The following is a 57,671-nucleotide window of genomic DNA, read 5'->3' as shown; positions in this document are numbered from 1 at the left end:
TTTGGATCGTCCGTTTGAATTAGGAGATTTTATTATTGTCGGCGATTATCTTGGCACAGTCGAGTATGTTGGGATTAAAACTACTAGACTGAAAAGCATTGATGGGGAGCAAATCGTCATGGCTAATACTGACTTAGTTGGCTCGCGCATTCGCAACTACAAAAAAATGCGTCAACGTCGGGTTGTTTTTAATTTTGGAGTGGTGTACGAAACCAGCACTGAGCAATTAGCGCAAATTCCCGATTTGATCAAAGAGATTATCACACAGACAGAAAATGCAACCTGCGATCGCGCTCACTTTTCGGGCTATGGTGAATATAGTCTCAATTTTGAAGTGGTTTATTTGATTAACACTAATGACTACAGCATTTATATGAATGCTCAACAGGAAATCAACCTGGCAGTTAAAGACAAATTTGCTGAATATGGTATTGAATTTGCTTATCCTACGCAGGTGGCTTATTTAGACACCCTAGCTTCTGGAATGCCAATCAAACAAGAACAGTCAATGGTAGAAACAAGTGCTTAAACTTATGGCATTACTCTTAACCCGCAAATTATAATGATTGACAGCTGATTTGAATACTGCCTCCTGTCTCTTATTGTCTTAAACCAAGAATGTTTCTTTAGTTAAAACAAAAACATTACCTTCATTGCCTCGACCAATACGCATATCCTGATCTAAATAGGTAGTTTCCAGCCAGCCTTGTTGGTCACCGCGATCGATTTTGAAATCGATGGGCAAAAATTTCTTACCCGACTCAATCTGCTGAATTAGTTTAGCAGGGGTTTTATAGCCTAAAAAACGCTGCAAGCCAATAATCGAGCGTTCAAAGATGACGTTAACTCGGCGATCGCTAATAGGATCAAAACTGGCAGCCACGCTGACCAAACCTTCTAACATCGGCAAGCCGATAATTTCGGCAATATTATATACTTTAGCTTCTGATACCCGAATGCATTGATAAATTTGACCTAGCTTAAACAGCGGAAAGCGATCTAAGCCGAGAATTCCTTTGCTGGTAGTATAAAGCAAACGCCAATCACCATTGAGTAAATCCTTTGCTTCTAAAGGCTTGTTAGTGGGATTAGTATCTTCTAGCTGTTGAATTGCTGAAAGAACTCGGGCATTATCAATTTCGCTTGCCAGCAAACCACGATTTTTTCCAGCGATCGCTTCTAATAATTCTGCTTTTTTACTCATAATCTCTTAACTTAAATCGACAATCCTAATCCAGCTACTTCTATTTTATCGACTTATTTGTCTTCATCTGAAGATCTTTGAATAAAAAAACGATCCCAGTTATATTGGCGATCGTTTTAATTGTTTTAACCTATTCTGATGGATTGACTTTCGACTGCTTTTAATACTAGCTTTATTTTAGAGAGATAGCAGTTCCCCAATCGTCGCTTGGTGTTGCTGTGGGCAAAGAGCTAATACTGTCGCCACCATTCGAATCTTCACCAATGGATTTCTCTACTTCTCTTCCTGATTGCTCTAAGATAACAGTGGGATTTGAAAAACCATTTTGAGTGACTCTTTTTACTAGCACTTGACCATTAGATAAATACTGTCCCACTTCAACATAGCGACTGCTCTGTTCCTCAGGCGCTTTAACAATTAATCTGGTTCTGCCATTGGCTTTATATAATCCTGATACCACCACATTGTTTGCCAGAGTTGGCTCGATTGGTTGCGGTTCTGGAAAATCTAAATCAGAATAATTGCGATCTACTTGATTCTGTGGAGATACGGCGATCGCCTTTGACTGTTTTACTGTCTCTTTAATCTTTTTCTCTTCCTCTTTAATTTGAATACGAGGATTAAGAGCTACAACCGCAAAAGGATCATTTCGACCACGAATACTACTTCTAACTCTAGCATCAGGATTTGTTGCAGGAATTAAGCCAGCAATTTCTGGTATAGATTCGGTTGCTGACTTTTCTAGTTCTAAATCAGCAAAATCTTCTGTTGCATCTAGTTGGGCTTGAGTATTGTCAGTTTTTGTAGAAATCGATTTAGTAGTGTTTTCTTCTAAGTCCTTGCGAGAATCAGCAAAATCAGAGAAAAAAGAACAGCCTCCCGTTGATACCAAAATTCCAATTAATGTCAACAATACAATTTTATTCATAATAATAGTAAGAGTATCGATTAAGATTACTTAATTCAATCTGTAACCAAACAATTTAAACTATAAGATAACAGTTGACTTGAAGATCAGCCAGAGATTGTGCATTAATTTTTTTCTGATGCCATTGATTTTTTCAATAAATTCAATCCTTTTTTGAGCTGCCGAGATACTGTAACTACACTAATATCCAACATTTGGGCAGTTTCTTTTTGAGTTAAATCATGTAGAAAAACAAACTCCAAAACGTCTCTGGTACGCTCTTCTAATTCTCCTAAAGCTTGTTGCAAACGCACTCGATCTTCGTAGACCAAATGGAAGCTACGATGCTTAGGATCGGCAACCAAATCACACAGGCTAGTCTGACTATCTAAATCATTATTGACTGAGACATCTAAGCTCAACGGCTTACGATTTTGATAGGCTAATTTAATATCTTGCCATTCTTTAATTGATACTTCTAAATACTGAGCAATATCAGAATTACTTGGTTGCCGATGATGCTGTTCGCGAAAGCTGTGAATAAACGTAACTGATTTTTGTTTTAGCTCTAACCATCGACGAGGAATTCTTAGAGTAGAGCTTTTATCCCGAAGATAATGTTGAATTTCTCCTCTAATATAGGGGATAGCAAAAGAACTAAAAGCATTGCCTTTTTCAACGTCAAAACGCTCAATTGCTCTGATTAAACCAATAGAACCAACTTGTAATAAGTCTTCAAAGCTTTCATTGCATTGATTTACCCAATGATAAGACTCTTTTTTGACTAAACCAAAGTTTAACTCCATGATTTGGTTTCTTACTTTAGTACTATGCTCTTTTTGATATTCTTGAAATAGATATAAACTATCTAATTTGATATTTTTGCTAATACAAGCTGCCATTAAATCTAGTTCCTAGATAGAGAGTAATATATCATCTAAAAATTAGTAATCTACGATATATAAATTAATTTATTTCAGAAACAATTACAGCTTACTATCCTCAAAGCTGATTAAACAACAGCATTTATACTATTTACGTTAAATAAATGTTTAATGAAATTCTCAAAAATGCCAAATTTATACTTAGTTTTTTAGGTATTTTTGAAAAAAATAAGTGTTTTTACTTCAAGCAATTTAAGTTTACTTGGCTCAATTAAGTAAAATTTCTCACAAGTTTAATTCAAATTAAGATTAAATTATTTGCTTTGAATATTATTAAAATACTTAAGTGCTGAAGAGACAATATCTACTATAATTTTAGTAATAATTGACTGTATTTCAAAAACGTAACCCGTAAAAATACTCAGTCCAAAATGGAGATTTAAGAACTATCCTGAAAGAAAAAAAAGAATAGTTAAATAAAAAATTCGGCTATTGTTTGGCAAGATGCTAATAAGCGATCGCAAAGTCTTCGACGAATTCAAAATTTAGTCAAAAATATGGTGCAATTGCTAGATGATGTTTTGGCTATTAGTCGAGTAGAAACTAATAAATTAGATTTAATTTCCAACCTTTATGTTTAGCAAAACTTTGTTCTCTTTACTCAGTCCCAAAAATTGATTTTTCAAAAATCTTACGCAGGGATTAAGAGACTTGCAGAACAATAAAACATAGGTACGAGTTTTTATTGGTGATTCTGGAGCAAAAAGATGACATTACTAATGCGGAATCAATGGTTATCAAAAAAGCTTTTAGCTTTTGCTCTTCTAAAGCAAGTATAGGCACAAAAAAGGGGCATTTGCCCCTAATAGACCTAATTTGCTTGCGGTTAATTGCCACTCTACTCAAGATTTCTGGGGCAATGGATTTGTTTTTAGGCGTTTGAGACAACTCTGCCGTAGAAAATACCACGAACTTTAACTTCTTCTGGTTCTTCGGCGCCTAAGTCAGTGGCAGAAGGCTGTTCACTTTCAAATACCCCAGCAATTTCTCCTGTGTCACCATCAATTTTAGTGACGTTAAGCGACATTTTGCCTTTGCGGGAAACAAATTCTTTAACGTTGGCATTAGAAAATCTTTGGTCATCTGCTAGTCCAGGCAACGCTACAGCATTGTCGTAACCACTAGCGAGGCTACGTCCTTTGGGATCGAGGAAAACTTGTCCGCGATAGGAAGGAACGTTAAATTCACCTTCAAAGTCAGTTGAGGTATTAATGCTGTCTGCACTTGCTGTAGTAGTTCCTTGGAATTGCTTGATCGTAAACATGAAGGGAACTTCTTTTCCACCAGGTAACAAAACAGTAGCAGGTTGAAAATCAATCCCATCAATTTCAGTAAAGGTTAAAGTTCCATCAGCATTACTGTCAATAGTTCCTTGAATCTGGTCGAGACTAGAAGTATACCTAGTCAATAACTTACCTTGGATGTATTCAGCTTTTTGACGTTTGCTAACGGGTTCTTCTTTAACGAAATATTCTCTAGGTTCTATACACAAATCGCGGATAGCATATTTTTTACCTGATTCAATAGCAATAGTGCCACGACTACTATCGGGTAATTCTAAGCAAGTGTTGGCAATTCCAGTATTGACAATATCGTCATAGGTCAGCTCATTTCTGCTGACATCACTAGAATTACTACAGGCGGTTAGTACTCCTAAACATAATGCTAGGAAACAAGCAATAATTGAACGGTTTCTCATAATCAACTTCATTTTGTCAATTTTAAATTTAACATCGAGAGCGAAAGATGCTGCAAATAGGCTGTTCATATGAAATTAGCCATTTTTATAGATGCTATCTACTCTACCAAAGAAGGACTACATAATAAGCCGATCGCCCAAAAATATTCTATTCAACAAGCTATCTAATTTGTTAACAACTGTTCTGTAATCAGTTTAAGATTAGTGTACATCTTGTATAAAGTAGACAAAGTTCATTTTTAAGCTCATTTGGGGTACATGACTCAAGATCAAGACATCAACGCAATCGATTCAATCAGCTTATTAACGGACACAGCTCAAGATCTTTGTGCCTTGGCAAAAGAAAACCAAAACGACAGTCTTTTCTTACTATCATTGTTACGAGATTTGGAACAGATTCATCGTCAAATTAGAATTAATTATTTTGAATCAGCATTACCACAAACGCGCCATGATTTATATCAGTTTGTTAAAGATATAGAGGAAAAAGGTGGTTGGCCCTATATTGAGCGTATGAGATTAATAGATTTATTAAAAAATTTAGAGTTGAGCGAAGAAAATGTTGAACAACGGCTTGAATCGGAAGAAGTTTAAAGCATACCTTTAGTTAAATCTAGACCATCAACCGTCAAGTATTCAATCCATAGCTTAATCAAGCAGATGAATTTTGGACAAAACTTGCAGTAATAATTATAACTAATTGCGATCGCCAAACGAGTGTAACTTTGTAGTTTTCAAACCCCGTAGAAACAGTTAATCTGGAAGGTGTTATTTCTAAAGTTACTAAATTTTTAGTTTTATGGCTTTTACTGTTAATCCCATCAAGTTTGGTACGGATGGTTGGCGTGGAGTGATTGCGGCTGACTTTACTTTTGAACGTGTTGCTATGCTAGCACCACTGGCAGCTCAAGTTTTGGCAGATAACTACGGAGATATTGCTAATAATCGTACTGTGATTGTAGGTTACGATCGCCGCTTTATGGCAGAAGATTTTGCTAAGTTAACCGCAACAGTAATACAAGAAGCGGGATTTGATGTTTTATTGTCTGAGTGTTTTGCCCCCACTCCTGCCTTTAGTTGGGCAGCGAAAGCTCATCATGCTCTGGGTGCAATTGTGATGACGGCATCTCATAATCCTGCTACATATTTGGGATTAAAAGTTAAAAGTGCTTTTGGTGGATCTGTGCCACCAGAAATTACCGAACAAATCGAGGCTAAACTTGGTCAGTCTTTACCTCCCGCCGAAAAGCCAGGTAAGCTAGAGATGTTTGATCCGTGGGCAAGTTATTGTCAGGGGTTGCAGCAAAAAGTTGATATTGCAGCAATTAAAAGCGCTATTGTTGCCGAGAAACTGAAGGTCTATGTGGATGTAATGCACGGTGCAGCAGCTTCGGGAATGGAACGTCTATTAGGGTGTCCTGTATCAGAAATAAATAGCGATCGCGATCCTTTATTTGGCGGTGGCGCACCTGAACCTCTACCGAAATATCTACCTGATTTTTTCAAAGCAATTAAAGCAGGGGCTAAAGATTACCCTCATAGTCTGCGGGTAGGGTTAGTATTTGATGGCGATAGCGATCGCATTGCAGGGGCTGATGCAGCAGGAAATTTTCTCAGTTCGCAGGTATTAATTCCGATTTTGATTGAGCATTTGGCAGAACGCAAAGGTTTTACTGGAGAGATTGTTAAAACTGTTAGTGGTTCGGATCTGATTCCTCGCTTAGCTAAATGCTATGAGCGATCGGTATATGAAACGCCAATTGGTTATAAATATATTGGCGATAGGATGCTTCAGGCAGAAGTAATGATTGGTGGAGAAGAATCAGGAGGTATCGGTTATGGCACCCATATACCCGAACGTGATGCCCTCTTATCGGCTTTGTACGTCCTAGAAGCAGTAGTTGAGTCGGGAGAAGAGCTGGGCGCAATCTATAGGCGATTACAGCAAAAGACCGATTTTACTGCGCATTACGATCGCATCGATCTCCCCTTAGCAAACATGGAAGTTCGCGCCAAGTTATTAGCACGTTTGCAACAAGAAACTCCTCAAGAAGTTGCTGGAATGTCCGTCGTAGATTGTCTTGACGTTGATGGTTACAAATTCAGAATGGATGATAACACTTGGTTGTTAATTCGCTTTAGTGGCACTGAACCTGTATTACGTCTTTATTGTCAGGCTACTACTATGTCAGAAGTGCAAAAAGTGCTTGAATGGGCAAGAGATTGGGCAAATTCATAACTACTTGAGGAGAAAGCGATCGACAAAGGAGCTTCGCCCTAGCTCTAAGCTATAAACTTGGTGATAAATCTTCGTTAGCAAGGATCTCAGCACGAGTACCCTTGCTTTTTTTACTTAAAAAAACTAGTAATTTACTAGGACTCAATCGCTAATATTAAATATTTTATCTAAATGTCTTGACCAAAAATTTACATCATTTTGGTAACGTCCAGAACTATTGGTAAATATAAACTGGTTAACGATTCACAAAAAACAACTTAAGGTTACTTGGCAGTTTCTTAGGTATTTAGGCATGGATCGTTACACCTCATTATGAGAATTTAAAGACATGCAAGCAGTAGTACCCAACGTCCAACAACCAATCGACGTTAATATCAGTCCAGAGCTAGAATCAGGTCAGACCTATCAGGGTAGAGCAACTTTCTACGATGCAGCTAATCCTGCGGGAGGAAAAGGTAACTCTGGTTATGACGTTCTTTCTGGAGACGCATTAGCCGGTATTACCGCCATTAATAATGTTCAGTGGAATGCATCTGAAGCTAGTGGAGCTTTTTTGGAGGTGTCAGGTCCTAAACAAACAGATGGCGCTGCACCTATTATAGTTCAAGTTTCAGATCTGTTATATGAACGCGCTGATGGCTTAGACCTTAGTGCAGAAGCATTTTTTGAAGTTGCCGATCCTGTAGACGGGGTAGTAGATATAGAATATAAATTAATTAGTCCCGATGACAATTTTGTGACTCCTTATGGTAACAGTATTGGTCAAGGTATTGTAGTTGAGGGCATCCCCGAATCTAATCCCTATTATGGAGCTATTAGACTTAATAATCATCGCAATCCAGTCGAAAGCGTCGATTTACTGGAAGAGGATGGTAGTCTAGTTCCTTTGGAACGAGGGTCGGATAATCGTTTTGTCTTGAATACTGGCTCTGCTATATCAGAAGCACAAGATTTGGTGGTAACAGATATTTTTGGTCAACAAGTGACTTTAAACGATGTTGATATTGCTAGCGGTAGCAGTGCTGATGTGGTTACAGGTGAGCAGTTTGATATTGTCTAAGCAGCGATAAAACCTCAATGCTCACTAAAATGGGCGATCGCTGTAAAATAAAGTTTGTTGCCTGACTAAATTGACAAATTTGCAGGTTAAATATTTACAGGTTAAATATCGGTATCTTAATTTCAAAACTGCCTCATGACATATCGAGGGCTATTTGTAGGTTTAACCACCTTAGATTTTATTTACTTAAGCGATCGCCCTGTGCAAGCAAATCAAAAACTAGTGGCGCAGGAATATCTTACGGTAGCAGGAGGACCCGCAACTAATGCTGCTGTTACTTTTAACTATTTTGGCAATCAAGCTAAATTACTTTCTGTACTAGGAAAACATCCGTTAACTGAATTAATCAAAAGCGATCTAGCACAGCAGGGTGTTGCCACAGTAGATTTAATACCAGACAAGAGCGATACTCCTCCTGTGTCCTCGATTATTGTCACCGCAGCTACGGGAGAGCGTTCAATTATTTCCCTCAATGCAGTAAAGTCTCAGGCTAACCCTGAAATAGTTGCACCAGATTTGCTGACTAATATCGATCTGGTTTTACTTGATGGACATCAGCTAGAGGTTAGTTTGAAAGTTGCGGCGATCGCTAAAACCAGACAAATTCCTGTTATTCTTGATGGTGGTAGCTGGAAACCAGGACTAGAGGAATTGCTTTTCTGGGTAGACTACGCTATTTGTTCAGCCAACTTTTACCCCCCACCATGTCAGCAGAGAGAAGATGTGTTTGATTTTTTACAAGATTGTGGCATAAAATACATTGCCATCACTCAAGGAGAGCAAGCAATTAGATATCGAGAGCAAGACCGCAACTCTACTATCCCTGTCCCTGCAATCAAGCCTGTGGATACTTTAGGCGCAGGGGATATTTTTCATGGTGCATTTTGTCATTATATTTTGCAGGATAATTTTACTACTGCTTTAAAGCGGGCAGCAAAGATTGCTAGTCGCTCTTGTCTATCATTTGGAACGAGAAGCTGGCTACAACACTTACAACATTAATTTAGTCTCGTACCTAGCCTCTCTTGATCTGTGCCATCAAGGAAAAGCTTATAGCTGAAGCGAAGCAACTTTATTTACAGTTAGCTGTAGCTGCTCGATAATTTGATCTGCTGCTCCTGTTTGAGCTTGGGCAAAACGTCTAGCCACAACAGGCGCATAGACCAAGGTATTAGTAAAGCCAGAAAACAGATACAGTCCTGAAATGTCGGCTAAATTTCCGACCAAAGCAATTCCTTGATTATTAAACGCTACCAAACAACTATGACAAGTACCTGGAAGATCTTCTAGTAAAGGTAAGACATTACCTACCTGTTGGCGAATTTGAGCTTCAGCGATCGCTAAATCAAATTTAGCCTGGGGGTTTTCGGTGATGGAGCTAATTTGACCCAGACAAAGACTACCATCCATAAACTGAACTGCTCCAGGGTCTAAGATTACCCTGGTTGATTGATGTCCAGGATCTATAGCAGCTGGTTGAGCTTCTAGCCTAAATCTCTGCTGAACGGCAGGCATCACTACGGTAGCCAACTCCAAATCTACGGGAGGAGTCATAATTAGCTGCGCGTGAGTAAAATAATTATTTACTTTAATCCCTGCTTGCTGCAATAGCGATTGCGATAATCCTCCCGCACAAACAATAGTATTATTCCCAGAATAAATATTTGTCTTGGTAGTAACGCCAGTAATTCTATTGCCTTGGCGCACCAGCCCTACCACCTGCTCATAGATCACCTTTCCTCTATGACGAATCATGGCTTGAATGTAGGCATTAGTGGTCTTTTGTGCCTGGATATGAGCATGAGGTAGCTTAAGAACTCCTGAAATGGCATTAGGATTCAGCAATGGCTCTAGAGTACAAGCATCCTGGACGTTAAGTAATTCTGGAGTAATCGCAAAGCGCTCATAATTCTGCGCTATGGCTTCAGGATCATCTTGGCGATCAATAGTTAAAACTAAATCCAATTCCCTAAATTCCGTATCTGCATCTAGTTCGACACTTAAATCGCGATGTAGTTCAATACCTTCTTGAGCAAGAGTACAAGTAAGTTCGTCCGTGCCTGACCAATAGGCTAAACCGCCGTAACTATATAGAGTGGCATTATCTGGCTGGGGATCTTTTTCTAACAGCAAGACTGTCAGGTTTTGTCGACTCAATTCATAGGCGAGACTAGCACCAGTTATTCCTGCCCCAATTACTATCCAGTCGTATGTGGTCATGTTAAATTCTGTTCTTGTGTGCCATGTTTTAACTGTGTCTTGGCTTGTTGCCACAAAGATTCTAATTTTTCTAAATCATATTCTGTTAAAGGACGAGGGGCGAACTTTTCCATCAGCTCTAGGCGTTGAATAAAACGGCGGTTTGTTCCCTGTAAAGCAGCAAAAGGGTCTAAATCGTACCAACGAGCAAGATTAATAATCGTGAAGAGTAAATCGCCTAATTCTTCCTGTTGATGAGTTTTATCGTTGGTCGTTAGAGCCTCTTGGAACTCTCCCAACTCTTCAGTAAATTTGCTCCAAACTCCGTCAATATCTGACCATTCAAAACCTGCTGCTGCTGCCTTAATTGATATTTTCATACCTGCCGTTAAGGGAGGAAGACTACGAGCATAGCGATCGAGTTTCCGACTAAGTAAGTTTGCTTGTTCAGGACTTTCCCCTTTTTCGGCTGCTTTAATCTCTTCCCAATTTTGATTAACTTCGGCAGCACTGTTAACCTGTACATCGCCAAAGACATGGGGATGACGACGAATCAACTTAGCCGTAATACCTTGAGCAACATCCTCCAAAGTAAAATTTTGATGTTCACTAGCGATTTGAGTCTGCAACACCACCTGTAGCAATAAATCCCCTAACTCTTCGGCGATCGCTTGTTGGTTTCCTGCTTGCAGCGCGTCTACCACCTCGTAAGCCTCTTCAATCACGTAGGGAATTAAAGTCTGAGGTGTTTGTGCCAAGTCCCAAGGACATCCCCCATTTGGGGATCTCAGTTGAGCAACTACTTCAATCAAACGCTTTAAGGCATCTAAAACAGACTGCTGGGTCATTGAGGGAGAATTCATGTTGCTCTATTCAAATTTTAGGGTTCACCAGATCTAAATCTACCTAACATTTCAGTAGATTAAAGTTAATCCCATATTCTACTTTGATAACTTCCAAATCATACCTACTAATTTCTGAGTGATAAGTCATAAAAATTATTTTTCGCTGTTTCACAGGGGCGACTAAGCTTTGACCTTGGATCATTTAATAATATTTTAATACTCCATCTTAGTCATTAAGTTTTATAAGTTTTCATAATCTTGAAGGTCATGATTAGCAGTAACCTAGATACATCGGGTATTAAATCACAATGTAAATTTACAAATGATTAACAAAATTCTATACGCTGATTCTGGAGCAGAAAATGCTCAAGATATGCTCAAAATACTATTAGAGCTTCCCGCCACTAAGAATGCTCAAGTATCAATTTTGAAGGTGATTTCGCCAAAAACCACCCAAGAAGAATCGGCAGCCCAAGAAGAAGCTCAAGCAAAAATTGGTGAATTGGTGGCGAAACTAGGGACAAATTGCGATGAAGCTAGCTGCAAGGTTGAGGAAGGTGAACCCAAAACTACTGTGCTGAAGGTAGCACAAGAAGTTGATGCCGATCTAATTATCATGGGTTCGCGGGGTTTAGGTAAATTACAGTCGATTCTCAGTAATTCTGTGAGTCAATATGTATTTCAATTGACCGATCGCTCAATGTTGTTGGTAAAAGATGATATTTATATCAAAAAACTCAAGCGAGTTATGGTGGCGCTCGATAAATCTCCTGCGGCAAACTATGCTTTAGAAATTACCTTATCTCTACTACAGGGTTATCAAGATGCAGAGATCTTTTTGACTAGGGTTAATCCAGATTTAGATCCCAATGTGAACTTATCTCAAGCAGATATGGAAAGTAATCCGATTTTAGCGCCAGCGATCGCCAAAGTCAAACGTATGGGTTTGCAATATCGCTGTTTGGTAACAGGTGGTAGACCAGCACAGAAGATCTGTAGTCTAGCTGAAGCTAGAAATATTGACCTGTTAGTTTTGGGTTCTCCTGAACGTCGTCCTTCTATTGCTAAAAGCCTTCCAGATATTGAGCGTTTATTAGGTAGTTCTTTATCTGACTATATTCGTATCAAAGCACCTTGTCCTGTTCTTTTAGCTAGGCAAGAGGTAGCAGCTTAGGATTGCGCTTTATTTTTTGATCCTCTGCCTGATTTTAGCAGAGGAATTTTTATGTTGATTTTCTGAATATTCAGAAAAAATCCCTCATCGTAAGGATGAGGGAAAGATTACTTTTTTAACTAGCAAATCTTAGTTATGTTTAACCAAATTTACCAGCAGTCGAAGCAATTAGGAAGGCGGCATAGGTCAGGATGTAACCCACTGTAAAGTGAGCCAGACCAACTACACGACCTTGAACAATGGACATAGCAACTGGCTTGTCTTTCCAGCGAACTAGGTTAGCTAGAGGAGTACGTTCATGCGCCCAAACAATAGTTTCGATCAACTCTTGCCAGTAACCACGCCAAGAGATGAGGAACATGAAACCAGTTGCCCAAACTAGGTGTCCAAAGAGGAACATCCAAGCCCAAACAGAAAGGTTATTAACACCATAAGGGTTATAGCCGTTAATCAATTGAGCAGAATTTGCCCAGAGATAATCACGGAACCAACCCATTAGGTAAGTAGAGTTTTCATTGAACTGAGCCACGTTACCCTGCCAAACACCAAGGTGTTTCCAATGCCAGTAGAAGGTTAACCAGCCCAAGGTATTAAGCATCCAGAACATCGCTAGGTAGAAGGAATCCCACGCTGAGATATCACAAGTACCGCCACGACCAGGACCATCACAAGGGAAAGCAAAACCGAAGTCTTTCTTGTCTGGCATTAGCTTGGATCCACGGGCATCTAAAGCACCTTTGACCAAGATTAAAACTGTGGTGTGTAACCCTAAAGCGATCGCATGGTGAACCAAGAAATCTCCAGGTCCAATGGTGAGGAACAAAGAGTTTGTGCCGCTATTAATCGCATCTAGCCAGCCAGGTAGCCAAGCTGCACCAGTTTGGGTAATACTATCAGGGTTAGAAAGCAAAACATCAAAGCCATAGAGAGCTTTTCCAGAGGCGGCTTGAACAAACTGTGCAAACACAGGCTCGATCAAAATTTGCTTTTCTGGAGTACCAAAGGCTACTACTACGTCATTGTGTACGTACAAACTCAAAGTATGGAAGCCAAGGAAGAGGGATACCCAACTTAAGTGAGATATAATCGCTTCTTTGTGCTGCAAAACTCTCGAAAGTACATTGTTTTTGTTGGCTTCGGGATCGTAATCTCTAACTAAAAAGATCGCACCGTGAGCAAACGCACCAACCATCAAGAATCCAGCAATATATTGATGGTGAGTATATAAAGCTGCTTGAGTTGTATAGTCCCTCGCAATAAATGCATAGGAGGGCAAAGAATACATGTGTTGTGCCACCAAGGAAGTAACCGTACCTAAACTAGCCAGAGCCAACGCTAACTGGAAGTGAAGGGAGTTATTCAAAGTGTCATACATTCCTTTGTGTCCTTCCCCCAAACCGCCTTGAGGAGGCTTATGAGTGTCCAGAATCTCTCTAATGCTATGACCAATACCGAAATTAGTACGGTACATATGTCCAGCAATGATAAAGATAACTGCGATCGCCAAGTGGTGATGAGCAATATCTGTCAACCAAAGAGACTCGGTTTGGGGATGAAAACCACCTAAGAAAGTTAAGATAGCTGTTCCTGCTCCTTCAGAAGTTCCAAACACATGGCCAGCAGTGTCAGGGTTCTGAGCATATACACCCCAGTTCAGACTAAAAAACGGTCCTAAACCAGCGGGATGAGGAGGAGTAGAAAGGAAGTTATCCCAACCCACATGCTGTCCGCGAGATTCGGGAATAGCAACGTGAACTAGGTGTCCAGTCCAAGCCAAAGAACTTACCCCAAACAAACCAGCTAAGTGGTGATTGAGGCGAGACTCAGCATTTTTGAACCATGCCAAGCTAGGACGGAATTTTGGCTGTAAATGTAGCCAACCAGCAAACAAGAAAACAGAAGACAAGAGCAATAAGAAGATCGACCCTTGATATAATTCCTGGTTACTAGTCATACCAATAGTGTAAAACCAGTGGTAAACCCCAGAGTAGGCAATGTTTACTGGGTTAGAAGCTCCACCTTGAGTAAATGCATCGATTGCTCCTGAGCCAAAGTGAGGATCCCAAATCGCATGAGCGATGGGACTTGTGTTTAAAGGATCTTTAATCCACTGTTCAAAGTTACCTTGCCAAGCTACATGGAACAGAGTACCGGAAGTCCACAAGAAGATAATGGCAATATGACCAAAGTGGGAGGCAAAAATCTTTTGGTAAAGATTTTCCTCAGTCATACCATCATGCAGCTCAAAGTCATGAGCAGTGGCAATTCCATACCAGATCCGACGAGTGGTCGGGTCTTGGGCGAGATCCTGGCTAAATTTGGGAAATTTAGTTGCCATAAGTTATGGGTAGAATTCTCCTGTAAAGGTTGAAAATGAGCTAAATATAACTATTTGCTACTCATTTCTGGCTTTTAGTTACTACCGTCAATATTTATTATTGTTAAATATTGCTAGATAGTAGTTTTGTTAAAACACGGTTGCTGAAGCTTTAAATCTAAATATCTAAATTTAAATATTTAAATTTTAGTTTAACTACCGTTGAATTTGTTGATTGCGATTATTTCTCAGCCGAAGCGTAAGATCGCGATTTAGCTTTGCCAATCTCACAAGACAGACTGAACTATCTTGAAAGATTGACTTTGCTTTGGAAACAGCTACAACGATAGCGTTCTAGCTAAGAAGAATGCCCATGTAGTAACAATTCCTCCTAATAAATAGTGAGCTACACCTACTGCACGACCTTGAGTAATACTCAAAGCGCGAGGTTGAATAGCTGGAGCTACTTTCAGTTTGTTGTGCGCCCAAACAATAGACTCAATCAATTCTTGCCAGTAGCCACGTCCACTAAAGAGGAACATTAAGCTGAAGGCAAACACGAAGTGACCTGCCAGGAACATGATGCCATAAGCAGATAGAGCCGAGCCGTAGCTATTAATAACTTGGGAAGCTTGCGCCCACAAGAAGTCACGCAGCCAACCGTTGATACAAATAGCACTTTGAGCAAAATTACCAGCGGTAATGTGAGATACCGTACCGTCAGGAGATACCGTTCCCCAAACATCTGACTGCATTTTCCAACTAAAGTGGAAAATTACCACAGAAATCGAGTTGTACATCCAGAATAAGCCTAAGAACACATGATCCCAAGCTGATACTTGGCAAGTACCACCACGACCAGGACCGTCACAAGGGAAGCGGAAACCTAGATTGGCTTTATCTGGAATCAGGCGAGAGCTACGAGCGTAGAGAACACCTTTCAAAAGAATTAGAGCCGTTACATGGATAGTAAAAGCGTGAATATGGTGAACCATAAAGTCAGCCGTACCTAGAGCAATAGGCATCATTGCCACCTTGCCACCAACCGCTACGATACCACCGCCAAAAGCATAGCTTACTGGCTCGATCGCTGTAGGAGCAGTAGTTCCTGGTGCCAAAGTATGTATGTTTTGCACCCACTGAGCAAAGATTGGCTGGAGTTGAATCGCCGTATCCGAGAACATGTCTTGGGGACGACCCAAAGCTCTCATGGTGTCGTTATGAATGTATAAACCAAAGCTATGGAAGCCGAGGAAGATACATACCCAGTTAAGGTGTGAAATAATTGCGTCGCGAACACGAAGTACGCGGTCAACCACGTTATTTACATTCTTAGCTGGATCATAGTCACGCACCATATAGATCGCGGCGTGCGCTCCTGCACCAACTATTAAGAAGGCACCAATCCACATGTGATGGGTAAAGAGCGATATTTGAGTCGCATAGTCGATCGCCATGTAAGGATATGGAGGCATGGCGTACATATGCTGTGCCACGATAATTGTCAGAGAACCAAGCATGGCTAAGTTAACTGCCAATTGAGCATGCCAAGAAGTTGTCAAGATCTCATATAGACCTCTGTGACCTTCTCCACCAAACAACAGAGGATCGCCTTTGTGACCGTCTAAAATTTCTTTCATACTGTGACCAATACCAAAATTGGTACGGTACATATGACCAGCAATAATAAACAGTACGGCAAGAGCCAAGTGATGATGTGCTGTATCAGATAACCACAAGCCACCAGTTACGGGGTTCAAACCACCTTTAAAAGTTAAAAAGTCAGAATATACGCCCCAGTTTAGGGTGAAGAAAGGTCGAAGCCCTTCTGCAAAACTTGGGTATAATTCCGTCATCAAATCTCTATTCAAGATGAACTCGTGTGGCAGAGGAATATCTGCTGCTGCCACTCCTGCATCCAACATTTTGTTGATTGGCAGAGATACGTGGATCTGATGACCAGCCCAGCCAAGACAGCCTAAGCCTAATAAACCAGCTAAATGGTGGTTCATCATTGATTCCACATTTTGAAACCACTCTAGCTTAGGAGCTCTTTTGTGGTAGTGAAACCAGCCAGCAAAGATCATCAAAGCTGCCATAACTAACCCACCAATAGCTGTGCAGTACAACTGAAAGCTATTAGTAAATCCAGAAGCTCTCCAAAGATAAAAGAAACCTGATGTGATTTGAATTCCGTGGAAACCACCACCAACATCAGCATTAAGGATATCTTGCCCAACAATGGGCCAAACTACCTGGGCGCTAGGTTTGATTACAGTAGGATCGGTTAACCAAGCTTCATAGTTGGAAAAGCGAGCTCCGTGGAAATACATTCCACTTAGCCAAACGAAAACCACTGCTAAATGACCAAAATGAGCGCTGAATATTTTTCGCGAAATATCTTCTAAGTCACTGGTATGACTGTCAAAATCATGAGCATCAGCGTGAAGATTCCAAATCCAAGCGGTTGTTTTAGGACCTCTGGCTAAAGTTCGGTCAAAGTGACCTGGCTTGCCCCATTTCTCGAAAGAAGTTGGGACTGGATCTACATCAACTGTTACCTTGACTTTCGCCTCGTCTTTTTGAGGACTAATTGTCATGAGGATTCTCCTCTCAGGGCAATAGATTTTAGATTTAGATTTTCCTATTCTGAAGAACAGGTTTTTTATTATGTAAAAAGAGAGATCAAAAAAATCACTGCTTTTTATATAACCTTAGCTTGCTCTCCCTTAATAGGTTTTTTATTTCAAGCTACAGGCATTACTGTATATGATCATATGACTCAGAACTCAGCAAACCTAGTAAAGCTTAACAAAATTTTAAATGGGCGTGATTATTGGTTTAAAAGGGTTTCCACCGCCACTGTTTTTCGGTAAAAGTATACAAAACAAAACCTATCTTTACAAAAGACAATATGAATCATCGAGTCTAAATTCTCTAGATCCTGATTTAATTTATTAAGAGGATAAAGATTATTCGGCTCAGTTCAGAAACAACCAGCTTGATTATTGGTAATTTTATCGGTAGATATTTTCATGAAAACTGTTAGGACAATCATCTCGATCTTGGTGCTTAATTGTTTGCTTAGTTGCTCACAGCTTAAGTTGGACAATTCTGCAATTGGCGATTGGGCTTCGCCCACGGTGCGGGATCGCTCTGTTCAAACTATTGACTCAGCCAATACCAATAGCAATTTAGCTGAAGTAGCATCACCACAAATCATCCAAGAGTTACATCAAGAACTTAAACAATACAGTCCACAGGTAAAAATTGCTGCTCCTCAAGCAGACAAAACCTTAAACCAAACGGATGTTGTCATCAAATTAACAGTAGAAGATCTGCCTATATTTCAAGATGATCGACTTCATCTGGGGAATCATTTAAATTTGATCGTTGATAACGAACCATTTCAGTCAATTTATAGTTTGGATGAACCAATAATCATCAAAAATCTTGCTCCAGGAACTCACACCATCAGAGTATTTGCCGTAAGTCCTTGGGGAGAGAGTTTTAAAAATGAGGAAGCCTATGCTCAAACTACGTTTAACGTATTAACTCAGACTAATACTAATCGTCCTAATTCTAACCTGCCACTGTTAACCTACAGTAGTCCGACAGGAACTTATGGTGCAGAACCAGTGCTACTGGATTTTTATCTTCATCAAGATGACTCGGCGATTGGCTTCGCCAGCCCAAAGGCGATCGCTAAAAATAATCCCGACGAGCAAAAATTGCTGGTTAAAGCAACCATTAATGGGACGAGTTTTATCATTGAAGATTGGCAGCCATACTATTTAACTGGATTTGAACCAGGAGAAAATTGGGTTCAACTAGAGCTAATAGATAAGTTTGGCAATACCATCGAAAATACTTTTAATAATACTGTCAGGGTATTTACTTATGATCCACAACAGCAAGATAACCTAGCCAAATTAATCACCAATAAAATAACTTTTGATGATGCTCAATCGATAGTGAAGCAGAGTTATTACCTCCAGCCGTCAGAAACTCCAGAAATTATTGATTTTGAAGATCATGAAAAAAAGACTGAAGAGAATACTAAACCTAAAATTACTCCCCTTAAGGAGTTAGAACCCATTCCTCAACAATTACCCTCGGCTGATTCTGTAACTACTAATCAAGATAATCAGTCAGAAAAATTAGCAATTACTATTCCCCAAAAAGAAAAAACTTCAGCAGGAAAATCTGCTTTGAGGCAACCCAGCAATCCTCAGACTATAGTTTCAAATGAAGTAAATAAAGCAAATAAAGTATCTGAGGTAAAAATAGAACCCACAGACAAAAATGGAGAAAATATTGATCCTGCCGTTAATAATAAAACTGACAGCGATTCATTAGCATTTTCCAATTCCCCAGCTGATCCAAAAACTGCTGCTATTAAGCTTGAATCAAAGCCTACCGCCAGTAAGATCGTAATTACCGAGTCAGCTCCCAAAGAGTCCCCACCAATAGTTGAGATTATCATTCCTCCCTCGGAGTCGGTCGAAGTTGTCGAACCTGACAAGGTCGCGATCGCTGTCCCTACCAACCAGTATAATGGTAATTCATCAGAGCCAAAATCGACTTCAGGCAAATTCTTGTGGTGGAAAAAAATTCTGGTTGGGGTACGTCAGACAATTGAAGCATTAGCGAGACAATTACCCAATGAAGTCTAAATAAAACTAACGAACAAGAGAAATGTCAGAAAAATGTAACTTTTGCTCTAAATTCCGTAAACTAAATTAGCAAGTTTTAACAAACTAAAAATCTTGTTAACGAATCAATAATAAGAGTTCCATTTCCCTTTAAAATAATCTACTGCACTTAATATCAGACATTAAACCTAAAGCAAATAACAACATGGTGAAAACTGGCAAATACGCTGAGTTTACCGTTGAAAGACTGAGCTTATAGGTAACACCACTACAAGATTCTAGGGAATTAGACAACAATTCATGACTATGGCAAAAGTTCTCGTTTCCGATCCTATCGATCAAGTTGGTATTGATATCATCTCTCAAGTAGCAGAGGTAGATGTAAAAACCAAACTGCCTTTAGAAGAGCTAATCAAAATAATTCCCGAGTATGATGCTTTAATGCTGCGATCGGGTACTCAAGTTACAGCAGAAGTAATTGAGGCTGGGAAAAATCTAAAAATTATTGGACGGGCAGGAGTCGGCGTAGATAACATTGATGTTAAGGCTGCTACTCGCAATGGTATTGTCGTGGTCAACTCTCCAGAGGGAAACACGATCGCTGCTGCAGAACATGCTTTAGCAATGATGCTCGCTCTTTCTCGTCAGATTCCTGATGCTAACCAATCCGTCAAAAACGGCAAGTGGGAACGGAAAAAGTTTGTGGGAAATGAAGTATACAAAAAAACTTTGGGTGTTGTTGGTCTGGGCAAAATTGGCGCTCATGTGGCTAAAGTAGCTAGGGCAATGGAAATGAAGTTGCTGGCATACGATCCTTTTGTGTCTACAGAACGAGCAGAAAGATTAGGCTGTAGTCTGGTAGACCTAGACTTATTATTTAGGGAGTCAGATTATATTACGCTACACATCCCTAAGACTCCCGAAACCGCTAATTTAATTAACGCTGAAGCTCTCGCCAAAATGAAGCCCCACGTCAGAATTATTAACTGCGCTCGTGGCGGTATTATTGATGAAGCAGCTTTAGCTGAAGCACTTCAAGCCGAAAAAATTGGTGGTGCAGCACTAGATGTTTATAGTGGCGAACCTCTAGGAGAATCACCTTTAACAGCTGTCGGTTCTAATCTAGTTTTAACTCCCCATTTGGGAGCATCTACGGCTGAAGCACAGGTAAATGTGGCAGTTGACGTGGCAGAGCAAATTAGAGATGTTTTATTAGGGCTACCTGCCCGTTCTGCGGTTAACATTCCTGGTTTAAATCCAGATGTTATGCAAAAACTTAGACCATATCTAAGACTAGCAGAGACATTAGGTACAATGGCTGGTCAACTGGCTGGAGGTAGAATTGATGAGTTAAATATCCGTTTACAGGGAGAGTTAGCTAATAATGATAGTCAGCCCATCATTGTTGCTGCTTTAAAAGGATTACTTTCTCAAGCTTTAAGAGAACGGGTCAATTACGTCAATGCAGCCATTGAAGCCCAAGAACGAGGTATTAGGGTAATTGAAACTAAAGATATTTCAACCCGTGATTATTCTGGAGGGTCACTACACATTGAGGCTCAAGGAGCTAACGGTAAACACTCTGTTACAGGAGCTTTATTGAGTGAAGGCGAAATTAGAATTACTAATTTAGACGAGTTTCCCATTAATGTTCCCCCAAATGACAACATGTTGTTTACCTTGCATCGAGATATGCCAGGAATTATCGGTAAAATTGGCTCTTTGTTAGGTAGCTATAACGTCAATATTGCCAGTATGCAGGTAGGACGTAAAATTGTTCGGGGTGAAGCTGTGATGGTCTTAAGCTTAGATGACCCTCTGCCAGAAGGAATCTTACAAGAGATTATTAAAGTTGACGGTATTAGAGATGCTTATACGGTTAAACTCTCAATTTAAAACTTTCAGTTTGCTAACTAATATATTGCTGGTAGTGCTTTCTTGCAAATAGTAAGTAGAATATCTTTGAACTAAAGCCAAAATGCTTAGTTGATAAATTCAAAGTTGGTGGATTTTTGCACTAACTTTGTTTTTGTACTACAAGTAATTTTTAAGTTCAAACATATTAACGTTTAAATAAATTAGAAAGCTAAGTTTTTTGAGCTTATTGGGAAAACTATTACTAACGAACCAAACAAATAGTAGATAAAGCTAAAATCTTGACATACAGTAGGGAAGATATATACTTTAAACCCAGATTATTTAATAGACAATCAAACCTAGACCAAATAATTAATTTGGTATTGGTCATAATCGTAGTCTCAAGTATTATTCTTAATAAACTCCAAGATAAACTCATTTAGCTTGAAACTATAGAAATTTGTGGCATAAAAGTAATGCAATCTTCTTTAACAGTGGATTAAGATTAAGTTCTTGCGGTTCAACTAAGATAATTTTTAATATAGCTCACAACCTATAAAATTCATGTCTAATCGTTGGTGGGAGATCATTGTCAAATGCGAGCCAGTTTTAGAAGAATCTGTCTTTTGGCGACTCGAAAAATTTGGCTGTTCAGGGACAGCGATCAAAGTCAAAGTTTTAAATGATGAGCAAAGCTTAGAATCAGAGTCTAGTGATCAACAGATTCTAATCAAAAGCTATATTCCTGAAATCGACACTCAGTTGTTAGATTTGGCTGCGCTCTCTCTCTGGTTAGAACAAGATGCCAAATTATTGGAAGTATCTGTTCCTGAAGCTCAATGGCAATTAATTGATGAAGAAGATTGGGCAAGTGGTTGGAAAGACTATTGGCAGCCAATGGAAATTGGCGATCGCTTTTTAATTTATCCTGCTTGGGAAACTCCTCCAGAAAAATGCGACAGATTAATCTTACGCCTCGATCCAGGAGCAGCCTTTGGTACAGGCACTCACCCGACAACACAGCTATGTCTAGAATCATTAGAGATGCGACTCTCTGGAGATACTAAACATCAAACTATAGCCGATATCGGTTGTGGTTCAGGTATTTTGTCTTTGGGCTCTGTTTTGCTTGGCGCGAAAAAAGTTTATGCCGTAGATACTGATGCCTTGGCTACCAAAACTTGTCGTAGTAATTGTCAATTAAATGGAATCAATCGAGATAGTATTATTGTGCGGGATGGTAGCATTGAAAAGCTAATTGCCGAAAATGAAATTTTTGATGGCATCATTTGTAATATTCTGGCTGATACCATCGTGGAATTATTCCCCCAGTTTAATCAAATTACCCACGACAAAAGCTGGGCAGTTCTGAGTGGTATTCTTCTGACACAAGCCGATCAAATTGCCGATGTTGTCGAGCAACAAGGATGGACAGTAGCAGCATTATGGAAGCGGAAGGATTGGTGTTGTTTCAATATTCGCCGCTCAGAATACTAATTTTGCTTCAATTAACTTGGGTTAGAATATCTACCCCATCCTTAGTTACGGCAATAGTATGCTCAAACTGAGCCGAGAGCTTCTTGTCTTTAGTAATAGCAGTCCAACCATCATCAAGCATAACGGCTTCCCATGTTCCTTCATTAATCATTGGCTCAATGGTAAACACCATACCAGGCTTAATCTTTTTCTTTTGCCTAGGATCATAATAATGAGGGATTTGAGGGGCAGTATGAAAAATATGGCTTACTCCATGACCAACAAAGTCTCTGACGACAGAAAAGCCCTGCTGTTCAGCATACTCTTGGATGGCGGCTCCAATATCATTAATTCTAGCGCCTGGTTTGACCGCAGCAATTCCTCTTCTAAGGCATTCCTCGGTAACTTCCACTAATTTTCTCGCTGTTGCTGAAGGAGTTCCGACAAAAAAGGTTTTAGAAGTATCTCCGTGATAACCATCAACAATCGGAGTTACATCAATATTAATGATGTCGCCATTTTTAAGGATTTGCTTAGCATTGGGAATGCCGTGACAAATCACTTCATTAACGCTGGTACAAAGAGAACCAGGGAACGGATTTTCTTTGGGTCCGTATCCTAAAGGCGCGCTAACTGCTCCTTTTTCTTGCGTCCATTGTTCGGCAGCATCATTGATTTCCAGAGTGCTGACTCCAGGTTTAACCATGGGTTCTAAAAAATCTAATAATTCCGCAGCTAAAGCTCCTGCTCGACGCATTTTTTCAATTTCCCGACTGGATAGATAAGTGATTTGTTCTGTTCCCATTGCTATTTTGCTGTACTTGATTCTTGCTATATATACTGCCTAGTCTATCAATTCTTGAACTGGTAATCTTGATCAAACAATATTTGTAAAAAAAACCTAGATCAATAATCAATCTAGGTCTTGGATAAATTTACTTAAACAGATTAAACACAAATGCCGTCAACTGTCGATCTTATTTGTCTCGATTAATTTCCTTCAGCTCTTCCTCTTTCTGAGAAAAATTATCTTGAATTGAACCTAATAAATCATTTAATTCTCCTAAAGAATCGTCAGAAATTTCGGTTAACTCGTCTAGCTTTTTGTCAATAGCATTAATAACATCAAATACATCTGAATCAGCATTATTTAGTTGATCAGTTGAGGATTGACTCTCATCAGAAAATGCTCCCATAAGTTCATCAAAGTCAGACTCTTCAGTAGAAGCTTCTTCAAAGCTTAACTCTTGGAAGGATTCATCTGCATTGTTAAAAGCAGCCATAAATTCATCAGAGTCAGACTCTTCAGAGATCGCTAAATCCTGTTCTGACTCAAAAGTCAATTTATTTAATGCTAATTCATGATCATCAACTAATTCTTGCATAAACTCATTTGGTTCAGAAGTGTTTAAAACTTCTGCATTTAATGCTTCTGAACCATCTGAAAGATTCAAACTAAATTCATCTGATTCTGAATTCATCTCTGAAATATTATCCAGATTTATTTCCTCAGAAGAATCGTCTTCGTCAACAAACTGACCCATAAATTCTTCAGCGTTAGAAGCGATCGCCGATGAATCTTCAAAGCTAAATTCCACGGAAGACTCAGTAGACTCATCATCAACCATTAACATTGCTTCAAAGTCTATATTATTAGACTCTGAACTCATATTTGATTCGTCGTCGAAGCTAAATTCCATAGAAGATTGCTCATCTTCCATTGGTTCTTGTTCATTAGATTCTAATTCAGTAGCGATCGCGGATTGATCGTCCGATTGATCATCAAAATTAAATTCTGAAGAGAATTGATCATCCACTACCAACTCGCCCATCAAATCATCAAAATCAGCATCAGCAACAGGCATCGCCTCAAAGTCCATATCCTCAGACTCTGAACTCATGGGCGATTCATCGTCGAAACTAAATTCTGCTTCTGTAGCGATCGCTGGAGAGTCATCAAAACTAAATTCGGCAGGAGATTCATCTTCTGTGACCAACTCTTCGATGGACTCATCAGACTCAGCGTCAGCCATGGGCATTGCTTCAAAGTCCATGTCCTCAGACTCTGAACTCATGGGCGATTCATCGTCGAAACTAAATTCTGAACTAAATTCTGCTTCTATGGCGATCGCTGGAGAGTCATCAAAACTAAATTCGGCAGGAGATTCATCTTCTGTAGCTAACTCTTCGATAGACTCAGCATCAGCCATGGGCATTGCTTCAAAGTCCATGTCCTCAGACTCTAAACTCATGGGCGATTCATCGTCGAAACTAAATTCTGAACTAAATTCTGCTTCTATGGCGATCGCTGGAGAGTCATCAAAACTAAATTCGGCAGGAGATTCATCTTCTGTAGCTAACTCTTCGATAGACTCAGCATCAGCCATGGGCATTGCTTCAAAGTCCATGTCCTCAGACTCTGAACTCATGGGCGATTCATCGTCGAAACTAAATTCTGAACTAAATTCTGCTTCTATGGCGATCGCTGGAGAGTCATCAAAACTAAATTCGGCAGGAGATTCATCTTCTGTAGCTAACTCTTCGATAGACTCAGCATCAGCCATGGGCATTGCCTCAAAGTCCATGTCCTCAGACTCTGAACTCATGGGCGATTCATCGTCGAAACTAAATTCTGAACTAAATTCTGAACTAAATTCTGCTTCTTCTAAATCAGATTCTTCCATGAATAGCTCATCAGAGTCTTCATTAGTAAAGTCTTCACTCGTATCTATTTCAGTTGGCTCGAATGTTCCAATTAATTTATTTACTATTTCCAGATCAGCAACTTCTTCGCTTTGACTGGATTCAGTTAAATCTGCTGAATTAGCGAAAGGATTAAGATTTGCTGATGTATTTCCTGTAATGTCTTCAATTTCCTCTTCTATAGAATTTTGAGCAGTCACTAATTCATTGTTAAATATATCTGACTCTAATGAAGTTTCCTGAAAAGATTGTTCTTCAATAGGAGAAATAACTTGTTCTAATACTTCGTTTTCAACCGAGAAATTTTCTAATTTTGAGTTTGAATAATTATTTTTTGTTTCTAAATCTTGTCCATGATCTTCTAAAGCAAAACTATTTTGCTGCTCAAGTTCATGTTTTGTCTCAAGTTGCTCATTCATTAGATCGCTAACAGGCTCATCCCATAGCTGATTTTGTTCGACGGGAAATGAACTAACACTAGCCTCTGGGATCTGTGTTTCTTCGATTTCGTTAGCAACAGATTGACCTAGTATGCTTTCTTGACTATTGAGTTCTGTTACTCGATTATCCGATTGTTTTTCTTCTTGATTCTCATTAAATTTCTTTTGGCTGCTAGTTGCTAACATTCCAGCAATACTGGCTACAGAAGCAGTCGCACCTAAGCCGATCAGGGCTTTTTTATTTTCCTTTGCTAACAAGATTCCAGCAACGACGGTTACGCTACCAAAAGCAAGAGAAATTAGCAGAATTTTATTAACAATTTTGGCTGATTTCATTTTATGTAAATTCAATATAAGTTAACTTATGAAAGAAGTTGTGTTTTCAGGCTGGTAGCTGATTTCAACTACTTTACGGTGCGTTTTGGGTAATAATCATCTTACCCAAAAGCGGCCTTACTTTGGTAAGCACCGCAACCAAGGGTTAATTAATTCTGAAATACGAGAACTTCCTTAGCCTTATTTTTAAGAGTTCCCAAATACCCGCTCAAAACTAACAGTTTGCCAATTGACTGTCCAGTGTGTAATTACAGATGCTCTTACTTGTGATTCATAACTTTACAAATTACCTATTTTAGACAGGTTCAATAACAGAGCATGAAGATAGTAATCAACCAAGAAAAACAAAACTTAATTAACACTACTAATCTAGTTCTTCTTTTATCCTTACGCCTTTTAAACTACCAAAACTATAAATTGCCAATACTCCGTCTAATCGCAATCAAAACTGCCTGGGTGCGATCGCTGACTCCTAACTTGCTGAAAATATTATTAATGTGAAATTCTACCGTACTCTCGCTAAGAGAAAGTTTCTCGGCAATACCCTGATTGGTTTGGCCTTCACTCATTAATTTTAAGACTTCCCGTTCGCGATCGCTCAGTTGGGGGAGGTTGATGCGTTCGGCTAGTTTAGCACCCACAGCAGGGGGAATGTATTTCTGATTGGCACTGACTTTACGTACCGTATCAATTAGTTCCGCCATTTTACTATCTTTGAGCAAATATCCTCATCGGTGTCGTAGGTAGTGAGGATAGTAATGCGGGCGTGGGGAAATTCCTGCCGAATTTGGGCGATCGCTTTAGAAGGAGTGAAAATTCATAAAAAATGTCTCAAAAGCTAATAACTAATAGCTGAAAATTGTCCTGGGTTAATTTTATTCTTAGCGATTGCGAAGCTAGCCGAAGGCATCGCTCTTTAAGACAAATTAAACTTGACATCTAAGACAATCGCTTTAGGGGTCTTGGGGAAAACCCCCAAACTAAGCAGGACAAGCACCTAACTGAGCGGTACGACACGAAGTTACACGGCGCGTTTTCTATAGGAAGCTTCCCACAGAAAAGCTGCCTAGTCCTTGAGGACTGCTTCTAGAAAACGGAGTCTATTCATCTGAAAACGACCGTAATTGTCTAGCCTAAACTATCTTTGAGATGATCCGCTACTCGTAAAGCATTGGCCACAATGGTCAAGGTAGGATTTACTGCACCCATAGAAGGAAAGAAACTGCCATCAACCACATACAGGTTATCGAGGTCGTGAGTACGGCAATTGAGGTCAAGAACATTAGTTTTGGGGTCTGAACCAAATTTACATGTACCAACCTGATGCCAAACGGCCGATAGAGGCACTGTATTGACCATGAAGAGAAAAAAATCTATTTTACGCAGATAACTTTGCCACATATCGACAAAATCTTCATGAGCCTTAAGATTATTGCGGGTGAAATCTACTTTGATTTTGCCTTCTTCAGTAACCGTCACGCGGTTATTGGGATCGGGCAAATCTTCACTAGTGAGCCACCAGTCAACGGCGTGATCCGCCATATATTCTAAGGTAGGCTGAGGTATAGAACCAGGGGCAAAAAGCGCCAAGCGATTCCATTTAGACTTACCCGTCATCTGAATTTGTCCGAGGGGATAGTCGTGATCGGGACTACCAAAATAGAAGTCGTTAAAGCCGAGAGTTTTTTGAAATTTAACTGGATTTGGTTTTTCGGCGATCGCCACTACGGAAGAATGGTTATGTAACATCAGGTTGCGACCCAACATTCCTGAAGAATTGCCTAAGCCATCGGGATGATGTTCGTTTTTAGACCTTAATAATAAAGCTGCGGAGTTGATCGAACCACAGGAAACGATGAAAGTATCGGCGGTATATTGTGCTTTATTGCCCTCGACTTCGACCTCAACTGCGGTGACTTTTTGACCACTATCGTCAGTGATTAACTTAGTCACTAGGGTATTAATCTTAATTTCTACATTGTCGTATGCCGTAGCAGGATCGACACAGGCAATTTGAGCATCTAATTTAGCATCAATTTTACAAGGATAGGGGTCACAAGTGCCACAGCGAATACAGGGACTATTATCAGGATCATCAACGTTGCGATCGACTGCTAGGGTTAAATGATGAGGATGTAAACCCAGCTTGCCTAACTCATCGGCTACCTCCTGCATTCGTGGTTCGTGGGGCAAAGCAGGAAATGGATATTCCGCCGACATTGGTGGCTCGGTAATATCTTCCCCTTTTGTTCCGTGAACTTTAAAAATGCTTTCTGCGCGAGTGTAATAAGGTTCCATATCCTGGTAGGTTAGTTCCCAAGCTGGTGAAACTCCTGCAAGATGGTTAACTTCGCCAAAATCTTGCTCGCGCATTCTTTGCAAGGCTGCACCATAGACTTTGGTATTGCCTCCCACGTTATAAAACGCTTGGGGTTTAAAACTGTTGTTTTCATGGTCTAGCCATTGCTCTTCTACCTGATATTTTCGGCGCTGAAAAATGGCTTCAGGGTTCCAATTATCGTCTTCTTTGGGGAGATATCCACCGCGTTCGATAATTAAAATACGTTTACCTGTAGGGGCAAGGGAATAGGCGGCAGTTCCGCCACCTGCACCTGCACCGATGATTATTATGTCGTAGTGATTCATTGCTGATTATTAATTGCTGATTATTAAGTATTATTACTTTTTTTGTTCAAATCATGTCAAGCCAATTAATTTCAGTATCATCTTTGACTGCTGCTGCCTGGGGCATTTGTTGAAGGCGCATTAATTCGGAAATTGCTGCCAAATCGCGATCGCGATTCATTCCTGCCACTGCCATAATTTGATCGTCCTTGATGTAATATGCCAGAAATGCGGACTCTAAGTCTCCTGCTATTTTAATTTCATCCCACTTCTCTGCATGACCGACATAGCGCAGCTTGAGATCGTATTGACCTGACCAAAAAAATGGTACGATTTGCTCTACTTTGCGTTGATTATGCTTAAGCATATTGGCTGCTGCAATTCTGCCTTGCTGTGCTGCCAAACGCCAATGTTCAATGCGCGTTGATTTATTCATAGGTGCGTAGGGAAATTGAGCAATATCCCCCGCAGCATAAATATCGTTAATTTCGGTTTGTAGATAATTATTAACAGGAATACTGTGGTCTTTTTCGTTTAGTTTGATTCCTTTGAGATAACTAGTATTTGGTTTAACACCAACTCCTAAAACAACCAGATCCGCAGCTAACTCAGTTCCATCATCTAAAACTACTTTCTCAACCTGTTTATTGCCAATAAATTCGACAGCTTTAGTCTCAAACTTAAACTTAACTCCCTTTGATTGATGAACCTGTTGAAACATCATGCCAAGTTGTTCACCTAAAATTTTTTCGAAAGGAACTTTGCTCGGCGAAACTACAGTGACATCTAATCCTTGCTGATTCAAGCTGGCGGCTGCTTCCATCCCGATAAAGCTAGAACCAATTACCACAGCTTTTTGAGCATTTTTTACTGTATTTAAAATCGAATCAGCATCTTCAGGCTGACGGACAGTAAAAATATGAGCCAAATCAGAGCCAGGAACGTCTAGTTTTCGTGCTAAACCGCCAGTTGCCAACAGTAGCGAATCAAATTCAAGTTCAGAAAGATCGGTAAAGATAATTTTCTTATTTACAGCATCAACTTCAGTTACAGCTTGACCAAAACGTAATTCAATGTCGTGGTCATCATAAAATTGACAGTCTCGCACAGATAAACTATCTGCTGTGCCATTACCTTGAAGATAGTTTTTGCTTAACTTGGTACGGTCGTAAGGTAACTTTGGTTCAGCACTGATGAAGACGATCTTGCCTTGAAAACCCTGTTGACGCAGCATTTCTACTGCTGCCATGCCTGCTGCACCTGCACCTAAAACCACAAAGGTACGAGAATCTATACTCGGTTCGTGTCTTGCCATTGACAAAGTACGCTGCTGAGGTATTTCGTCAGGTAAATTGACTAACACCTGTTCCCCTTCAACTCTGACCGCAAAATGAGTTAGAGAATCTAAGCCAGGAGGTTCTTCCTGCTGTCCAGCGATCGCATTAAAACAGGCATTGTGCCAAGGACAGACTATTCTTTCGCCACACAAGATCCCTTTGGCTAAAGGTGCGCCATAGTGGGTGCAGAATGCGCTAGTAGCGTAGTATTGATCGTTGATTTTAGATAATAATATTTGTGAGTTTTCTACTTCAATCTGCTGCATTTGCCCGTTTTGCAGATCGTTTATTCTAGCTACAGCTATCTCTTTCATCAGTTGTTAAACGTATAAATATCAAAAATTGATTAATCACCAGAAAATGTGCCGATCATAGTGAAATAATCAATATTTCATTAGTTATTTTCGATAAATATCTTGCTTAAGGTATCCGACTAAGGTATTAGATCTGGTTTTAATAAATAATATATATATTCGGCGAGATTGAAATCATCGCTTTGTTGCGACTACTCTACTTTAGGTGATTTGATAGCGGGATGGGAGCAGCAAAATTTTTACGAAGAAATTAAATATTATAAATATTACTTTGGTCAGCCGTTCCCTGCCTTGAAAAGGCAAGGCTTGCGGCTGACCGCATTCCGCGGTCAAGCCGATTTAGTATGATTGTATCGACTCAGCCAAATTTGTTGTTGAGGCAGAGGTAAAGGAATACCCGCTACTTCAAAAGCATTTTTGAGACGACGGCGAAATTCGCGAGAGATTTCCCACTGTCTAAGGGGTTCGGTTTTAAACCAGAGGCGAATTATAAAACCGCGTTCGGCAAAATCTTCAACACCCAATACCTGTGGTGGTTCGAGTATTTTAGCGCGACATTCACAGTCTTGGTACATTTGCGCTGCTACTTCTGTAATTACGGCGATCGCTTCATCGACATTAGCATAATATGCTACAGGAATTTTTAAGTCCGATCTCGACCAACCGTTAGAATGATTTGCTACCACGCTGATCGAGCTATTGGGAATAGTAATTAAACGTCCTTCGCCATCTCGCAGTTGAGTAATACGCAAATTTAGGTTTTCGACTAAGCCGCCGAATTCGCCAATAGTTACTACATCACCAACGGCATACTGATCCTCAAAAATAATTAATAAACCATTAATCATATCTTTAATCAAGTTTTGGGAAGCAAAAGAAAAGGCTAAACCCAAAACCCCCGCGCCAGCGATTAATGGGGTGACATTTAAACCAATCATTGAGAGAGATATAAATAAGGCAATTCCCACCCACATAAAGGTAATAATCCCTCTAAATAGCCGGGAAAAAGTGTTTACCCTAACCTGAAGTCGTTGATTTATATCGTTATTTAAGACATAGTTATGGGTAAAAGCATCGTTAGTAATCATGGCATTGATTTTAGCGATCGCTGCATAGCTTAAGCGGATGAGAACATAACAAATCCAGATGATAACTATTAATCGTAGGGGAATTCTCAGGATAGTAATAATCCATAGCTGCATTAGACGAGTTTGAGGAAATAAACCCAAAATGATTAATGTGCCACCAATCCAGACAGTTAACTGAATTAATTGTAGAAGGCGGTATTGCACTTCTTTAAGATTCATTGTTCTCCTCTGTTCGAGTTGAGATGGCAGATCTGCATCTTGACTGAAAATAACCTTTGCCTGGGTTAAGCGTTTAATGCAGCGCCATAAGATAAAGTTACTCAACACTATTAACAATAATCCTACTGCTGCTAATTTAGCTTGCTGGAGTATAAAAGCTGGTTTTCTTTCTAACTTGGCTTTTTCCAAGCCTCTTTCAATGCGATCGCCAATTTGCTCTGCTTGAGTTTCCAAATCAATCCCATCGACATTAATATCTTTAGGTTTAAGAGTTAAAACAGGAATTTTTTTAGTTCCAACTGAGGCTTTTAGGCTTTGGTGATTGTGATCTCCTTGATGAACAATATTTAGTTGAACAAAATCAGTATTAAGATAGGTATCTTTAATATCAGCTAACTGTTCTTCCACATACTTAATTCGTTTATTCAAATTAGATTTTTGGTCAGATAATTCAAATAAACAATTACCATCTAAATGTACACAGGCTGACAGGTTAGTATTAGCTAAGTCGCTTTTGATCAGAGTTGATAAATTAAGTTTATTTATTTTGGGTAATAATGGCATCTGCGCCAAAATAGGAATAGCAAACAGATTAAGAAAAATAATTGTGCCAATTAATATTAAGAAAAAATTTCTAGAAATTTTGCTAATCATAAAACAGCCTGGGTTACTCTGTAGCTTTTAACTGCTGATCTGTGATTTGATGGCGCTCTCCTTAATTCTGATTTTGAGAGGCAAAATTATAATCAATTCCTCTATCACTTTTAAATAATTTCACTCAGATTTAAAATAGCCAAAACTATGGTTTATTAAAATTGCACAATCAAAAATTGTCAGCAAAATATAAAGATGTGACATCACCTTTAAAACAATTGACCTTGTTTTGCTCCTGTTAGCAACTTGTTGCATTTCAAATTTTAACTCAATAATAAATAGACGCAATTAATTTCAGTATTTTTACGCGACAAAAATAATTGAATCGTCTAAAAAACAAGTTTTTACTTATCTATCGATGGAATTAATAAAAAAGATTGTTCAAACTAGTCTTAAAATTTGCCAACCAACAACAAATATTAGTAATTACAAGAATAAACATTTAGTAATAGTAATATAGCTATTAAAGTAAAGTTGTCAGTATCTTCTCAAGGCAAATAATCAATATATTTTCGCGTTCGCTGTTAGCCGTTAGCTAAATATATTGACTAGCTCGTGTTTAACCCTCAATCTTTTTAGCTGCACCGAGCATTTGTCCTAAAAAAGGTAAGCCAATCAGCGCTGGGATAAAATAGCGAGAGGTACAGAGTAAGCCTAAAGCTGCGCCAGTAGCCTCATCAAAGTAATTTTGATAAAAATAAATAATAGCCGCATCCCGCGTACCAATTCCCGCAAAAGTTAGCGGTAGTAATCCTGCTAAGATCGATAAAGGGGACAAAGCTAAACTAACCAAAAAAGGCGCGATCGCTTTTAAAGCCACAATAAACAGCCAAATTTGCAGCAGATGTAAAAACCAAATAAACAATGATGTACTGCTGATCACTAATAATTGCTGTTGATTAGACCAAAAATAACAATGCATTTCTTGCCAAGCAGCCTGCATTTTTTGCAGTTTTAACTTAAATTTTTGGGGAGCAAATTTAATGGCGATCGCAAAAAAATAATCAGCAAAAGATTGCGACCCTAACATCAGTAAACCCATAATTAAGCCAAGTCCAACCACTGTGGTCATAATCCAAAATAAATTATCCTTGGCAGGATAAAGTAATAACCCAAAGACACACCATAATAAGAGTGAAAGCAGATCGCAGGCTTTTTCAAAGATAGAGATGGATAGAGCTAGACTACCGCTAATCTTTGACCTTTCAGACATAAAATATGACTTGGCGATATCCCCCATCTTAGAAGGTAGAACCATATTGAGGACACTTGCACCTAAAATGAGGCGATTGGCTTCTAAAAAACCCAGACTGTGATGAGGTACTAATTGCTGTAGCCGCCAGGAGGTAACTAAGGTAATCGGAATTACCATGGTCAAACTAACTATTAAAATCAAGCGATCGCAATTTTGGAATACTTTAAGCAAATTGACAAAATCAATCTGGGTATAAATATAAAGCAGGATCGCAACGCTAATTGCAATGGAAACAAATCGTTTAAAATTCACAAGCAGCTTTAAATGATTACCAATAAGGATACTCTCTTTCCTTATTCAAGTTCCAAGGCTTTTGACCCGCCTTCCTTGAGTTGTCGTAAAACATCGTTGATCTGACCCCAAACCAACCCGCCAGTAAACAAAGTTAACAGCAGAGCAACTCCAGAGGCAGGAATAAACCCAAAACCAAGAACTAATAAGCCACCCCCAAGAAAAACCCAAACTCCTAGACAGATGCCCCAAAATGTGACGGCGATCGCTGGATCTTGCAAAGAGTCTATTTTAAAAGAAGTTGATTGTTTACTATCCTGATATGATTGTTTCAGCTTCTGTTCTAACAGATTTTGAAACGCTGTACCAGATGTGATGGCGATAAATACGCCGATGATGGCAATAAAAAACGGTGGTTGGGGTAAATAATACATCTAAAGTTATCGGCTTTAATCTCAAGAGAAATGCTTTATTACTCTACCTTGAAGCGGTAGCAGAGGGAATAAGTGCTGCTACACTTTCAGCAGAAATTTGGCGAAACGTATTAAAGGCAAAGTCTAATATTTTCTGGGGCTTGATATCATCTTGAATCAGACTCCACAGTCTTTGTACTTCGTCAGTATGAAGGCGATCGCCTTCTGTTAAAGCGATCAGCAACTGTTGACGCAAATATCTTCCTTCTTCTGAAAGCAGATACTGTAAGCCTAAACGAGCTGTAGGCAGGATATCAAAGCTATCGTCAGAGCTAGCAATTTCAATCATGTTTTCCAATCTTTCCCATTGGAATTTGCCATCTTTAATCAGCACATCTAATAAGCGCCTTCTCAGTTGAGGAGATTCTCCCGTTAGCAATCTTTGGGACACGTAAGGATAAGATACCTCGACAATTCTAAAATCGGGGTTAAGACTCAATGCCAATCCTTCTTGAGTGACTAGAGAGCGAATAATTAGGGCAAACTTGGCAGGAAGACGGAAGGGATAGTCATACATTAATGCCGAAAATTCATCGGTAATAGTTTTAAAGTTAAAGTTGCCGACGCTTTCGCCGATGGCATTGCCAAGGACAGTTTCCAAAGCAGGAATAATCGGTCGAATATCCGTGTCAGGAGTTAAAAAACCTAGGTTAACAAAATCTCGTGCTAATCCTTCATAATCACGATTAATTAACTGCACTACCGCGCTGGCGATCGTCTCTTTCATCGACTCAGACAGCTGATCCATCATGCCAAAGTCAATATAAGCCATCCGCCCATCCAGGGTAGCAAACAGATTACCAGGGTGAGGGTCAGCATGGAAAAAGCCATATTCTAAAAGCTGACGTAAACCAGCAGTTACGCCAATTCTAACCAAATTATCCGCATCTAATCCTGCTGCCTCTAACTTCTCCAGATCGGTGAGCTTAATGCCGTCAATCCATTCGAGGGTTAGCACAAAGTTATTGCAGTATTGATGGTAGATCACAGGCACTTTTACCTCTGGATCGCCAGCAAAATTAGCAGCAAACTGTTCAGCATTGTGCGCCTCATTCAGATAATCAATCTCTTCAAATAGCTTTAAGCCAAATTCATCCACGATTAAGCTTAGATCATGTCCTAGATTGAGGGGTAGCCAAGGCCCCAGCCAACCCGCCAAAAGCCTCATCAAGTAAAGGTCAAGACTCAATTGAGGGCGAAGATTGGGACGCTGAACTTTGACTGCAACAGTTTCTCCGCTATGCAAAACCGCCTGATATACTTGCCCCAAACTGGCAGCAGCCACGGGATCAGCAGAGAATTCGCGATAGACTTCGGCAATAGATCGTTGTAAACTCAATTCGATAATATCGAAGGCAATCTGATTAGGGAAAGGTGGTAGCTGATCTTGTAGCTTAGTCAACTCATCTAAAAAATCTTTGCGAATCAAGTCTGGTCTGGTAGATAGCGCCTGTCCCACTTTAATATACGCAGGCCCTAAAGTCGTAATGATCTTGCGTATTTCTCTAGCTCTTTTTGGCTGATTGATTAATTCTCGATTGGTTATTTTATCCCAATAAAGGTGTAGGGCAAAATTGCCAAAGAGCCAGACAACAGCGATCGCCCTCCAGATCACCTGCCAGGGTCGAAAACGATAATAAGACGCGATTGCTTCTGCATCGTAACGTAGGGATTGACCAGGTTCTAGCTGAGAATAATTCATTGTTGCTTGCTGAACGCCGAAGCGTGCAGATAAATCCGTTTCGCTTTTAACTGTAGGTTTACTAACTTAATCAGGTTGCTCATAACTACCCACTAATTTTTTGGTAGCTAATGATTATATTAGTATACAAAACTACATTTTGCTTAACTTATGTATTAGTAATTTCCTTTAAAAACGATTGGGTACAGCCTACCTTGGGATCGCCACCGTCAGCATTTCTTGAGGAGTAAGATGAGCATGAACAATCTGACCATCTTTGAACCAAATAATTCTGTCAGTTAATTTAGCCACTTCTGGTTCATGAGTGACCATGACTACGGTGATTCCGCTATTATGTAACTCGCCAAAAATATCTAATACTTCTTTAGTGGTGTGAGAATCTAAAGCTCCTGTCGGCTCATCTGCTAATAACAGCAGAGGTTTATTCACAATTGCTCTGGCGATCGCGACTCGTTGCTGTTGTCCTCCTGATAGTTGATTGGGACGATTATTAATTCGATTTGCCAAACCAACTCTAGTTAGAGCTTCTGTAGCGCGATCGCGTCTTTCTTGAGCTGGTATTCCCGCATAAACCATGGGTAGCATCACGTTCTCTAGGGCGCTAACTTGTGGTAATAAATGAAACTGTTGAAATACAAAGCCAATTTTGCGATTACGAATTTCAGCTAGCTGTTCATCTGCCAATCCAGCCACACTAACATTATCCAGATAATATCTACCACCAGTTGGTCGGTCTAAACAACCAATAATGTTCATAACAGTAGATTTACCTGAACCTGATGCACCCATAATCGAACAATATTCCCCTTGGTGGATGATCAGATTAACTTTATCTAGAGCATGAACGGCTGTATTACCACTACCGTATACTTTTTCTATCTCTTCTAAACGAATAATTGTCGGTTTTGATTGAGGAATTTGAGCGGATAAATTCATAGTGTTGAGGATTGTCTGAGATTGAGCAACCAGATTCTATTCATATTGTGACAATTTTAAACTGCTTGTTGTCGAAGAAATGATTTACTCAAAATAAATTGGGATAAAAAGGCTCGGATTAAGACACAATGATAAATAACTGCTGAATAATCAAAAATTAATCATGAGTACTCTGCATATTGTTCCCTATCTTGAAAATGAACAACTCACCCACATGGAACTAAAGCTAGATTTAAAGTCAAATGCTTTTGCCTTATTGGTGACTGAATCAGATCAACCTGGAACGGTTGTAGTAGAAGCTGGCAACAATTTTATTCAAGAAGAATTTTTGTCAGAACATTATCGCCACGCGCTCGGCAAAACAGTAGATGACAAAGTAATATTTGATGCCGATTATTATTTAAATACGATTATTCCTGACTGTGCAACATATTTAGGCTGTGAACAAATTAAGCTACCTCAGTAAACTGCTGCCAATTTTTGACCCAAAAACTTCGTAAACGAAGTCATAACATTACATGCTATACTTATTTCTGTCACGCGGATATTAGGGGCGAGTGGCGGAATCGGTAGACGCACCACACTCAAAATGTGGCGAGAAATCGTGAGAGTTCGAGTCTCTCTTCGCCCACTTAATACTCTCCCATTCATCAAGACCCTAAAGTTCAATCAGTCTTTGTTTAGGAACTAGCTTATCTACTATTGCTATTGCCATCGCCAAAGCTTTTGTGTTGCGTTGTTTTAAGTAAAGCGATCGCTAGTGAATTGAGATAATGCAACTAAAGTTGATTAGTAATCAGGTGTTTCTCTACCATCTTTGCTACCTGTTGCGGTTTAACTTTGTTGTAACAGGTTTTATCGGGCATCATAATTAAGGCTGGAGCTTTTTTGCACTGTTTAAGACAGCCTGTTTTCTGAATTGGAATCTCTTTCGTCAAACCGCGATCGCTTAAAATAGATTCTATTTCAGCACAAACTTGTTGACCACCTTTTTTCCAGCAATTAGATTTTTGACAAATTAGCACTTTTGCCTTGGACTTGATTTTGCTATCAAACACGGGAAGCAAAGATACCGTTTTGCTCTTGATGGGCGATGTAGCTGATTTGTCTGAAGCAATAACTGCTAACCTTTTGACTTTGTACTGAGCTTTGCCCGTTTTTGGAGGTTGTTTTACTTTTCCCTCAACTTCCAATTGACATCCAGGAGATAAACCAGCCAGTTGTTTGCTCAACTGCTTGGGAATTTTGACCCAATATTTGCCCTGCTCTGTTTTGAGCTTGAGATATTTGATCCGCTTTTTTTGGTAGGCAATTTTACTCAGCTTGCCGTTAAAGTTGAAGCTTGCACTCATACTGCTATTTTTACTAATTAGTAATCTAGTGGAAAAATCTTTCAATCACTTTTTATAAGTCACGATCATAGTTTATGTCCCTTATGTCCCAGCAATCGTTCAGCCAATCAACTAGCTGATGACGTTGAGCAGTTGATTGTCTGATAACGCTCCACACCTGTGCCAAAGTCGTAGGGCTATTTAAGTTTACCAGCAGAGGTTCATTAGTTGCACATTGACAATCTATATCTAAAGCCTGTAAGCGCCTAAATATCTCCCAACGATATGCCCACTTTACGGCAATTGCTTTTTTTGTCTGCTTACTTGCTATATAACTGGGTTTGTCTGAATTGCGATCGCTCATCTGCTTAAATCTTTCTAGATTTTAATATTGAATTAATTAGCTTATTGAAAATATTAATCAATAGCTGGGCTAAAAAAGATTATATCTGTTAATTGATAATAAATATCAATAAATTTTAAACATCTTTAGTGTTGTGGTTAACTCCCACATTTTTGCTGCTGTTGCTCAAGCTTGTTGTTGAGCTTTGCTGATAGTCCTAATAATCCAGAACTGTAAAGTCGTTGAAATTCTTGAACAAAATGCTGGGCTACTGTGGGATTGCTAATAATAATTACAGCCTCATCGTTTTGATAATTAGCTGCTTCTGACCAATTTTGCGATCCAGAAATTACTGTAGCATCATCTATAACTGCAACTTTATGATGAAGTTTGTCCCCAACAGCGATCTGCGCTATCCCAACGGTATCCACCTGATTAAGCCAAGGATGATTATTTGCTTCAGGTTGACAGCGTGAATATAAACTAACCCCCAACATATCTAACATTTCGCTGTAATAACGATAGGCAAAACCAGGATCGAATATTCCTTTGATTTCAACCCCTTGATCGTGTTTATGTTGCAGGATATCAGCCAATTCTTGTTCACTAAAAACAAATAAAGCTAGATCAACTGATTTAGTAGCGCTGTCAATAGTTTGGGCAATTAAACCATTAGTGGTTAAATTCCAGTCTTGCTGTCGAGAAGTGGGAGAAAACTGAATGGTAATCTGAGTATTTTCCCAGCTAAAAGATTGAGGCGATCGCCAAGGTTTAGCTAAACTAAATTTATGCTCAATTCCTAGTTCAGAATCGCCCCACATATAGTTAAATTCTTCACTAAACAAATTAGCTACTTGGGCGTTATTAATCCGTAACAGATGATTAACATTGCCTGTTGTGTCTGGATGATCAAAGTCTCCGTGGATGTCACTCAGGGTATAGTTACTCGAACCAGCAATGACTCTTTTATGATCGATTACCATAAACTTATGATGCATCAAACCGCTTCCCTTTGAGCCATCAGCAGTGTCATCAATTACTTCAATTCCTGCTTGCTTAATAATAGTCAAAGCATCTCGTTGAGCAATTTCGGTGGAACTCAATTGACGATCTCGATCGAGATCGATTAATTGGAAAAGTTGTTCGTATTTTTGGCGATCGCGCTGATTTAAGTTACTGATTTGAGCAGAACTAAGCTCAGTTAAAGAATGACTGTAATCATTATCTAAAACTACTCTCACCTTAACTCCTTCAAGCTGCTTTTTTGCCAAAGCTTGGGCAACTAAAGGTAAATTTAACTCATAAATAGCCAGATCAATTGAAGATTGAGCAGTGGCAATTTCCTTAAGAATTATTGCTTCTAAATTATCTCCTGTTCGCTCAATTTTACGATAAGGATCGATATAGGTTTGCGTCTGGGTTTCTCGATGATTAAAGTAAGCTTGAATAAATTTATCTTGAGGCAAGCTATCAATTTTGTCAGTATCTTTTGAACAAGCTGCCAGCAACAAACAACAATAAACTAGCCTACTTAGGCGATACATAAATAATTATCAGCGCACTGGCATTAAATAAACTGCTCCAGCATAAAGCAACTAACCTAGATCAACTACTCTTTGATTGGCAAAATCATCTAAATTTATAGTCCTGACAGTAAGCTGCTGGGGTGATAAGATACCTGAAGTCTAATTCAAATCTAACTTGTAGTTTCCTGTATTAGAAAGACATCAAAGAGATAATTTAATATCAAAACTAATATGTCCAAGCAGAATATTGTCCGCCATAGTACGCATTATTTATTATTTATCCTCCTGCTGTTCGGATTACCTGGCAAGCTACAGGCGCAGTCAACGGAGGATACTTCAAAAACTGAGGCGCAGAGTCAGTCAGTCAGCATCTTAAGTATTGAGGGAGGCAAAAAGCTAATGATGGAGGCAGATCGGGCTATTGAGGCTCAACAATATGACCTAGCCGTCGAAAAGTTACAAAATGCACGACAGGTTTATAATCAGCTGTCTAATTTCTACCTACAGTTATTTAATAGTTTTACAGGATTAGATAATGCTGCTGCTGAAGCTAACCGAAAAAAAGCTTTAGACACTAGCCTGGAAAGAGATAAAGCGACCTATCAATTAGCTTTAGTCCATCGCTCACAAAATAAGTCAGAGCTTTCTATTCCCCTCTTGATTCAAATCATTACTTCTCAAACTCCTGGAATCGGATTGGGTAAAAAGGCTTATGAACAATTGCTAGAAATTGGTTTTGTCGATACTCCCTATACTCCGCCCAAACCAGGAACAGCAACACCTCCCCCAGCTGAAATACCCCCAAGTCCAAACCCCCAGCCACCTGCTGAAGGTCAAGCTCCATCTTCCGAAGTTGCACCCGCAGCTCCAACTCCTTAAATCTGTCACATAATCTGTTTAACCTGTCGAGAACTTTAGCCACACTTAGGTCTTTTTGCTTAGAATAAATGTAAAATAGTTACTCTCAATTATAATTACTCTTCGCAAGCGTCATAATTTCATGTTTATCAATGCCATCAAACCAACCACACAATTATGATTAGTCCAGAACAAGTACAAACCATGATTCAAGAGCGGCTGAGCAATGCCGAAGTCAAAGTTGTTGGCGATGGACAGCATTTTGAAGCCATTATTATTTCTCCAGATTTTGTCGGTAAAACCAGAGTTAAACAACATCAAATTGTATATGGAGCATTGCAATCAGAACTAGCATCAGAAACAATCCATGCTTTATCGCTCAAAACCTACACTCCTGAAGCTTGGCAAGCAAATGGGCAAACCGTGTAGCGCATTTTTTTATAAAGATTAATGATGTAGTATTTTGCAATTTAACAGAATTAAAATCGATTTCGATAAATCTTGGTTAGCGTAAACAATTAACAAATAGATAATTAAAGCTTATGACACCCGAAGTAAAGACAAAAATAGAACAGTTGCTCAATCAAAACAAAATTATGGTCTTCATGAAGGGATCAAAACTAATGCCCCAGTGTGGTTTTTCTAACAATGTGGTGCAGATCCTCAACAGTCTTGGCGTTCCTTATGAAACCGTAGATATTCTAGCCGAGCCTGAAATTAGACAGGGAATTAAGGAATATTCAAACTGGCCGACAATTCCTCAAATATACATCAACGGAGAATTTGTTGGGGGTTCAGACATTGCGATCGAACTTTATCAAAATGGGGAACTACAACAAATGGTAGAAGTTGCATTAGCTTCTTAAGTAATTTGATTGAACCTAAAACCTAAAATTAAGCCCAGGCGACTAAACCTAGTCGTCTTTTTTTCTTCAGGGATATAAAAACCCTAATATTAAGATGTTTTTAAAGCTCAAGACAGTTTTACATCTTACTCTTGTGATATACATTCAGTCAGCAAAGCCACTAATAATAGTCAGTGTCAACTTCCATTTGAGTTTGAGGGTTTGCTAACTCAAAATTTGAAGGGTCGCGCAAAAAACTGAGAGCCTGTTCTTCCAAACGATGAATAAGATATTGTTCTACAAAATTGCTGTTGCGCAGACAGGAGATATATCCATCTAAATATAGCCTGATCTCCTCAAAGCTATAGCGTCTACGCCACAGATCGACCATGCCGTCAGTAATTTTTTGATAGTGTCTAATCGTTTGTGGATCTTGGAGAATCATAAATCTAATTAGGCTATCCTGCCCAGAATATCAGCCGAAATCGAACTGTTGTTAAGTTTTATTGTCTTTTTATATTTTACCGTGTTGGGTTTTAACAATCACATTTTTTAAAAAAATCAGTCTATAGAGTTAAGCCAAATCTATTAGTAGTTTTAATCATTAGCTTGGTTACACTTCCCTTACTGGTCTATGTTAACAGGCACTTAAAAATTTCTGGAAAACTTCCCAACAAATCCATTAGTATTGCAGCACCGTAACCTTCGCTACAAAATCTCGTCAAAGCCTCTGTTAGCCTTATCTTTATAAGAATTTTCCTAAGCTTAAATGAGGCAAAAGTGGTTTTAGGGCATATTTTGATAGTTGAAAGTAATCCTCACTTACGCTCGTTACTGGGTTGGCATCTGCAACAAGCAGATTATACAGTTAGCCAATCTGCTACTCTGCAACAAGGTCGGGATGCTTTTCATCGACATCAACCAACATTAGTAATTCTCGATTCAGATTTACCCGATGGGGATGGATTGGAATTGTCTCATTGGCTGTATCAACAGCAAGATTCTTTGATTTTGCTGCTCTCGGCTCGCAGTGGAGAACAAGATGTGGTTAAAGGTTTGAAAGCTGGTGCTGATGATTATTTAACCAAGCCGTTTGGGATGCAGGAGTTTTTGGCGCGAGTTGAGGCTTTAGTACGGAGAAGGCGCTCTGGTGGTGTAGTTCCCCTGTCAATGGAGTGTAAAGAGCTTAAGATTGACCTAGCTCAGCGAAGGGTGCAGTTAAAAGGTAACTTTATTGAATTGACCCCGCAAGAGTTTAGCCTTTTGTATGTTTTGGCTCAGGCGGAGGGTAACCCTTTAAGTCGCTCAGAGTTGTTGCAGAGAGCTTGGCCAGAGGCGATCGACAATCCCCGTACAGTAGATACTCATGTTCTATCTTTACGTAAAAAAATTGAGCTGAATCCAAGACAGCCTAATATTATCCAAACGGTACGTAATATTGGTTATCGTTTTAATCCTGAATTGATTAAAGTAGATAATGATTTTTTAGCACCCGCTAATTTAGCATTAGGTCGTCAAGCTCAGCAATCTCATTTGAGTCCAGTATCCCGCCGTGTTTAAAATTCTGTTTAATCTCAATGCCACTCCTGCGCTTCTTCTGAGCATAGCTGAAAAATTTTTTGGCTTACTTTTTGACAGTTAATTCTGGTTGCAGGCAGATCTTCTAACAAGTTTCCCTGATTAAGCAGTAAAAGCCGATCGCCAAAATCTTGAATTAATTCTAATTGATGGTTAACCATCATAATGGTGAGATCTTGGTCTTGATTTAGCTTGGCTAACACCTTCAATAGATGGGTTGCTGTTCCGACATCCAAAGCTGATGTAGGCTCATCTAAGAGAATTACTTGAGGCTTCATCATTAAGGATCGGGCGATCGCTACTAGCTGTTTTTGCCCTTGAGATAATTGTAATTCGGTTTTTACCAGCCATTCGGCGGGAATATGCAGCAAATCGAGCCAGGTTTCAACTTGAGCGCGGATTTGAGACTTTGATAATTGCTGTAACTGTAAGGGATAGCTCAAAGCATCGATCACTTTCATTCCTAATAATTTTGGTTCTTGAGGTGCTAAAACTAGCCGACGGCGCAATTCTACTGGGGTGTATTCCTCAACTGGTATTTCTGCAAAATAAATTTTTCCTTGGGTAGGAGAAGCCAAACCGTTTAATAGTCTTAGTAAAGAAGTTTTGCCTGATCCTGATGCTCCAACGATGCTAATAATTTCTCCAGGTTGAACCGCAAATGAAAGATCCTGTAACAGCAACCCAGTACCTATGTTAGCCTGAAGCGTAACTTGCTCTAAGCGTAAAACATAAGTTAAGTGGCGATTGTCCCTCATATCATGATTCAAATAAACGGAGAGTATATTATGTCCAGCATAGTTTAAATCTTAAGTTAAATCTTAAGTTAAAATTTAACGAGGTAATCCTCCTTGAGATTGTTTTACTCTGTAATTCAGTTCCTTGCCAAGCTTGCAACCTCTCTGGTTGGAGTGTATAACAGCAAGGAAGATTAAGTTGCGATCGCGCACATATTCTGTAACTTAAGCACCATTGCCAGAGGAGTAATATTTTGAAGCTGACAAAACTTGCCAATTGGTTTTCCGACGAAGATCCTGAAAAAGATAAGCCCGACGAGCAGTCTTTGCAGCAAACAAATGCTAAATTGACAAAAATGCAGTCAACGATTGAGAAACTAAATCAGGATTTACAACAATCTCACAAACAACTCGCTCAAACTAAAGCACAGTTACAAATTAACCAGGGTTTTCAAATCGAACTGGGAGAAACTCAGCTTAAACTGCAAAAAATGACAGATGAATTGCAGCAGTACAAAAAAGAGCTGTTTGAACAACAAAAACAGTTGAGCAGTGTACAGGCTCAATATCAAAAAACTCAGCAAACTTTGGCGCAGGCAGTAGATCAAAATACTTGGCTAAATTTAATCAGAACTCCAGTTCAAGTGATTAAGATTAACAAGACCTTGCCAAAACAAGATTTTGAAACTTTATGGGGTTTTGGGATTATTAGTCCCACTGTTGAAACTATCCTGACGACAGGAGCAATTTTTGTGCGTGGCTGGGTATTGGGAAAAAAAGCTCAGGCTCAAACCGTAAAAGTTCTATATCTAAGCGAAACTATACTAGAGACGACAGTTGACCTGCGTCGTCCCGTAATCGCACAACAGTATCCTGATATTCCTCTAGCTGGACAAAGCGGTTTTGAGTTTTCTCTAGCCGTCACGGGAATCAAAAGCGAAACTGAATTAAATCTTAAAGCCTGTTTAAAAGATGGAACTACTGTTTGTTTGTGTAATTTTGTTTTAAAACCTCAGCTAATTGAATCAAATGACACACAAAGTTCTCTTCTAAATTAGTTAGACTAGTCTAGAGAATCTGAACTATAGATATTATGATGCTTTGATGACAAATCTTAAGAAAAACTTAAAAAAGTACTTGAACGTTTACAATAAAATTTTAAGGTGTTTGGAGGAACTAAAGTGTTCACAAGACTTGCACAACAACATCGCCAATTTGTCCAAGATTTAGTCATGACTCTTCAGGCATTAGCGATCGTTTTAGAAAATAAAGGTTATTTAGCATCCTGCTATACCTGTGGCGGAGAAATGAACAGTGGTTCGTTTATGGTTAGCTTAGGAGATGGTCATTTAATTCGTTTTTTAGTCTCAGATTATGGCATTACCTGGACTGAAATGAGAGATGATCGCGAATTAATGAAATTGGAAGGTGCAGAAGCAATCAATCAGTTACAGGATTTGGCAGATTTAATTAAATATCAATCTCACCCAACGGTATCTGCCACTTCAAAATCTGATTTTGATTCAGTTTTACGATCCATTTAGCAGAAACTTCTGTGATCCAATCAGCGACATGGCAATTAAGAATACCCAGGCTAATTCTATCTATAGCCTGGGTGTTTTATCTGATTAATTTTTAAATATTGTTATCGGCTAAATTCAATCCCGCGATCGCGCAATTGCTGCATAAAAAATTCTTCTAGAGAAGGTCTGGCTAATTGAATACTGACTAATCGAGCATCAGTATCATTTAGTTGGGTCACAAAGTGATTAGGCTCTACTTTGAGTTGACCATGCCAATAGTGATTTTCTTGAGTTAGGTTGGTCATCCAGGGGGTTAAAGTTTCTAAAGTTGCTCCTACAACTGTTGCTCGATAAGCATTGCCCTCTCCCAACAGCTCATCCAGTGAACCCTGGCAAATTAATTCTCCCAAAGCCAGAAAAGCAATGCGATCGCAAATTTGCTCAATATCAGATAAGATATGGGAATTAAAAAAAATTGTTTTACCCTGTTGCTTAAGAGACAAGACAATTTCCTTCATCCGATAACGTCCCATTGGGTCAAGCCCAGACATTGGCTCATCCAGAAAAACAATTTCAGGATCGTTAATCAGTGACTGCGCCATCCCCACTCGCTGGAGCATTCCTTTAGAATATTGCTTTAGCTTCTTATTACGAGCAGTAGATTGAGCTAAACCGACTAAATCCAGTAGTTCGGTGATCCGCTGGCGTTGTTTACTTTTAGGTATTTGAAATAGTCCAGCAATAAACTCCAAAAACTCCCAAGCAGTCAAAAAATCATAGAGATAGGCATTTTCTGGCAAATAACCAATCTTTTGTTTCACCTGGCGATCGCCAATTGGTTGACCAAAAATAACGGCTTTTCCTGTAGTGGGACGGGTAATACCTAGTAAAGTTTTGAGCAAAGTAGTTTTACCTGCTCCATTAGGACCTAATAAACCAAAAGTTTCGCCTCGATAAATATTTAAAGAACAACTCTTTAAAGACTCGATTTTTTGGTTCATCCAAAAGCCAGTACGATAGGTTTTACTTAAGTTCCAGGTCTGCACCACTGGCGAGGAATCACTAGAGTAAAGGGGAAGCGACAAATCAGCAGAATGCATAAATAACGTTTGCCTATGAAAGTATATTTTCTTATATCATTCCCTTTTAGTAATTATTTATTAAACTCGTCATTTTTTGCCCCAACTACTTTATCAAAAAAATACAATATGAACCAGTAAATTCATTTATCGTAAATATAATTTATCAAACTCAAATTTTAAATCTCAATTTTATCAAATACATGAATGTTCTTTTTATCATCACTAGAGCAGACGCTATCGGTGGCGCTCAGGTGCATGTCAAAGATTTGGCGGTAGCTTTACAAGAAGATGATTATAAGGTTTTGGTTTTAACAGGAGAATCAGGTGTTTACAACGAAGATTTGCAGCAAGCAGGTATTGAATCCATCGCTTGTGACTCTTTGAAAAGAGCAGTTAATCCCATCCTAGATGGCAAAAGTTTAAGATACATTTTATATATAATCAATCAATTTAAGCCAGATTTGATTGCAGCTCATTCGAGTAAAACAGGAATCTTAGGTCGTTTAGCCAGCCAAATAACCAAAGTACCCTGTGTGTTTACAGCTCATGGTTGGTCTTTTACCACAGGGATTCCCGAACCCCATCGGACTATTTATCGCTGGCTGGAAAAGCTGACAGCATCTCTAGCAGACCAGATTATCTGTGTCTCCGAATATGACCGCCAAATTGGTTTAAAAGCTGGGATAAATTCAGCAAAACTATTGACTATTCACAACGGGATGAAAGATATAGCAATAGACCTCCATGCAAATCCAGCTCAAGAAGAACCAATTAAGGTAGCCATGGTAGCGCGTTTTGACCGCCAAAAAGATCAGGCAATGTTAATTGAAGCTTTTCAAGATCTCCCCGCGAAACTTATGTTGATTGGGGATGGACCCAGCTTAGACAAGACTAAAGAAAAAGTAGCCCAGCTAGGAATGAACAATCAGGTATCGTTTCTCGGCTTTCGTGAGGATATAGCTGAAATTTTAGCAGAGGTCCAAATTTATGCCTTGGTTTCTAACTGGGAAGGTTTGCCATGCACCATTATTGAAGCCATGCGAGCAGGTTTACCAGTCGTGGCATCAGATGTTGGGGGGGTTAGTGAAATTGTGCTGGATGGACAAACGGGTTATCTAGTTCCTCGCGGAGATGCTCAGACTTTACGCCAAAAGCTCAGTTATCTAATTGATAATAAGCAAGCCCGAATTAGCATGGGGATCATGGGGCGAGAAAAATATGAGTCACAACTAACGTTTGGGCATATGTATAAGAAAACCTTATCAACTTATCAAGCAGCGATTGCGGAGCGTGGAGATCGTCCAATCGCGCAAAAATCTTAACTATAAAATCAATCAATAAATTTAGCCATTTTTTTTATAAATATAAATTAGTAAATTAGTGAAACAGCCAATTCTTTTATCAACACCTCATATTGGTGAGCAAGAACTAAAGTTTGTCCAAGAAGCTTTTGAGACTAATTGGGTTGCTCCTGTCGGCCCACATATTGACGCTTTTGAGCAGGAGTTTTCTCAGATAGTAGGAGCAAAACACGCGGCAGCCTTATCATCAGGTACGGCTGCTTTACATTTAGCTTTGAAGCTTGTAGGAGTGAAGCCAGGAGATGAGGTTTTTTGTTCTACCTTCACTTTTATTGCCAGTGTTAGTCCAATTACTTATTTAGGGGCAACGCCTGTCTTTATTGATAGCGATCGCACTTCTTGGAATATGGATCCAAGCTTACTAGCAGACAGTTTGGCTCAAAAAGATCGAATCGGCAAACTACCTAAAGCTGTCGTGCTGGTTCATCTTTATGGTCAAAGCGCTGATATCGAGCCGATTATGCAGATATGCGATCGCTACGGTATTCCTTTAATTGAAGATGCTGCTGAAGCTTTAGGGGCAACTTATAAAAATACTTCTCCTGGTACTTGGGGTCGTGCAGGCATCTTTTCTTTCAACGGGAATAAAATTATTACTACCTCTGGTGGTGGGATGTTAGTTTCTGGTGATGACAAATTAATTAGCCAGGCCAAGTTTTTAGCTACCCAAGCTAGAGATCCTCAACCTCATTACGAACATACTCAGATTGGCTTTAACTATCGACTGAGCAATATCTTGGCAGGAATTGGTCGAGGACAGCTAATGGTATTAAAAGAGAGAGTCACTGCTCGTCGTCGTAATTTTGCTTTCTATCAAAAGATGTTGGGTGATTTACCAGGAATCGAGTTTATGCCAGAGGCAGATTTTGGCACATGTACTCGCTGGTTGAGTTGCTTGACTTTTGATCCTAATATTGGGGGTATAGATCGCGAACAAGTTCGTCTTAAGCTCTTGGAGCAACAAATTGAAACTAGACCCGTTTGGAAACCAATGCATTTACAGCCAGTATTTGCTAGTTGTGAATGTGTCAATAATGGAGTAGCCGAGGATTTGTTTCAAAAAGGTTTATGTTTACCCTCTGGTTCTAATCTTACCAATGAAGAGCTAGAGCGAGTAACAACTAAAATTAGAGAGCTATATAACAAATAACTCTATTTGAGCTGTATAGTCAACTAAACTTTATGATTTAAGTTTAAAATTTGGGCTATTATAGCTTAAGTAGATTTATGTATGTATTTTCTCTTAAAATTCTTAAATTAATTTTCAATAATTTTTAATAACGTCAATAAATATAACAATTGATTATGAACTCTTCACCAGCCTCTTTAGGAACTGATCAATATTGGCAAATTATTAAGAGACGTTGGCTGCCTGGTTCGATAGTTTTCCTGACAGTACTTACTTTGGGAATTGTTGCCACAACTCTTAAACAAAGTGTTTACAAAGCAGATGCAAAATTAAAGTTTAAGGGAAATACCGTTACCTCATCTTTAACTGAAGTTAGTAAGGCGATCGGTGAATTAACGCCAATTGTTGCTCAGGGAAATCCGCTGAATACGGAAGCAGAGGTGTTACGTTCCGTTCCACTAATCAAAAAAACTATCGACGACCCAGGATTGCAGTTAAAAAATAGTGATGGCGAGAAATTAAGCGTTGATAATTTTTTAAAGAACTTAAGCGTCAATTCGATCCTCTCAACCGATATTTTGGAGGTTAGCTATACGAGTGAAAATCCAGAAGAGGCAGCTAAAGTAGTTAATACTCTAATTAAAAATTATCTGGAAAACAATTTAGTCGTTAACAAAGCCGAAGCAGTCTCTGCCAAAGACTTTCTTGAGGGACAGTTGCCCAAAGTACAAGATTCTTTAAAAAAGACGGAAACAGAAATACGTCAACTCAAGGAATCTAACGAATTTGTTGCTCCAGATGAAGATACGAGGGCATTGATTGAGGGACTGCGCGAACTTCAGGCAGAAATATCGAAAGCTGAGGGAGAAATGGCCAGTGCTGATTCTCGAGCTGACTATATTAGAAATAAATTGGGTTTGACAGCCGAGCAAGCGGTGGTATTAACTACTGTTAGTCAATCACCGGCAGTAAGAGAAACAATAGCAAAGCTACAAAGCGCAGAATCAGAATTAGCAATTGCTCAAGCTCGTTTTACCCCCAATAGTCCTAATGTAATTGAGCTCAAAGAGCAGATAAGTTCCTTTAAAAAATTATTGGGAACACAGACTGTATCCATTGGTGGCGAAGCTGCTAAAGGTATTATAGACAAGATTAAAACGGGAGAAATTCAGCAGCAGCTTACTACTGAATTGATTAATCTCGAAGCCAGTAACTTTGGTCTAAAAAAACAGATTGCTAGTTTGACACAGATTGAACAAGATCGTCGCAATAGAATTAAACGAGTACCTGAGCTGGAACAAAAACTACGACAATTAAATCGAGAGCTAGATTCTTCTGAGTCCACCTACAAAGTTTTATGGCAGCAGCTTCAAACAGTTAGAATTGCTGAAAGCCAAGATCCTGGTAATGTTAGGGTAATCTCTAATGCTATTGTACCTATTCAACCAGTTTCTTCTCGTGCAGTCGGCTATCTAGCTTCTGGTTCATTAGCTTTTTTAGCAGCAGCAGGAATCATTTATCTTCTAGAAATTAGCGATAAATCGATTAAAACCATTGACGAAGCTAAACAACTGTACGGTTACGCTTGGTTGGGTACTATTCCTGGGACAGACAAAACCAAAGTACTAAGTTTGCCAGGATCTAAACAAAACTCTTCAATTCCTAAAATAGTGGTTCGTGATTATCCTTCACTACCTTTAGGTGAATCCTATCGAATGTTACAGTCCAACATTAAGTTTTTAAACTCAGGATCTGCGATCAACAGTATTGTAATTACTAGCTCTACAGCGGGAGAAGGCAAGTCAACAGTGGCTGCTAATCTGGCTGCATCTATGGCTCAGGTAGGTAATAAAGTTTTGCTGGTAGATGCTGATCTACATCATCCAATGCAGCACCTCATTTGGGATGCACACAATGATTGTGGTTTGAGTAATGTTGTTGCCGAGCAGTTAGATCCAAGAATGGTTATTGAGGAAGTACTGCCAAATCTTGACTTAATTACTTCGGGAACAATGATCTTTTCTTCAGCTACTCTGCTTGATTCTTCAAGAATGAGAATGCTAATCGATTACTGGTCTGAATCATACGATTACGTAATTATTGATACACCTGCTTTAGACTTGACTGCTGATGCACCAATTATGGGTCGTATAGTTGACGGTGTTTTGCTAGTGGTTAAGCCAGGTTCTGTAGATCGCGCTCAAGCTACATCTACCAAAGAAATCCTCAATCAGTCTGGTCTTAATATGCTAGGGATTGTGTTCAATGGGGTTGCTTCTCAATTTGAACGTTCCTCGTCTCTAGCACCTATGCAAGAGCCAAGAAGTTTTCAGCCGTTAAGCAAATTGCTAGGGAATTCCGATCAAGGGGAACTATGGGAGACAATTTCTATTTTGGCTAAAGAATCTAAGAAAGTTCCTTTAGCTATTGATCTAGATGATACTGAATTAAAGCAAGCTCCTTTAAATAAGTTAGAAGAAATGGTCTTCCATCTACAGCAAGATCTATCTGATTTAACCAGATTAGTTAAAGAGCAAGAGGATGAATTATCCATACAACGACAAAAAGTTGGGAAGCTTCAGCGCCAGGCTAGTATTGCCAGTGAAAATGAACTATTGCAGCTTGAAAACCAGTTGAATCAAGAACGGGAAAGGAAAAACATGCTAGATAAAACTTTAATCGGTCAAAGGCGCAATTTGGAAAAACGCCGTGAAATACTTCATCAATACCAGGAAGTGCTAGAAAGCCGAAAAAATCCTATCTCTATAATTTAAGATTAATTAAAATTGAGGTGTGGGAAATTTAATTGAATATCAGAAATAAAAAGTGAAAACTATCTTGCTAGGTGTAATTGCTGCTTATCGTCAGTTCATTTCTCCTTTATTTCCTCCTTCTTGCCGATTTCAGCCTACTTGCTCTCAATATGCGCTCGAAGCGATCGCCACCCATGGCACAATTAAGGGTAGTTGGCTGGCAATTCAGCGTATTCTACGTTGCCATCCTTTTCATCCAGGTGGTTACGACCCTGTACCTTGTGATGACAAAAATACAGATCGCTGATTAAAAGCAAAATTCTAAGCATTCTGCCAATTTAGGTAAGGTAACTTGGTCGCTGTTGTTTTTATTTTCTCGGCATTACTAACCAACTGTCCGCAGTTGTCCCAAGTGCCTTGTAAGAACATCTGTTTTGAACCTTCATTCATTCTTACAAGAATAGACAAACCGTCGCTTTTAACAGACATATTTTCTAAATCAACTATCACATTAGCTTCAGGGTGTTTTTTGATTGATGTCTGTAGCTGCTGTATATCTTCAGGAGCAGCGATTAGACAGGGAACACCAATCGCCACACAGTTACCCAAAAAAATCTCGGCAAAGCTTTGCCCTACAATTGCCTTAATACCCCATTTAGATAGAGCTTGAGGTGCATGTTCACGAGATGAACCACAGCCAAAGTTATTGTTGACTAGGAGAATGCTTGCTCCTTGATGTTGAGGTCGATCAAAAGGATGATTACCATTACTTTGGATACGATCGTCCTCAAATGCGTGTTCTCCTAAGCCTTCAAAAGTAACGCAACGAAGGAAACGAGCAGGAATAATCCGATCTGTATCAATGTCATTTCCTTCAACAGCGATCGCTTTTCCTGATATTTCTTTAATTTTACTCATTCTTTTGTAAGTGTATTTGTCAGTATTGTAAGTATTAATTGAGTCTTTTTAGCCATCTACTCATTGGTCATTGATTCTTCGTTGCCAATCTTGGTCGATCTGATCGGCATTTTTAATGTTTTGATCTAAGAGATCGTCTTGTGTAGTGTAGGTAATATCACGATCGCCGATTACTTTTTGCTGCGCAAACTGACTGGCGTAGGTTAATTTCTGATGTAGAGACTGATCGGGTTGATTGAGGGCGATCGCTCTTTGCTCACGAGCTTGATTACGCTTAATTATCTGAGGATTGCGTCCTTGAATCCAAAAATAGCGTACTAAAGGGATTACTAAATAGAGAATACCGTAGCCGAGTAAAAACCAGGAAATTGAGTTGGCCAAAGCTACTATTCCCCCTAATTGTGCTGCGATCGCGCCATCTTGTAATAAAGTTTCTAGAACAAATGCCAGAATAATATTCAATGCGCCTAAACCAGCCGCTAGAGTAATTTGACTCCCATTAGCTTGACTAAAACGCCAGAGCTTTTCTTGTAAATAGCTGGTTGTAGAGGGAGATTCTTGTCGCCGACTAGCCATTACCTGGAGTTCAGGAAAGTAGTAAATAATCTCTCCTTGGGGTGAAACTTGAGGATAACCGTTAAAGCGACTCAGCACAGGAATCATGTAGTCTTCGTCTCGATCTATTTCATCAACATAAGGCGCAATTTGTTCGGCAATTACAGCACCTTTACTGCTACGAATTACGGAACCAATCCTCTGCCAGCGATCTTCTTCTAAATCGGCATTAGGATTACCATCCCCAAATAAGAAGGAAAAGACGGATTCCAAAAAGTTCATTTGATAATTGCTAGTTTGTCTTCGGCGCTGAAGACGACGGCGATTATAACCAGGATCGAACCACCAAAAGATATCGCCAATCCAAAAGCGAGGTAGAAAAAATCCGCCTCCGTAACCCCCACCAAAGCCTTGATTATCCCCCTCTCTTTCATCGTTCGTGGAGTTCATGGCAATCACAATGGCAATGATTGCTACTAGCATTAGCAAAATAGAGGCAATTAAAATAATTCCAAAAGAAATCCGAATGATATAAAACAAAACTCGCCAAATCTTCTGCCAGGTTTGTTGCCAGCGTAACTGCCAGTATTTATTACGTAGAATAGAGCGAAAGTTTTGGGGAAATAAATAAACTACGTCTCCTGATTCTGCTACCTGTAAATGCCCTCCAGCTTCGCTAGCTAGGGCTAATAACCCTTGCTGGGCAAAATTTAGCTCTAACCCTGCTTGCGCCGCCACGTCACCTACAGTAACGCGGTAATCGAGCTTTTCAATCGACTTAACAATCTTAGGGTCAGGAGTCATTATTTACCACAGAGTAATACTTGCCTACTATATTTATTTTATCGTTTTAAATCTTTTCTCTCAGGTAAAGATATTTAAAATAATCAGATTGCGATCGCTTGACTAACAATCATTTACTCTTGCTTTTGTTTTAAGATAATTTTGATGAGGTTTGACAAGGAAGGTTACTCTGATGGTAAAAACTGCTTCGACTATGCTGGCTTTAGGCACTGCTGCCCCTGAGTTTCAACTACCTGATGTGGTATCTGGGGAAACTATTTCTTTAGCTACGTTTTCTGGTAGTAAAGCATTACTATTGATGTTTCTTTGCCAGCACTGTCCTTTTGTTAAACACGTTCAAGCGGAATTAGCCAAAATCGGTCATGATTATCGCGATCGCTCTTTGGGTATAGTAGCAATCAGCGCTAATGATGTGGCAAACTATCCAGACGATTCTCCCCAAAAGCTTAAGCAGATGGCGCAGGAGTTGAGCTTTAATTTTCCTGTCTGCTATGACGAAAGCCAAGAAGTAAGTAAATCCTATACCGCAGCCTGCACGCCAGATTTCTTTTTGTTTGATTCTGCAAATAAGCTTGTCTATCGTGGTCAATTAGATGATAGTCGTCCTAGTAATGGTATTCCCGTAACAGGGCAGGATCTGCGTCAGGCGATCGATGCTGTGTTGCAAGATCGAGCAATTGACTTTGAGCAAAAGCCCAGTATCGGCTGCAATATTAAATGGAAACCTGGTAATGAACCAGATTATTTTGGCTGATTTGCGATTGGACGACCTCCATGCTTCGCGATCGCACTAAGTCAGAGAGTGAGTAAAGAATAATATTGTTCTTTTAATTTCGAACCACAAGTAAGCTCGTGGCTGCATGCTCGCTATTATTATCTAAGATAATATTTTGCGGTTAATTTACACCATCTAACTGTTGACGACCATTTTGAATAATCAGCAATATTTGCTGTATCTTTTGTTCAATATCCTCCAGAACATAATCTGCGTAGTCATCAGCACCTTGTTGGATAGCTTGAGATTCGGCGATCGCATTTTGGTGCAACTCTCTCACCTCATTGAGGGTTGTCTGCTTGAGATGCTCACATTCTTGTTCTGTTTTCAGCCTTATCTTTGCCCCATCTAACTCTGCTTGGCGCAATATGCTTGAATCATGCAAAATTTGGCTGACTTTTTCTTGTGCCGACTTTACTAATGCAGCAGCGTAATTTTCTGCCTCGGAAATGATTTGCTGTTTTCGGCTAGCAATGGCAATGGCAGTAGCTAAATCTACAGGCAAATGTTCTTTAATTTGATTCAATTGATGGAGAACAACAACCCGATCTATCACGATAAATTCAGTCAGGGGAACATGGGTACTATTTACAATTAGTTCTTCTAACGCATCCAACTCAATTTCTATATTAAAACCCAGCGGCTGATTATCACTGGTTTCTGGTATATCGACAGGAATAGAGGACTGAATATAATTAGTTGGCAACATTAATATGAACAAATATATTTGATTATTTGCCTTTATTTTTAACTCAAATTAGACTTAATTGCCAACCTATTTACCACTTTTTAAATATCATTTATTTTAGTAGCTTAAATTAAGCATTAATGCCCTCAATCTGAATTATCAAGGTATTTTTGCTGCATATCTTCAACAATGTTTTGAGAAACTAAATGGTCAATTGCACCTCCAAATTGAGCGATTTCTTTGACAATACTGCTACTTAAAAAACTATATTCTTTAGTAGTAGCTAAGAAGACGGTTTCGATTTCTTGATTAAGAGTTTTGTTAGTGTGAGCCATCTGTAATTCTTTTTCAAAATCAGATAGAACTCTCAAGCCTCTGAGCAATACTCCAGCATCATGTAATTTGGCATAATCGACAGTCAAACCGACAAAACTATCTACTTCTACATTATGAATATGCTTAGTACATTGCGTAATTTGTTCAATTCTTTTTTCTACTGTAAATAAAGGCTGTTTACTAGGATTAGAAAGAACGGCGACAATAACTTTTTCAAAAAGCATGGCTCCTCTTTCTACAATATCAATATGTCCTAAAGTAATTGGATCGAAGCTACCAGGATAAATTGCAATCATTGCTCATACTATTTTAGGGTTAATTAATTTCACCTCTTCAACTGGTATTTCATCGTATTCAGGTGTTAATTCAAACAACATAAATAGTACCTTAATAAAACTAGCGATCGGTACAGCCAAAATTAAGCCTAGAAACCCTCCTAACTGTGCGCCAACCAGAAGCGATACCAAGACTAAAACAGGATTTAAACCAGTAAATTCACCCAACAGACGAGGGGCAATAACGCTTTCTACTATTTGCTCAATTACGAAGGAAACTGCTAAAACTTTTAGACCTAACCAAATGCTTTTAAGCGCCATTAAAAAGCTCACTAAGCTAATGCTCAAAGCTGCACCAAAGGGAAATAACGCCATTAAACCAACTACTAATCCAAACAATAGGGCAAAGGGTATTTGAATAATTAAGAAGGCAATGGTAATCGAAACACCCATCACAGACGCTACTGTCAGTTGACCGACAAAGTAGTTGTTAAAAGTTCGTTTGAGAGCATCACGAATGTTTTGTCTGGAGTTGTTAGGGAAAAACTGGAACACATCTTCCCATAGTTCATTCCCATGAAGGAGCATATAAAAAGTTAGCACAATAGTTAACAGCAAATCTAAAATGCTGCCTACTACTGAAAAAAAGCTACCTAAAATCTGACCACTTAACTGTTGTAGTTGATAGGTAACTCGACTCAGGGAATCAGCAACTAAACTGCTAATACTGACAGGTAAATTTCGTTCATCTGCCCAAGCTTCAAAGACTTTTGCTTGTTCACTCCCAGAGGCAACATAGCTTGGTAAACGTTCTAGAAGACCATTAAGCTGATTGAGTAGGATCGGAATTACCGTAACGCCAATAATCGCCAGCAGCAAGATTCCAATTAAAAGAACCATCAAAATAGCGATCGCTCTGGGGATATTCCTCTGTTCAATAAAGCGAACGGGATAATCTAAGATAAATGACAGCAAAGTGGCAGTGATGAATATGGTAATCAAAGATTCAAAATATTCAAATGCTAATATGATTAGCCAGCCATTTAATACCAGCAATGGAACAACTAGCCCGATAGTAAGCCATTTTGGTAACTTAGAGATTCTTTCGATCATGTTTTTGGTATAGACAGCAGGATTAAATATACCAATTTATCTTATAAAGATCGCAATTGACCTCCCGCGTAAGTTAGAACAACCTGTAGTTAATCTCTAAGTTTTAATAATGCCATCTGGGCTTAGTAGTCTAGTTTCATCTGCTTAACCTTTTTAGAATTTAAAAACGCCAGTGGTCTGAGGAGGAGTTTCAACATAATTAGAACAGACTGTAGCTCGTTAGGAATCTTGCGTATTTCCCATTGACCAGGG

50 protein-coding genes and 1 tRNA gene (1 of these 51 running past the window's edge) are annotated in these 57,671 nt (G+C 39.3%); 22 read left to right on the top strand and 29 right to left on the bottom strand.

Annotated features, from left to right (window positions below):
• Nucleotides 1–529, top strand: the final stretch of a protein-coding gene (locus C7B62_RS05355; protein ID WP_106233589.1) for a mechanosensitive ion channel family protein. 578 nt of this gene lie to the left of the window's left edge; the window shows 529 of its 1,107 coding nt (coding positions 579–1,107); its start codon lies off the left edge, out of view; its stop codon occupies nucleotides 527–529.
• Nucleotides 530–607: 78 nt separating this feature from the next.
• Here C7B62_RS05355 and C7B62_RS05350 read toward each other — a convergent pair whose 3' ends face one another.
• The 4 genes from C7B62_RS05350 to C7B62_RS05325 form a co-directional block, all read right to left on the bottom strand.
• Complete coding sequence (locus C7B62_RS05350) at nucleotides 608–1,204, bottom strand: PAP/fibrillin family protein (RefSeq protein ID WP_106233588.1); 597 nt, start codon at nucleotides 1,202–1,204, stop codon at nucleotides 608–610.
• A 172-nt stretch (nucleotides 1,205–1,376) separates the two neighbouring features.
• On the bottom strand, nucleotides 1,377–2,132 hold the full coding sequence (locus C7B62_RS05345; protein ID WP_106233587.1) for a hypothetical protein: 756 nt from the start codon (nucleotides 2,130–2,132) through the stop codon (nucleotides 1,377–1,379).
• A 104-nt stretch (nucleotides 2,133–2,236) separates the two neighbouring features.
• A complete protein-coding gene (locus C7B62_RS05340) occupies nucleotides 2,237–3,013 on the bottom strand; it encodes an RNA polymerase sigma factor SigF (RefSeq protein WP_106233586.1) in 777 nt (258 codons plus the stop codon).
• A 913-nt stretch (nucleotides 3,014–3,926) separates the two neighbouring features.
• A complete protein-coding gene (locus tag C7B62_RS05325; RefSeq protein ID WP_106233595.1) occupies nucleotides 3,927–4,754 on the bottom strand; it encodes a photosystem II manganese-stabilizing polypeptide in 828 nt (275 codons plus the stop codon).
• 258 nt (nucleotides 4,755–5,012) lie between these two features.
• Between C7B62_RS05325 and C7B62_RS05320 the strand changes: the two genes are divergently transcribed.
• From C7B62_RS05320 to C7B62_RS05305, 4 genes are all read left to right on the top strand, one after another.
• Entirely contained in the window at nucleotides 5,013–5,348 is a 336-nt protein-coding gene (locus C7B62_RS05320) for a hypothetical protein (RefSeq protein ID WP_106233584.1), read from the top strand.
• 205 nt (nucleotides 5,349–5,553) lie between these two features.
• Nucleotides 5,554–6,993 carry a phosphoglucomutase/phosphomannomutase family protein gene (locus tag C7B62_RS05315; protein WP_106233583.1) on the top strand — a complete coding sequence of 480 codons (1,440 nt, stop codon included), beginning with the start codon at nucleotides 5,554–5,556 and terminating at the stop codon, nucleotides 6,991–6,993.
• Between the two features lie 328 nt (nucleotides 6,994–7,321).
• Complete coding sequence (locus C7B62_RS05310; protein WP_106233582.1) at nucleotides 7,322–8,053, top strand: expansin EXLX1 family cellulose-binding protein; 732 nt, start codon at nucleotides 7,322–7,324, stop codon at nucleotides 8,051–8,053.
• 135 nt (nucleotides 8,054–8,188) lie between these two features.
• Nucleotides 8,189–9,055 carry a sugar kinase gene (locus C7B62_RS05305; protein ID WP_106233581.1) on the top strand — a complete coding sequence of 289 codons (867 nt, stop codon included), beginning with the start codon at nucleotides 8,189–8,191 and terminating at the stop codon, nucleotides 9,053–9,055.
• Between the two features lie 48 nt (nucleotides 9,056–9,103).
• Here the strand turns inward: C7B62_RS05305 and C7B62_RS05300 are convergent, their stop codons facing one another.
• On the bottom strand, nucleotides 9,104–10,273 hold the full coding sequence (locus C7B62_RS05300; protein WP_106233580.1) for an FAD-binding oxidoreductase: 1,170 nt from the start codon (nucleotides 10,271–10,273) through the stop codon (nucleotides 9,104–9,106).
• A complete protein-coding gene (gene mazG / locus C7B62_RS05295) occupies nucleotides 10,270–11,115 on the bottom strand; it encodes a nucleoside triphosphate pyrophosphohydrolase (protein ID WP_106233579.1) in 846 nt (281 codons plus the stop codon). Before mazG ends, C7B62_RS05300 begins: the two co-directional genes overlap by 4 nt.
• A gap of 304 nt (nucleotides 11,116–11,419) precedes the next feature.
• Here mazG and C7B62_RS05290 point away from each other — a divergent pair, with 304 nt between their 5' ends.
• Nucleotides 11,420–12,271, top strand: a complete 852-nt coding sequence (locus C7B62_RS05290; protein ID WP_106233578.1) for a universal stress protein — start codon at nucleotides 11,420–11,422, stop codon at nucleotides 12,269–12,271.
• Between the two features lie 139 nt (nucleotides 12,272–12,410).
• On the opposite strand, the gene psaB is transcribed toward C7B62_RS05290, so the two are convergent.
• Nucleotides 12,411–14,609 carry a photosystem I core protein PsaB gene (gene psaB / locus C7B62_RS05285; protein ID WP_106233577.1) on the bottom strand — a complete coding sequence of 733 codons (2,199 nt, stop codon included), beginning with the start codon at nucleotides 14,607–14,609 and terminating at the stop codon, nucleotides 12,411–12,413.
• Nucleotides 14,610–14,926: 317 nt separating this feature from the next.
• On the bottom strand, nucleotides 14,927–17,188 hold the full coding sequence (gene psaA, locus C7B62_RS05280; RefSeq protein ID WP_106233576.1) for a photosystem I core protein PsaA: 2,262 nt from the start codon (nucleotides 17,186–17,188) through the stop codon (nucleotides 14,927–14,929).
• Between the two features lie 504 nt (nucleotides 17,189–17,692).
• Here psaA and C7B62_RS05270 point away from each other — a divergent pair.
• From C7B62_RS05270 to prmA, 3 genes are all read left to right on the top strand, one after another.
• Nucleotides 17,693–19,264 (top strand): hypothetical protein, encoded by a 1,572-nt coding sequence (locus C7B62_RS05270; RefSeq protein WP_146132048.1) that lies wholly within the window; start codon nucleotides 17,693–17,695, stop codon nucleotides 19,262–19,264.
• Between the two features lie 285 nt (nucleotides 19,265–19,549).
• Nucleotides 19,550–21,139 carry a phosphoglycerate dehydrogenase gene (serA, locus tag C7B62_RS05265; protein ID WP_106233573.1) on the top strand — a complete coding sequence of 530 codons (1,590 nt, stop codon included), beginning with the start codon at nucleotides 19,550–19,552 and terminating at the stop codon, nucleotides 21,137–21,139.
• Between the two features lie 525 nt (nucleotides 21,140–21,664).
• Entirely contained in the window at nucleotides 21,665–22,597 is a 933-nt protein-coding gene (gene prmA, locus C7B62_RS05260) for a 50S ribosomal protein L11 methyltransferase (protein ID WP_106233572.1), read from the top strand.
• Nucleotides 22,598–22,604: 7 nt separating this feature from the next.
• Here the strand turns inward: prmA and map are convergent, their stop codons facing one another.
• The 10 genes from map to C7B62_RS05210 all read right to left on the bottom strand — a co-directional run bounded on the left by map (nucleotide 22,605) and on the right by C7B62_RS05210 (nucleotide 36,889).
• Complete coding sequence (gene map, locus C7B62_RS05255; protein ID WP_106233571.1) at nucleotides 22,605–23,381, bottom strand: type I methionyl aminopeptidase; 777 nt, start codon at nucleotides 23,379–23,381, stop codon at nucleotides 22,605–22,607.
• Nucleotides 23,382–23,553: 172 nt separating this feature from the next.
• Nucleotides 23,554–26,055, bottom strand: a complete 2,502-nt coding sequence (locus C7B62_RS05250; protein WP_106233570.1) for a hypothetical protein — start codon at nucleotides 26,053–26,055, stop codon at nucleotides 23,554–23,556.
• Between the two features lie 410 nt (nucleotides 26,056–26,465).
• Nucleotides 26,466–26,759, bottom strand: coding sequence for a response regulator transcription factor (locus C7B62_RS05245; RefSeq protein ID WP_106233569.1), 294 nt, complete (start codon nucleotides 26,757–26,759; stop codon nucleotides 26,466–26,468).
• A gap of 424 nt (nucleotides 26,760–27,183) precedes the next feature.
• The gene (locus C7B62_RS05240) at nucleotides 27,184–28,701 is read right to left on the bottom strand and encodes a GMC oxidoreductase (protein ID WP_106233568.1); all 1,518 of its coding nucleotides are present in this window, start codon (nucleotides 28,699–28,701) and stop codon (nucleotides 27,184–27,186) included.
• 46 nt (nucleotides 28,702–28,747) lie between these two features.
• Nucleotides 28,748–30,331 carry an FAD-dependent oxidoreductase gene (locus C7B62_RS05235; protein WP_106233567.1) on the bottom strand — a complete coding sequence of 528 codons (1,584 nt, stop codon included), beginning with the start codon at nucleotides 30,329–30,331 and terminating at the stop codon, nucleotides 28,748–28,750.
• Nucleotides 30,332–30,660: 329 nt separating this feature from the next.
• A complete protein-coding gene (locus C7B62_RS05230; protein ID WP_106233566.1) occupies nucleotides 30,661–32,292 on the bottom strand; it encodes a mechanosensitive ion channel family protein in 1,632 nt (543 codons plus the stop codon).
• Between the two features lie 559 nt (nucleotides 32,293–32,851).
• The gene (locus tag C7B62_RS05225; RefSeq protein ID WP_106233565.1) at nucleotides 32,852–33,799 is read right to left on the bottom strand and encodes a lysylphosphatidylglycerol synthase transmembrane domain-containing protein; all 948 of its coding nucleotides are present in this window, start codon (nucleotides 33,797–33,799) and stop codon (nucleotides 32,852–32,854) included.
• 41 nt (nucleotides 33,800–33,840) lie between these two features.
• Nucleotides 33,841–34,212, bottom strand: a complete 372-nt coding sequence (locus C7B62_RS05220) for a hypothetical protein (RefSeq protein ID WP_106233564.1) — start codon at nucleotides 34,210–34,212, stop codon at nucleotides 33,841–33,843.
• A gap of 43 nt (nucleotides 34,213–34,255) precedes the next feature.
• Nucleotides 34,256–35,953, bottom strand: a complete 1,698-nt coding sequence (locus C7B62_RS05215; protein WP_106233563.1) for an AarF/ABC1/UbiB kinase family protein — start codon at nucleotides 35,951–35,953, stop codon at nucleotides 34,256–34,258.
• Between the two features lie 189 nt (nucleotides 35,954–36,142).
• The gene (locus C7B62_RS05210; RefSeq protein ID WP_106233562.1) at nucleotides 36,143–36,889 is read right to left on the bottom strand and encodes an ABC transporter ATP-binding protein; all 747 of its coding nucleotides are present in this window, start codon (nucleotides 36,887–36,889) and stop codon (nucleotides 36,143–36,145) included.
• Nucleotides 36,890–37,052: 163 nt separating this feature from the next.
• Between C7B62_RS05210 and C7B62_RS05205 the strand changes: the two genes are divergently transcribed.
• Nucleotides 37,053–37,355, top strand: a complete 303-nt coding sequence (locus tag C7B62_RS05205) for a hypothetical protein (protein WP_106233561.1) — start codon at nucleotides 37,053–37,055, stop codon at nucleotides 37,353–37,355.
• Between the two features lie 85 nt (nucleotides 37,356–37,440).
• Nucleotides 37,441–37,520 (top strand) — tRNA-Leu (locus C7B62_RS05200).
• A gap of 148 nt (nucleotides 37,521–37,668) precedes the next feature.
• Here the strand turns inward: C7B62_RS05200 and C7B62_RS05195 are convergent.
• From C7B62_RS05195 to C7B62_RS05185, 3 genes are all read right to left on the bottom strand, one after another.
• Nucleotides 37,669–38,241: a ferredoxin gene (locus C7B62_RS05195; protein WP_106233560.1), complete on the bottom strand. Its 573-nt coding sequence runs from the start codon at nucleotides 38,239–38,241 to the stop codon at nucleotides 37,669–37,671.
• Nucleotides 38,242–38,293: 52 nt separating this feature from the next.
• The gene (locus C7B62_RS05190; protein WP_106233559.1) at nucleotides 38,294–38,584 is read right to left on the bottom strand and encodes an Asr1405/Asl0597 family protein; all 291 of its coding nucleotides are present in this window, start codon (nucleotides 38,582–38,584) and stop codon (nucleotides 38,294–38,296) included.
• 137 nt (nucleotides 38,585–38,721) lie between these two features.
• The gene (locus tag C7B62_RS05185; protein ID WP_106233558.1) at nucleotides 38,722–40,107 is read right to left on the bottom strand and encodes a phosphatidylserine/phosphatidylglycerophosphate/cardiolipin synthase family protein; all 1,386 of its coding nucleotides are present in this window, start codon (nucleotides 40,105–40,107) and stop codon (nucleotides 38,722–38,724) included.
• A 213-nt stretch (nucleotides 40,108–40,320) separates the two neighbouring features.
• On the opposite strand from C7B62_RS05185, the gene C7B62_RS05180 reads away from it, so the two are divergent.
• From C7B62_RS05180 to grxD, 3 genes are all read left to right on the top strand, one after another.
• Nucleotides 40,321–40,968: a lipopolysaccharide assembly protein LapB gene (locus C7B62_RS05180; RefSeq protein ID WP_106233557.1), complete on the top strand. Its 648-nt coding sequence runs from the start codon at nucleotides 40,321–40,323 to the stop codon at nucleotides 40,966–40,968.
• A 156-nt stretch (nucleotides 40,969–41,124) separates the two neighbouring features.
• Nucleotides 41,125–41,376, top strand: a complete 252-nt coding sequence (locus C7B62_RS05175) for a BolA family protein (RefSeq protein WP_106233556.1) — start codon at nucleotides 41,125–41,127, stop codon at nucleotides 41,374–41,376.
• A 113-nt stretch (nucleotides 41,377–41,489) separates the two neighbouring features.
• Nucleotides 41,490–41,813, top strand: coding sequence for a Grx4 family monothiol glutaredoxin (gene grxD / locus C7B62_RS05170; RefSeq protein ID WP_106233555.1), 324 nt, complete (start codon nucleotides 41,490–41,492; stop codon nucleotides 41,811–41,813).
• A gap of 160 nt (nucleotides 41,814–41,973) precedes the next feature.
• On the opposite strand, the gene C7B62_RS05165 is transcribed toward grxD, so the two are convergent.
• The gene (locus C7B62_RS05165; RefSeq protein ID WP_106233594.1) at nucleotides 41,974–42,234 is read right to left on the bottom strand and encodes a DUF6761 family protein; all 261 of its coding nucleotides are present in this window, start codon (nucleotides 42,232–42,234) and stop codon (nucleotides 41,974–41,976) included.
• Nucleotides 42,235–42,572: 338 nt separating this feature from the next.
• On the opposite strand from C7B62_RS05165, the gene C7B62_RS05160 reads away from it, so the two are divergent.
• A complete protein-coding gene (locus C7B62_RS05160; protein WP_106233554.1) occupies nucleotides 42,573–43,352 on the top strand; it encodes a response regulator transcription factor in 780 nt (259 codons plus the stop codon).
• A 14-nt stretch (nucleotides 43,353–43,366) separates the two neighbouring features.
• Here C7B62_RS05160 and C7B62_RS05155 read toward each other — a convergent pair whose 3' ends face one another.
• Nucleotides 43,367–44,128, bottom strand: coding sequence for an ATP-binding cassette domain-containing protein (locus tag C7B62_RS05155; RefSeq protein ID WP_106233553.1), 762 nt, complete (start codon nucleotides 44,126–44,128; stop codon nucleotides 43,367–43,369).
• Between the two features lie 233 nt (nucleotides 44,129–44,361).
• Between C7B62_RS05155 and C7B62_RS05150 the strand changes: the two genes are divergently transcribed.
• Both C7B62_RS05150 and C7B62_RS05145 read left to right on the top strand, forming a co-directional pair.
• The gene (locus C7B62_RS05150) at nucleotides 44,362–45,165 is read left to right on the top strand and encodes a hypothetical protein (protein WP_106233552.1); all 804 of its coding nucleotides are present in this window, start codon (nucleotides 44,362–44,364) and stop codon (nucleotides 45,163–45,165) included.
• Between the two features lie 123 nt (nucleotides 45,166–45,288).
• A complete protein-coding gene (locus C7B62_RS05145) occupies nucleotides 45,289–45,651 on the top strand; it encodes a DUF1815 family protein (protein ID WP_106233593.1) in 363 nt (120 codons plus the stop codon).
• A gap of 101 nt (nucleotides 45,652–45,752) precedes the next feature.
• On the opposite strand, the gene C7B62_RS05140 is transcribed toward C7B62_RS05145, so the two are convergent.
• Nucleotides 45,753–46,730: an ABC transporter ATP-binding protein gene (locus tag C7B62_RS05140; protein ID WP_106233551.1), complete on the bottom strand. Its 978-nt coding sequence runs from the start codon at nucleotides 46,728–46,730 to the stop codon at nucleotides 45,753–45,755.
• A 182-nt stretch (nucleotides 46,731–46,912) separates the two neighbouring features.
• Between C7B62_RS05140 and C7B62_RS05135 the strand changes: the two genes are divergently transcribed.
• The 4 genes from C7B62_RS05135 (at nucleotide 46,913) to yidD (ending at nucleotide 52,262) form a co-directional block, all read left to right on the top strand.
• Nucleotides 46,913–48,034, top strand: a complete 1,122-nt coding sequence (locus C7B62_RS05135; protein ID WP_106233550.1) for a glycosyltransferase family 4 protein — start codon at nucleotides 46,913–46,915, stop codon at nucleotides 48,032–48,034.
• Nucleotides 48,035–48,092: 58 nt separating this feature from the next.
• Nucleotides 48,093–49,223, top strand: a complete 1,131-nt coding sequence (locus C7B62_RS05130; protein WP_106233549.1) for a DegT/DnrJ/EryC1/StrS aminotransferase family protein — start codon at nucleotides 48,093–48,095, stop codon at nucleotides 49,221–49,223.
• Between the two features lie 155 nt (nucleotides 49,224–49,378).
• Nucleotides 49,379–51,976 (top strand): polysaccharide biosynthesis tyrosine autokinase, encoded by a 2,598-nt coding sequence (locus C7B62_RS05125; protein ID WP_106233548.1) that lies wholly within the window; start codon nucleotides 49,379–49,381, stop codon nucleotides 51,974–51,976.
• A 52-nt stretch (nucleotides 51,977–52,028) separates the two neighbouring features.
• On the top strand, nucleotides 52,029–52,262 hold the full coding sequence (yidD, locus tag C7B62_RS05120; RefSeq protein ID WP_106233547.1) for a membrane protein insertion efficiency factor YidD: 234 nt from the start codon (nucleotides 52,029–52,031) through the stop codon (nucleotides 52,260–52,262).
• Between the two features lie 14 nt (nucleotides 52,263–52,276).
• Here the strand turns inward: yidD and leuD are convergent, their stop codons facing one another.
• Both leuD and C7B62_RS05110 read right to left on the bottom strand, forming a co-directional pair.
• Nucleotides 52,277–52,873, bottom strand: coding sequence for a 3-isopropylmalate dehydratase small subunit (gene leuD, locus C7B62_RS05115; RefSeq protein ID WP_106233546.1), 597 nt, complete (start codon nucleotides 52,871–52,873; stop codon nucleotides 52,277–52,279).
• 60 nt (nucleotides 52,874–52,933) lie between these two features.
• Nucleotides 52,934–54,232 (bottom strand): hypothetical protein, encoded by a 1,299-nt coding sequence (locus C7B62_RS05110; RefSeq protein ID WP_106233545.1) that lies wholly within the window; start codon nucleotides 54,230–54,232, stop codon nucleotides 52,934–52,936.
• A gap of 172 nt (nucleotides 54,233–54,404) precedes the next feature.
• On the opposite strand from C7B62_RS05110, the gene C7B62_RS05105 reads away from it, so the two are divergent.
• Complete coding sequence (locus C7B62_RS05105) at nucleotides 54,405–54,986, top strand: thioredoxin family protein (RefSeq protein WP_106233544.1); 582 nt, start codon at nucleotides 54,405–54,407, stop codon at nucleotides 54,984–54,986.
• Nucleotides 54,987–55,128: 142 nt separating this feature from the next.
• On the opposite strand, the gene C7B62_RS05100 is transcribed toward C7B62_RS05105, so the two are convergent.
• From C7B62_RS05100 to C7B62_RS05090, 3 genes are all read right to left on the bottom strand, one after another.
• A complete protein-coding gene (locus C7B62_RS05100) occupies nucleotides 55,129–55,716 on the bottom strand; it encodes a hypothetical protein (protein WP_106233543.1) in 588 nt (195 codons plus the stop codon).
• Nucleotides 55,717–55,841: 125 nt separating this feature from the next.
• Nucleotides 55,842–56,327 (bottom strand): pantetheine-phosphate adenylyltransferase, encoded by a 486-nt coding sequence (gene coaD, locus C7B62_RS05095; RefSeq protein WP_106233542.1) that lies wholly within the window; start codon nucleotides 56,325–56,327, stop codon nucleotides 55,842–55,844.
• Between the two features lie 3 nt (nucleotides 56,328–56,330).
• Nucleotides 56,331–57,419: an AI-2E family transporter gene (locus tag C7B62_RS05090; protein ID WP_106233541.1), complete on the bottom strand. Its 1,089-nt coding sequence runs from the start codon at nucleotides 57,417–57,419 to the stop codon at nucleotides 56,331–56,333.
• Nucleotides 57,420–57,671: the final 252 nt, after the last annotated feature.

This window comes from Pleurocapsa sp. CCALA 161 (assembly GCF_003003995.1).
Taxonomy (GTDB): domain Bacteria; phylum Cyanobacteriota; class Cyanobacteriia; order Cyanobacteriales; family Xenococcaceae; genus Waterburya.
This window is presented reverse-complemented; position numbering and strand designations above follow the sequence as displayed.

What these genes read in the sequence shown, in the direction of transcription:
- C7B62_RS05350 (WP_106233588.1), bottom strand. Translation starts at nt 1,204, where the DNA reads ATGAGTAAAAAAGCAGAATTATTAGAAGCGATCGCTGGAAAAAATCGT.
- C7B62_RS05345 (WP_106233587.1), bottom strand. Translation starts at nt 2,132, where the DNA reads ATGAATAAAATTGTATTGTTGACATTAATTGGAATTTTGGTATCAACG.
- C7B62_RS05340 (WP_106233586.1), bottom strand. Translation starts at nt 3,013, where the DNA reads ATGGCAGCTTGTATTAGCAAAAATATCAAATTAGATAGTTTATATCTA.
- C7B62_RS05325 (WP_106233595.1), bottom strand. Translation starts at nt 4,754, where the DNA reads ATGAGAAACCGTTCAATTATTGCTTGTTTCCTAGCATTATGTTTAGGA.
- C7B62_RS05320 (WP_106233584.1), top strand. Translation starts at nt 5,013, where the DNA reads ATGACTCAAGATCAAGACATCAACGCAATCGATTCAATCAGCTTATTA.
- C7B62_RS05315 (WP_106233583.1), top strand. Translation starts at nt 5,554, where the DNA reads ATGGCTTTTACTGTTAATCCCATCAAGTTTGGTACGGATGGTTGGCGT.
- C7B62_RS05310 (WP_106233582.1), top strand. Translation starts at nt 7,322, where the DNA reads ATGCAAGCAGTAGTACCCAACGTCCAACAACCAATCGACGTTAATATC.
- C7B62_RS05305 (WP_106233581.1), top strand. Translation starts at nt 8,189, where the DNA reads ATGACATATCGAGGGCTATTTGTAGGTTTAACCACCTTAGATTTTATT.
- C7B62_RS05300 (WP_106233580.1), bottom strand. Translation starts at nt 10,273, where the DNA reads ATGACCACATACGACTGGATAGTAATTGGGGCAGGAATAACTGGTGCT.
- mazG (WP_106233579.1), bottom strand. Translation starts at nt 11,115, where the DNA reads ATGAATTCTCCCTCAATGACCCAGCAGTCTGTTTTAGATGCCTTAAAG.
- C7B62_RS05290 (WP_106233578.1), top strand. Translation starts at nt 11,420, where the DNA reads ATGATTAACAAAATTCTATACGCTGATTCTGGAGCAGAAAATGCTCAA.
- psaB (WP_106233577.1), bottom strand. Translation starts at nt 14,609, where the DNA reads ATGGCAACTAAATTTCCCAAATTTAGCCAGGATCTCGCCCAAGACCCG.
- psaA (WP_106233576.1), bottom strand. Translation starts at nt 17,188, where the DNA reads ATGACAATTAGTCCTCAAAAAGACGAGGCGAAAGTCAAGGTAACAGTT.
- serA (WP_106233573.1), top strand. Translation starts at nt 19,550, where the DNA reads ATGGCAAAAGTTCTCGTTTCCGATCCTATCGATCAAGTTGGTATTGAT.
- prmA (WP_106233572.1), top strand. Translation starts at nt 21,665, where the DNA reads ATGTCTAATCGTTGGTGGGAGATCATTGTCAAATGCGAGCCAGTTTTA.
- map (WP_106233571.1), bottom strand. Translation starts at nt 23,381, where the DNA reads ATGGGAACAGAACAAATCACTTATCTATCCAGTCGGGAAATTGAAAAA.
- C7B62_RS05250 (WP_106233570.1), bottom strand. Translation starts at nt 26,055, where the DNA reads ATGAAATCAGCCAAAATTGTTAATAAAATTCTGCTAATTTCTCTTGCT.
- C7B62_RS05245 (WP_106233569.1), bottom strand. Translation starts at nt 26,759, where the DNA reads ATGGCGGAACTAATTGATACGGTACGTAAAGTCAGTGCCAATCAGAAA.
- C7B62_RS05240 (WP_106233568.1), bottom strand. Translation starts at nt 28,701, where the DNA reads ATGAATCACTACGACATAATAATCATCGGTGCAGGTGCAGGTGGCGGA.
- C7B62_RS05235 (WP_106233567.1), bottom strand. Translation starts at nt 30,331, where the DNA reads ATGAAAGAGATAGCTGTAGCTAGAATAAACGATCTGCAAAACGGGCAA.
- C7B62_RS05230 (WP_106233566.1), bottom strand. Translation starts at nt 32,292, where the DNA reads ATGATTAGCAAAATTTCTAGAAATTTTTTCTTAATATTAATTGGCACA.
- C7B62_RS05220 (WP_106233564.1), bottom strand. Translation starts at nt 34,212, where the DNA reads ATGTATTATTTACCCCAACCACCGTTTTTTATTGCCATCATCGGCGTA.
- C7B62_RS05215 (WP_106233563.1), bottom strand. Translation starts at nt 35,953, where the DNA reads ATGAATTATTCTCAGCTAGAACCTGGTCAATCCCTACGTTACGATGCA.
- C7B62_RS05210 (WP_106233562.1), bottom strand. Translation starts at nt 36,889, where the DNA reads ATGAATTTATCCGCTCAAATTCCTCAATCAAAACCGACAATTATTCGT.
- C7B62_RS05205 (WP_106233561.1), top strand. Translation starts at nt 37,053, where the DNA reads ATGAGTACTCTGCATATTGTTCCCTATCTTGAAAATGAACAACTCACC.
- C7B62_RS05195 (WP_106233560.1), bottom strand. Translation starts at nt 38,241, where the DNA reads ATGAGTGCAAGCTTCAACTTTAACGGCAAGCTGAGTAAAATTGCCTAC.
- C7B62_RS05190 (WP_106233559.1), bottom strand. Translation starts at nt 38,584, where the DNA reads ATGAGCGATCGCAATTCAGACAAACCCAGTTATATAGCAAGTAAGCAG.
- C7B62_RS05185 (WP_106233558.1), bottom strand. Translation starts at nt 40,107, where the DNA reads ATGTATCGCCTAAGTAGGCTAGTTTATTGTTGTTTGTTGCTGGCAGCT.
- C7B62_RS05180 (WP_106233557.1), top strand. Translation starts at nt 40,321, where the DNA reads ATGTCCAAGCAGAATATTGTCCGCCATAGTACGCATTATTTATTATTT.
- C7B62_RS05175 (WP_106233556.1), top strand. Translation starts at nt 41,125, where the DNA reads ATGATTAGTCCAGAACAAGTACAAACCATGATTCAAGAGCGGCTGAGC.
- grxD (WP_106233555.1), top strand. Translation starts at nt 41,490, where the DNA reads ATGACACCCGAAGTAAAGACAAAAATAGAACAGTTGCTCAATCAAAAC.
- C7B62_RS05155 (WP_106233553.1), bottom strand. Translation starts at nt 44,128, where the DNA reads ATGAGGGACAATCGCCACTTAACTTATGTTTTACGCTTAGAGCAAGTT.
- C7B62_RS05140 (WP_106233551.1), bottom strand. Translation starts at nt 46,730, where the DNA reads ATGCATTCTGCTGATTTGTCGCTTCCCCTTTACTCTAGTGATTCCTCG.
- C7B62_RS05135 (WP_106233550.1), top strand. Translation starts at nt 46,913, where the DNA reads ATGAATGTTCTTTTTATCATCACTAGAGCAGACGCTATCGGTGGCGCT.
- C7B62_RS05125 (WP_106233548.1), top strand. Translation starts at nt 49,379, where the DNA reads ATGAACTCTTCACCAGCCTCTTTAGGAACTGATCAATATTGGCAAATT.
- leuD (WP_106233546.1), bottom strand. Translation starts at nt 52,873, where the DNA reads ATGAGTAAAATTAAAGAAATATCAGGAAAAGCGATCGCTGTTGAAGGA.
- C7B62_RS05110 (WP_106233545.1), bottom strand. Translation starts at nt 54,232, where the DNA reads ATGACTCCTGACCCTAAGATTGTTAAGTCGATTGAAAAGCTCGATTAC.
- C7B62_RS05105 (WP_106233544.1), top strand. Translation starts at nt 54,405, where the DNA reads ATGGTAAAAACTGCTTCGACTATGCTGGCTTTAGGCACTGCTGCCCCT.
- C7B62_RS05100 (WP_106233543.1), bottom strand. Translation starts at nt 55,716, where the DNA reads ATGTTGCCAACTAATTATATTCAGTCCTCTATTCCTGTCGATATACCA.
- coaD (WP_106233542.1), bottom strand. Translation starts at nt 56,327, where the DNA reads ATGATTGCAATTTATCCTGGTAGCTTCGATCCAATTACTTTAGGACAT.
- C7B62_RS05090 (WP_106233541.1), bottom strand. Translation starts at nt 57,419, where the DNA reads ATGATCGAAAGAATCTCTAAGTTACCAAAATGGCTTACTATCGGGCTA.